This window comes from Bernardetia sp. MNP-M8 (assembly GCF_037126285.1).
Classification (GTDB): domain Bacteria; phylum Bacteroidota; class Bacteroidia; order Cytophagales; family Bernardetiaceae; genus Bernardetia.
In genome coordinates, this window is the sequence record NZ_CP147012.1 from 173,015 (window position 1) to 230,685 (window position 57,671).

General features: G+C 32.4%; 41 protein-coding genes (1 of these 41 cut by a window edge). 16 read left to right on the forward strand and 25 right to left on the reverse strand.

Annotated elements, in window-relative coordinates:
- Positions 1-157 precede the first annotated feature (157 nt).
- Complete coding sequence (gene pruA, locus V9L04_RS00780) at positions 158-1,861, reverse strand: L-glutamate gamma-semialdehyde dehydrogenase (RefSeq protein ID WP_338792151.1); 1,704 nt, start codon at positions 1,859-1,861, stop codon at positions 158-160.
- 576 nt (positions 1,862-2,437) lie between these two features.
- On the opposite strand from pruA, the gene V9L04_RS00785 reads away from it, so the two are divergent.
- Positions 2,438-13,501 (forward strand): BspA family leucine-rich repeat surface protein, encoded by an 11,064-nt coding sequence (locus V9L04_RS00785; protein WP_338792152.1) that lies wholly within the window; start codon positions 2,438-2,440, stop codon positions 13,499-13,501.
- A gap of 92 nt (positions 13,502-13,593) precedes the next feature.
- Here the strand turns inward: V9L04_RS00785 and V9L04_RS00790 are convergent, their stop codons facing one another.
- The 7 genes from V9L04_RS00790 to V9L04_RS00820 form a co-directional block, all read right to left on the reverse strand.
- A complete protein-coding gene (locus V9L04_RS00790; protein ID WP_338792153.1) occupies positions 13,594-14,274 on the reverse strand; it encodes an RNA-binding domain-containing protein in 681 nt (226 codons plus the stop codon).
- A gap of 210 nt (positions 14,275-14,484) precedes the next feature.
- Entirely contained in the window at positions 14,485-15,045 is a 561-nt protein-coding gene (gene hpt, locus V9L04_RS00795) for a hypoxanthine phosphoribosyltransferase (protein ID WP_338792154.1), read from the reverse strand.
- A gap of 193 nt (positions 15,046-15,238) precedes the next feature.
- Positions 15,239-15,676, reverse strand: a complete 438-nt coding sequence (locus tag V9L04_RS00800) for a hypothetical protein (RefSeq protein WP_338792155.1) — start codon at positions 15,674-15,676, stop codon at positions 15,239-15,241.
- A 534-nt stretch (positions 15,677-16,210) separates the two neighbouring features.
- Positions 16,211-17,038: a 3'(2'),5'-bisphosphate nucleotidase CysQ gene (cysQ, locus tag V9L04_RS00805; protein WP_338792156.1), complete on the reverse strand. Its 828-nt coding sequence runs from the start codon at positions 17,036-17,038 to the stop codon at positions 16,211-16,213.
- Between the two features lie 109 nt (positions 17,039-17,147).
- Positions 17,148-17,855, reverse strand: coding sequence for a protein-L-isoaspartate O-methyltransferase (gene pcm, locus V9L04_RS00810; protein ID WP_338792157.1), 708 nt, complete (start codon positions 17,853-17,855; stop codon positions 17,148-17,150).
- A 135-nt stretch (positions 17,856-17,990) separates the two neighbouring features.
- On the reverse strand, positions 17,991-18,926 hold the full coding sequence (locus V9L04_RS00815; RefSeq protein WP_338792158.1) for an ATP-binding cassette domain-containing protein: 936 nt from the start codon (positions 18,924-18,926) through the stop codon (positions 17,991-17,993).
- A 283-nt stretch (positions 18,927-19,209) separates the two neighbouring features.
- On the reverse strand, positions 19,210-19,812 hold the full coding sequence (locus tag V9L04_RS00820; RefSeq protein ID WP_338792159.1) for a nitroreductase: 603 nt from the start codon (positions 19,810-19,812) through the stop codon (positions 19,210-19,212).
- A gap of 406 nt (positions 19,813-20,218) precedes the next feature.
- On the opposite strand from V9L04_RS00820, the gene trxA reads away from it, so the two are divergent.
- Positions 20,219-20,536: a thioredoxin gene (gene trxA / locus V9L04_RS00825; RefSeq protein ID WP_338792160.1), complete on the forward strand. Its 318-nt coding sequence runs from the start codon at positions 20,219-20,221 to the stop codon at positions 20,534-20,536.
- 114 nt (positions 20,537-20,650) lie between these two features.
- Here trxA and V9L04_RS00830 read toward each other — a convergent pair whose 3' ends face one another.
- The gene (locus V9L04_RS00830) at positions 20,651-20,902 is read right to left on the reverse strand and encodes a VF530 family protein (RefSeq protein ID WP_338792161.1); all 252 of its coding nucleotides are present in this window, start codon (positions 20,900-20,902) and stop codon (positions 20,651-20,653) included.
- A gap of 326 nt (positions 20,903-21,228) precedes the next feature.
- Positions 21,229-23,685 carry a glycosyl hydrolase family 8 gene (locus V9L04_RS00835; RefSeq protein ID WP_338792162.1) on the reverse strand — a complete coding sequence of 819 codons (2,457 nt, stop codon included), beginning with the start codon at positions 23,683-23,685 and terminating at the stop codon, positions 21,229-21,231.
- 620 nt (positions 23,686-24,305) lie between these two features.
- Here V9L04_RS00835 and V9L04_RS00840 point away from each other — a divergent pair.
- Both V9L04_RS00840 and V9L04_RS00845 read left to right on the forward strand, forming a co-directional pair.
- A complete protein-coding gene (locus V9L04_RS00840; RefSeq protein WP_338792163.1) occupies positions 24,306-24,623 on the forward strand; it encodes a YtxH domain-containing protein in 318 nt (105 codons plus the stop codon).
- Between the two features lie 186 nt (positions 24,624-24,809).
- Positions 24,810-26,744 (forward strand): M1 family metallopeptidase, encoded by a 1,935-nt coding sequence (locus V9L04_RS00845; protein ID WP_338792164.1) that lies wholly within the window; start codon positions 24,810-24,812, stop codon positions 26,742-26,744.
- A gap of 184 nt (positions 26,745-26,928) precedes the next feature.
- Here V9L04_RS00845 and V9L04_RS00850 read toward each other — a convergent pair whose 3' ends face one another.
- The 4 genes from V9L04_RS00850 to V9L04_RS00865 form a co-directional block, all read right to left on the reverse strand.
- The gene (locus V9L04_RS00850; RefSeq protein ID WP_338792165.1) at positions 26,929-27,276 is read right to left on the reverse strand and encodes a metalloregulator ArsR/SmtB family transcription factor; all 348 of its coding nucleotides are present in this window, start codon (positions 27,274-27,276) and stop codon (positions 26,929-26,931) included.
- A gap of 156 nt (positions 27,277-27,432) precedes the next feature.
- On the reverse strand, positions 27,433-27,852 hold the full coding sequence (locus tag V9L04_RS00855; RefSeq protein WP_338792166.1) for a hypothetical protein: 420 nt from the start codon (positions 27,850-27,852) through the stop codon (positions 27,433-27,435).
- A gap of 12 nt (positions 27,853-27,864) precedes the next feature.
- Positions 27,865-28,284: a hypothetical protein gene (locus V9L04_RS00860; RefSeq protein ID WP_338792167.1), complete on the reverse strand. Its 420-nt coding sequence runs from the start codon at positions 28,282-28,284 to the stop codon at positions 27,865-27,867.
- 45 nt (positions 28,285-28,329) lie between these two features.
- Positions 28,330-28,599 carry a hypothetical protein gene (locus V9L04_RS00865; protein WP_338792168.1) on the reverse strand — a complete coding sequence of 90 codons (270 nt, stop codon included), beginning with the start codon at positions 28,597-28,599 and terminating at the stop codon, positions 28,330-28,332.
- Positions 28,600-28,965: 366 nt separating this feature from the next.
- Between V9L04_RS00865 and V9L04_RS00870 the strand changes: the two genes are divergently transcribed.
- Positions 28,966-34,989, forward strand: coding sequence for a gliding motility-associated C-terminal domain-containing protein (locus V9L04_RS00870; RefSeq protein ID WP_338792169.1), 6,024 nt, complete (start codon positions 28,966-28,968; stop codon positions 34,987-34,989).
- Positions 34,990-35,202: 213 nt separating this feature from the next.
- On the opposite strand, the gene V9L04_RS00875 is transcribed toward V9L04_RS00870, so the two are convergent.
- From V9L04_RS00875 to V9L04_RS00890, 4 genes are all read right to left on the reverse strand, one after another.
- The gene (locus tag V9L04_RS00875; protein ID WP_338792170.1) at positions 35,203-35,415 is read right to left on the reverse strand and encodes a hypothetical protein; all 213 of its coding nucleotides are present in this window, start codon (positions 35,413-35,415) and stop codon (positions 35,203-35,205) included.
- 137 nt (positions 35,416-35,552) lie between these two features.
- The gene (locus V9L04_RS00880; protein ID WP_338792171.1) at positions 35,553-36,227 is read right to left on the reverse strand and encodes a DUF4159 domain-containing protein; all 675 of its coding nucleotides are present in this window, start codon (positions 36,225-36,227) and stop codon (positions 35,553-35,555) included.
- Between the two features lie 125 nt (positions 36,228-36,352).
- A complete protein-coding gene (locus tag V9L04_RS00885; RefSeq protein ID WP_338792172.1) occupies positions 36,353-37,102 on the reverse strand; it encodes an RsmE family RNA methyltransferase in 750 nt (249 codons plus the stop codon).
- A gap of 127 nt (positions 37,103-37,229) precedes the next feature.
- Complete coding sequence (locus V9L04_RS00890) at positions 37,230-37,820, reverse strand: hypothetical protein (RefSeq protein ID WP_338792173.1); 591 nt, start codon at positions 37,818-37,820, stop codon at positions 37,230-37,232.
- Positions 37,821-38,069: 249 nt separating this feature from the next.
- Here V9L04_RS00890 and V9L04_RS00895 point away from each other — a divergent pair, with 249 nt between their 5' ends.
- From V9L04_RS00895 to V9L04_RS00905, 3 genes are all read left to right on the forward strand, one after another.
- The gene (locus V9L04_RS00895; protein ID WP_338792174.1) at positions 38,070-38,489 is read left to right on the forward strand and encodes a hypothetical protein; all 420 of its coding nucleotides are present in this window, start codon (positions 38,070-38,072) and stop codon (positions 38,487-38,489) included.
- 123 nt (positions 38,490-38,612) lie between these two features.
- On the forward strand, positions 38,613-39,218 hold the full coding sequence (locus V9L04_RS00900; protein ID WP_338792175.1) for a hypothetical protein: 606 nt from the start codon (positions 38,613-38,615) through the stop codon (positions 39,216-39,218).
- A gap of 259 nt (positions 39,219-39,477) precedes the next feature.
- Positions 39,478-40,110: an OmpH family outer membrane protein gene (locus V9L04_RS00905; protein ID WP_338792176.1), complete on the forward strand. Its 633-nt coding sequence runs from the start codon at positions 39,478-39,480 to the stop codon at positions 40,108-40,110.
- Between the two features lie 83 nt (positions 40,111-40,193).
- Here V9L04_RS00905 and V9L04_RS00910 read toward each other — a convergent pair whose 3' ends face one another.
- The 4 genes from V9L04_RS00910 to V9L04_RS00925 all read right to left on the reverse strand — a co-directional run bounded on the left by V9L04_RS00910 (position 40,194) and on the right by V9L04_RS00925 (position 45,909).
- A complete protein-coding gene (locus V9L04_RS00910; RefSeq protein WP_338792177.1) occupies positions 40,194-40,766 on the reverse strand; it encodes a hypothetical protein in 573 nt (190 codons plus the stop codon).
- Positions 40,767-40,941: 175 nt separating this feature from the next.
- Positions 40,942-43,137 carry a DUF349 domain-containing protein gene (locus tag V9L04_RS00915; RefSeq protein ID WP_338792178.1) on the reverse strand — a complete coding sequence of 732 codons (2,196 nt, stop codon included), beginning with the start codon at positions 43,135-43,137 and terminating at the stop codon, positions 40,942-40,944.
- 254 nt (positions 43,138-43,391) lie between these two features.
- The gene (locus V9L04_RS00920) at positions 43,392-43,949 is read right to left on the reverse strand and encodes an NUDIX hydrolase (RefSeq protein WP_338792179.1); all 558 of its coding nucleotides are present in this window, start codon (positions 43,947-43,949) and stop codon (positions 43,392-43,394) included.
- Between the two features lie 130 nt (positions 43,950-44,079).
- Positions 44,080-45,909, reverse strand: a complete 1,830-nt coding sequence (locus V9L04_RS00925; RefSeq protein ID WP_338792180.1) for an LptF/LptG family permease — start codon at positions 45,907-45,909, stop codon at positions 44,080-44,082.
- 201 nt (positions 45,910-46,110) lie between these two features.
- Between V9L04_RS00925 and V9L04_RS00930 the strand changes: the two genes are divergently transcribed.
- The 5 genes from V9L04_RS00930 (at position 46,111) to V9L04_RS00950 (ending at position 52,367) form a co-directional block, all read left to right on the forward strand.
- Positions 46,111-47,196, forward strand: coding sequence for a methyltransferase domain-containing protein (locus V9L04_RS00930; RefSeq protein ID WP_338792181.1), 1,086 nt, complete (start codon positions 46,111-46,113; stop codon positions 47,194-47,196).
- Between the two features lie 20 nt (positions 47,197-47,216).
- The gene (locus V9L04_RS00935; protein ID WP_338792182.1) at positions 47,217-47,567 is read left to right on the forward strand and encodes a hypothetical protein; all 351 of its coding nucleotides are present in this window, start codon (positions 47,217-47,219) and stop codon (positions 47,565-47,567) included.
- A gap of 188 nt (positions 47,568-47,755) precedes the next feature.
- On the forward strand, positions 47,756-48,565 hold the full coding sequence (locus tag V9L04_RS00940) for a universal stress protein (protein ID WP_338792183.1): 810 nt from the start codon (positions 47,756-47,758) through the stop codon (positions 48,563-48,565).
- Positions 48,566-48,704: 139 nt separating this feature from the next.
- On the forward strand, positions 48,705-51,170 hold the full coding sequence (locus V9L04_RS00945; RefSeq protein WP_338792184.1) for a tetratricopeptide repeat protein: 2,466 nt from the start codon (positions 48,705-48,707) through the stop codon (positions 51,168-51,170).
- Positions 51,171-51,398: 228 nt separating this feature from the next.
- The gene (locus tag V9L04_RS00950; RefSeq protein ID WP_338792185.1) at positions 51,399-52,367 is read left to right on the forward strand and encodes a KpsF/GutQ family sugar-phosphate isomerase; all 969 of its coding nucleotides are present in this window, start codon (positions 51,399-51,401) and stop codon (positions 52,365-52,367) included.
- A 38-nt stretch (positions 52,368-52,405) separates the two neighbouring features.
- Here the strand turns inward: V9L04_RS00950 and V9L04_RS00955 are convergent, their stop codons facing one another.
- From V9L04_RS00955 to V9L04_RS00965, 3 genes are all read right to left on the reverse strand, one after another.
- Positions 52,406-52,660, reverse strand: coding sequence for a Rho termination factor N-terminal domain-containing protein (locus V9L04_RS00955; RefSeq protein ID WP_338792186.1), 255 nt, complete (start codon positions 52,658-52,660; stop codon positions 52,406-52,408).
- A gap of 48 nt (positions 52,661-52,708) precedes the next feature.
- Positions 52,709-53,104 carry a Rho termination factor N-terminal domain-containing protein gene (locus V9L04_RS00960; protein ID WP_338792187.1) on the reverse strand — a complete coding sequence of 132 codons (396 nt, stop codon included), beginning with the start codon at positions 53,102-53,104 and terminating at the stop codon, positions 52,709-52,711.
- Between the two features lie 224 nt (positions 53,105-53,328).
- Complete coding sequence (locus tag V9L04_RS00965; protein WP_338792188.1) at positions 53,329-54,015, reverse strand: N-acetylmuramoyl-L-alanine amidase; 687 nt, start codon at positions 54,013-54,015, stop codon at positions 53,329-53,331.
- Between the two features lie 526 nt (positions 54,016-54,541).
- Between V9L04_RS00965 and V9L04_RS00970 the strand changes: the two genes are divergently transcribed.
- The 3 genes from V9L04_RS00970 to V9L04_RS00980 form a co-directional block, all read left to right on the forward strand.
- Positions 54,542-55,144 carry a nucleotide exchange factor GrpE gene (locus tag V9L04_RS00970; RefSeq protein ID WP_338792189.1) on the forward strand — a complete coding sequence of 201 codons (603 nt, stop codon included), beginning with the start codon at positions 54,542-54,544 and terminating at the stop codon, positions 55,142-55,144.
- 120 nt (positions 55,145-55,264) lie between these two features.
- Positions 55,265-56,416, forward strand: coding sequence for a molecular chaperone DnaJ (gene dnaJ, locus V9L04_RS00975; RefSeq protein WP_338792190.1), 1,152 nt, complete (start codon positions 55,265-55,267; stop codon positions 56,414-56,416).
- Positions 56,417-56,900: 484 nt separating this feature from the next.
- Positions 56,901-57,671 carry the start of an amino acid carrier protein gene (locus V9L04_RS00980; protein WP_338792191.1) on the forward strand. It continues 1,359 nt past the right edge of the window, so the window shows 771 of its 2,130 coding nt (coding positions 1-771); it begins with the start codon at positions 56,901-56,903; the stop codon falls past the right edge of the window.

Below are 57,671 nucleotides of genomic sequence, written 5' to 3' on the forward strand. Positions count from 1 at the left end.
GCAGCTACGCAGCTCTAAATACGGAAATTCAATTTTAATCTACAAATATAATGCAGCTACGCAGCTAAAATACACTACATTTTTGAAAATCATAATTACAAAACTGTAGGAAAAAATAAACTAATTCTTAACACCTTACCCTTAGGGCTTGGAGATTCTACTTTTTCACTTTCTCTTTTTTCTCTTTTTTTGCTTGTCCGTTCGACTCTTTAGCTTCTTTTTTCTCCTTTGGATCTAATTCTAAGAATGGATACTCATAGCTTGTTGGAGCATTAAATGTTTCCTTGATTGTACGAGGACTTACCCAACGCAAAAGATTCAAATATGAACCTGCTTTGTCGTTTGTTCCTGATGCTCTTGCACCTCCAAATGGCTGCTGACCTACAACTGCACCAGTTGGTTTGTCATTGATATAAAAATTACCTGCGGCATTTTTAAGCTTTTTGGTAGCCAATTCTACGGCTGTTCTGTCATGTGCAAAAATAGAACCTGTCAAAGCATACGGAGAAGTTTGGTCTGTAAGCGTAAGAATATCCTCAAAGTCATTTTCTGGATACACATAAATTGTCAAAACAGGTCCAAAAATTTCTTCACACATGGTTACATATTTTGGATCGTCTACTTTCAAAACAGTAGGTTCGATGAAATAACCTTTTGATTTGTCATAATTTCCACCTGCAATAACTTTGACATTTTTGTCTTTTTTTGCGTTGTCTATATACTTAGCAATTTTATCAAACGATTTTTCGTCAATAACAGCATTGATATAGTTACCATACACTTCTGGAGAACCCATTTTGATTTCCGAAAGCATATCTGTCATTCTTTCTTTTACTTCTTTCCAAATATTCTGAGAAATATAAGCTCTTGAAGCAGCCGAACATTTTTGTCCTTGGAACTCAAAAGCACCACGAACAAGTGCAGTAGCAACTTGTGCAGCATTTGCTGTATGATGAGCCACCACAAAATCTTTTCCACCTGTTTCGCCTACAATTCTTGGATAACTCTTATAGTTTTGGATATTTTTTCCAATTTCTTTCCAAATTGTCTGGAATACACCTGTACTTCCTGTAAAGTGAATACCTGCAAAATCTTTATGATTGAAAATTACATCACCCGTTTCAGGTCCATCTGTAAAAATAAGATTGATAACTCCTGCTGGCATTCCTGCTTTTTCGAAAACTTCCATAATTACGTGAGCAGAATAAATCTGTGTAAATGCTGGTTTCCAAACAATAACATTTCCCATAAGGGCAGCTGAAGCTGGAAGGTTTCCTGCAATAGCCGTAAAATTGAATGGCGTAAGGGCAAAAACAAAACCTTCTAAAGGACGATATTCTAATTTATTCCAAATTCCATCTGAAGAAACAGGTTGTTTTTCATAAATTTCTTGCATAAAGTAAGCATTGAAACGCAAGAAATCAATAAATTCACAAGCTGCATCAATTTCTGCTTGATACGCATTTTTAGACTGACCTAAAACGGTTGCTGCATTAATTTTAGCACGATATTCTCCTGCCAAAAGGTCGGCTGCCTTCAAAAAGATAGTAGCACGGTTTGTCCAAGGCAAATCTTCCCAAGCCTCTTTTGCTGCTAAAGCTGCACGGATTGCTTGTTCTACATGACCTTTATCACCGTAATGAAAATGTCCTAGTGTATGTTTGTGGTCGTGAGGAGGAGAAAGACGCATTTTTTCTTCTGTACGTACTTCTTGTCCACCAATTACCATTGGAATATCTAATTCTTGACTACGTAATTCTTTGATTGCTTTTTTGAGAGCTTCACGTTCTGGAGAGCCTGCACGATATTCTAAGACAGGTTCGTTTTTTGGAAAAGGAATAGAAAAAATGGCATTTTGCATATTAAAAATGTGCTTTAGAGTGTTATGTCGAAATAATTAAACTTTTATAATAAAGCAAAAATACAAAACGGATTTGAGAATTGGTAATTTTGCTACTTGATTTTTCTATGTCGTTGGTTAAGACACCAGCAACTGTTATTGATGTCTTATTCTAACAATTTTCATTTCACTCTCAATCCTGAGTTGAAGTTAATTGAAAATGAATCATATACCTTCCCACGGTCTCAGATAGATTTTGATAACCTATTAAATAATTTTGTTCAACTTAAGCTCATAATGATAATAGGTCAATACTAGAAAGTAAAAAAATCTTTTTCCCTAATACTCCAAACTATTTTTCATTTTTCTTAAAAAAACAAAAACTTAATGTTTAACCTCACGTAATAACAAAGTGCATACCTCTCTTTATTTAGTAATAATTTTGTATTTTTGTATTGTATTTCAATACTTTAGATCTTTATAATCAACCCAAAATCAACACTTATTATTCATCTATCTATTTCTTTACTGCGTAGAAATAGGTAACTTATATTTACTAAACAATAATCTTGACTTACCCTTACCCTTCATTACTTTATGAAAAATATATTTACTACTTTTAGATTTTCTTTTTTATTACTTTCTTTTTTCTTGTTACTTTGTCTTTCTTTTACACCTTCTGTGTTAGGGCAAGACTTATACTCACTTTCTGGAGGAGATGCAACATTAACAACCACCTGGTCATTTGATAACTGTTTTTCTACACAGTCAGTAGCAGGGGTAATTCCCAGTAATTCAACTCCAGTTACCACAATATGTGCAGGAGAAGATGTATTTATTCCTATTGGAGGTTTTCTTGAGGTAATAGACTTAGAAATTTATGGAGGCTTAACACTTCAGAATAATGCTACATTGATAGTAAATGGTAATTTAACGATTCACTCTGGAGGAATACTAACTACTACTAATAATACTGGAGATAATTTTGATTTTATTTTCAGAGGTAATATCACAAACAATGCTACTTTTAGATTACGTCAGTCTTCACATACTTTATTTGAAACTACTCCACTTTCAATAACTAATAATAGTGGTAATATGCGTTTTTCAGAAAGCTTAGGTAGTGGTACTTGTCAAATCGATACTGACGTTATTATCAATAATGGAACAGGAGATGAAATACAACTTTGGGGTAATGGTGGTATAAATATAAATGGAACTCTAACAAACAATAATATTACAGGAGTATTAGCTCCTAACTTTTTGACAGGAGGAGGTTCGTTTCAAAATAATGGTAGATTGATTATGCGTTCTAATATTTTATCTGATGTAGCTAATTTCAACAGTTCTTCTATATCTACATTTGAATATAACTATGCAGGAGATGGAGATATTCGAGGAGGGGTAACTTATGGAACTTTAGAAATAACAGGAACAGGAGTAAAAACGCTTCAAGCAGGAACAACAACGATATTAGGAGATTTAGATAACAATACAGGAAATAGTTTTAATACAACTACTAACGCTACTGTAGTCATCTTTGATGGAACAACTCCACAAACCATCAGAGGAATAACGACTACATTCTATGGTTTAGAGATAAGTAATCCTGCACATGTTACATTTGATGATTTTGTTCAAGTTAATAATTCATTAGATTTAGATGATGGAAAAGTCATTCTCACTTCTGATAATTTTAGATATAATGGCACAGATGCTAACCTTACTCATACACCAAACTCTTGGATACAAGCGACAGCTACTAGCAGAAAGTTTTTACGTAATCCAGGTCCTGCTACTTTTCCAGTAGGAGATGCTTCAAATAAACAAACTGTTTTTCTTTCGAATGTTAATACAGGTACAGGTGTTAGTTTTATTAACCCATCTACTATCTCATCTCCTAATAACATGGGTTCTTGGCACATAGGTGCTAGTCTCACTACTGATATAGAGTTTCAAGCACCACAAGGTGCAGGGCTTACAAACAGTTCCTTGGTTCATATAGAAAGTGCAGGTAACTGGTCTCCAATAACTCCTACTAGTTTTACTTCTCCCAATTACAGAATAAATAATTATACTGGAGGTGCAGGAGAGTTTACTATTTTCACGCCACCTTCAAATGCTTTTATTACAAAATGGAAAAGTGACAATCCTTCTGGAGCAGGAACTAATAGTCAGCAAGTACGACTTCCTATTGTTGGTGGTTCTTATTTTGTCTATTGGGAAGAAGATGGTAACGCAGCCAACAACTCTGGAGGACAGTTAGGTCCTTTTAGTGGCTCTCAAATTATTGATTTTGGTACAATAGGTATATATAGAGTAGAAATATCAGGTACGTATGATAGAATAGTTTTTAATAATGGTGGAGACAGACGAAAAATTCTAACCATAGAACAATGGGGAGACAATGCATGGACAAATATGAATAATGCTTTTTATGGCTGCTCTAATCTAACTTATAATGCTACTGATGCTCCAGATTTATCATCAATACCAATTATGAATCTAGGACTTATGTTCGCAGAATGTCCAGCTTTGGTAGGAAATTCGAGTATAAGTACTTGGGTAACTGATAATGTTACAGATATGCGATTTATGTTTTCAGGAGCAACACTGTTTAATCAAAACATCGGAAGTTGGAATGTAGGTAGTGTAACGAACATGGAAGGTATGTTTCAAGGAGCTCAGAATTTTAACCAAAATTTGTCTTCATGGGTAACTACCAATGTAAATAATATGAACAGAATGTTTAATGGAGCTACTGTTTTCAATAATGGATTATCTAGTGGAGTAAGTGCAAGTTTAGTATGGAACACAAGTAATGTTGCTAATATGCAGTTTATGTTCCAAAATGCTACAGCTTTCAATCAAAATGTAAGTTCTTGGAATGTGAGTAATGTAAGTAACATAGCTAATATGTTTGCAGGAGCAAGTGCTTTTAACCAAGATATTAGAAGCTGGAATACTTCCTCAGTTGTATTTATGGGTTCGATGTTTAATAATGCAACATCTTTTAATAATGGAGAGGCAACTAATGGAAGCAACAACCCCTTGACTTGGAATACATCTTCTGTAACAGACATGAACTATATGTTTTATAATGCATCAACTTTCAATCAAGATATAGGTGTTTGGAATACACAGAATGTGCAAAACATGGCACATATGTTTGATCAAGCTGTTTTGTTCAATCAAGATATAGGTAGTTGGAATACACAAAATGTGCTAGACATGAACTCTATGTTTAGGCGTGCTGAATTATTTAATAATGGAGCTTTAAGTAATACAAATAGTACCCCTCTTCCTTGGAATACATCATCAGTATTAAATATGGATGCTATGTTTTTTAGAGCAAATAGTTTCAATCAAAATATTGGAGGGTGGAGTACAAGCAATGTTACCACTATGGAAAACATGTTTAATCTAGCTTCTGTATTTGATCAAGATTTGAGTGCTTGGGATATTAGTAGTATTACTATCCCTAATAGTATGGAGGGTATGCTCAATGGAACAATCATGTCTCAAACTAATTATGAAAATACTCTCATAGGATGGGCAACTATAGTAGGTCCTGAAACAATACCTACAGGCATTACATTAGGAGCCAATGGAAGAACTTATTGCTCTACCAATGCTATTACAGCAAGATCTGAACTAACTTCTGCTCCTAACAACTGGACTATTAATGGAGATGCTCTAGCTTCTCCTACCTGTTTACCTTCACAACCCATCGGCAACCGAGGAATGTATTTTGATGGGATAGATGATTATGTGGATGTAGGAACTGGACTAAACAGTACATTTAACTTTAGTAATTTTACAATAGAATCTTGGATAAAAATAAATTCAGCAGAAAATGGAATTGTATCTAATCGTCCTAGTAATGCCAATAATGGTGTAAGTCTAGCAGTTAATGGTGGACGAGTAAAGTTTACTTTACAAGGAATAGCAGGAGGAGATATTCAAACTTCAAATATACCTGCTGAACTCTTAGAAAATAATAAGTGGTATCATATTGCTGCTACTTACGATGGAAGTAACGCAAAGATATACGTAAATGGGGTAGAAAAAGCAAATGTATCAATTACTGGGTTTTCTTCTTCTTCCTCTTCTTTACTTATAGGTAGGACATATTTTGATAACTCTGCCTCATTTATATCCACTAGAGGTCAAATAGACGAAGTAAGAATTTTTAATTCTGTTCGTAACGCAGGACAAATCCAAGCCGATATGGGCAGTAATACACCAAATGGAGCATTAGGATATTGGAATTTTGAAAATGGAGAAAATCAAATAGCATTTAATTCAGGCTCATTATTTTCTGCTGCTGATGGACAGTTGGGTTCAGATGCTCTAGGAGATATAAATGACCCTCTTTGGGCATTACGAGTAAAAAATACAAATGATAGTGGTGCAGAGAGTTTTAGAGAAGTTATTGATGGTGATGGTGTTTCTATTGATGGAGCAAATCAACTAGCAGGGAAAAACTATATCGATTTTAGTATCCCTACTTCTGATGCTAATTATAATTCAAGTACTGGAGTATGGACAATACAATCACTAGCAGGCATTACTAATGCCATATCTGATGAAGCTCTTATTGATGGGTATTCTGCTTTTGACTCAAAAGCTGCTACAAACCTTGCTCCTGCTGATATAAAAATACAATTAGCAGCACCACCTTTACCAATAGCTTCTAGTACGCTAACTCTTTCAGGTTCGTCTTCTATTAGTGTAAAAGGCTTATCTATTCAACAAAGTGAGGGTTCTGGCTTGGCTGCTCTTTGGCTTTCTGGAACAGCAGGACACTTTATAGAAGGAAATCATATTGGTGTTGATGCAGCAGGTATTGCTTCTTACCCAGCTACACCTACTAGTGGAGCTTTAGTCATGCAGAATAGTTCTAATAATACTATTGGTGGAACAAGTCCAGCAAGTAGAAATATAATTAGTGGATCGTCTACTAATGGAGTTCGAATAGATGGTACATCTTCTCATAATACTATCTTAGGTAATTATATTGGGGTAGGTGCAGATGGAACTACTCCTCTTGCAAATGGAGGTAATGGTATTTTTATCAACACAACAGGAATAAATAATAATATTGGTAATGGAACAATAGCAGGGCAAAATATCATTGCTAATAATACTGGCTTGGGAATTAATGTGACTGGAGGAGCTACTCAAGCTACTATATCCTATAATAGTATATACCTTAATGGAAGTGGAGGAATTAATATTGCTACAGGAAGTAATGCTGACAAACAAGCTCCAGTAGTAGATACAGCTACTCCATCTCTTATTTCAGGAACGTGCGAACTTTCTACCGATATAATAGAAGTCTTTGATAACAATCCTTCTGAAACACAAGGAAGAACTTATTTAGGAAATGCTACTGTTGCTGGAACTACTTGGACTTTTTCTTCAGGAACATTTACAACAAACAACTTTATAACTGCGACAGCGACAGCTACTGATGGAACAAATGCAGGAAATACATCATCTTTTTCTAATGCTGAACCAGTAGCAAGTGCGCCAGAAATAGAAGTTAGACATGAGCTATATGCACCTGCAAACGAAATACTGTCTGGCTCTTCTGCAAGTGGTTATACGATTTATGGAGGAATGCCTATTTGTTCTGGAAATGTGCAAAAACATTTCAGAATTTATAACACAGGTACAATAGATTTAGAGGTAAGTAATATTATCTTTACTGGAGCTAATCCAACAGATTATTCTATCAGCCCCTCAACAACATCTATTACTATAACACCTGGTAGTTTTCATCAATTTTCAATTCAATTTGCTCCGACTGCTGTAGGTACTCGTACGGCAATTATAAACATATCCAATAACGATAGTGATGAAGCTACTTATACATTTGATATAGAAGGAACAGGAACAGCAGATACTACTGACCCAGTTACTCCAACTCTAACAGATATTACAGCAGAATGTAGTGCAACTCCTACAGCTCCAACTACAACTGATAATTGTGCAGGAACAATTATAGGAACAACAACAACTACTTTTCCTATTACAACACAAGGCATAACCCTAGTAACTTGGACATTTGATGATGGAAATGGAAACATCATCACAGCAGACCAAAATGTAATTATTAATGATGTAACTGCTCCAGTTCCAGATTTGACTTCACTTTCAGATGTAACAGCAGAATGTCAAGTAACAAGTCTAGTAGCTCCAACAGCAACTGATAATTGTGCAACAACAGTAATAGTAACAAATGACGCTGCTCTTCCTATTTCTGGAGAAGGTACAAATGTAGTAGTAACTTGGACATACGATGATGGAAACGGAAATACATCTACTCAAACTCAAAATGTTAGCATTGATGATGTGACTGCTCCAGTTCCAGATTTGACTTCACTTTCAGATGTAACAGCAGAATGTCAAGTAACAAGTCTAGTAGCTCCAACAGCAACTGATAATTGTGCAACAACAGTAACAGTAACTAATGATGCTGCTCTTCCTATTTCTGGAGAAGGAACAAATGTAGTAGTGACTTGGACATATGATGATGGAAACGGAAATACATCCACTCAAACTCAAAATGTTAGCATTGATGATGTGACTGCTCCAGTTCCAGATTTGACTTCACTTTCAGATGTAACAGCAGAGTGTCAAGTAACAAGTCTAGTAGCTCCAACAGCAACTGATAATTGTGCAACAACAGTAACAGTAACAAATGACGCTGCTCTTCCTATTTCTGGAGAAGGTACAAATGTAGTAGTAACTTGGACATACGATGATGGAAACGGAAATACATCTACTCAAACTCAAAATGTTATCATTGATGATGTGACTGCTCCAGTTCCAAATTTGACTTCACTTTCAGATGTAACAGCAGAATGTCAAGTAACAAGTCTAGTAGCTCCAACAGCAACTGATAATTGTGCAACAACAGTAACAGTAACTAATGATGCTGCTCTTCCTATTTCTGGAGAAGGAACAAATGTAGTAGTGACTTGGACATACGATGATGGAAACGGAAATACATCTACTCAAACTCAAAATGTTAGCATTGATGATGTGACGGCTCCAGTTCCAGATGTGACTTCACTTTCAGATGTAACAGCAGAATGTCAAGTAACAAGTCTAGTAGCTCCAACAGCAACTGATAATTGTGCAACAACAGTAACAGTAACAAATGACGCTGCTCTTCCTATTTCTGGAGAAGGAACAAATGTAGTAGTAACTTGGACATATGATGATGGAAACGGAAATACATCCACTCAAACTCAAAATGTTAGCATTGATGATGTGACGGCTCCAGTTCCAGATTTGACTTCACTTTCAGATGTAACAGCAGAATGTGAAGTTACTTCATTAACCCCTCCAACAGCAACTGATAATTGTGCAACAACAGTAACAGTAACTAATGATGCTGCTCTTCCTATTTCTGGAGAAGGAACAAATGTAGTAGTAACTTGGACATACGATGATGGAAACGGAAATACATCCACTCAAACTCAAAATGTTAGCATTGATGATGTGACTGCTCCAGTTCCAGATTTGACTTCACTTCCAGATGTAACAGCAGAGTGTCAAGTAACAAGTCTAGTAGCTCCAATAGCAACTGATAATTGTGCAACAACAGTAACAGTAACAAATGACGCTGCTCTTCCTATTTCTGGAGAAGGAACAAATGTAGTAGTAACTTGGACATATGATGATGGAAACGGAAATACATCCACTCAAACTCAAAATGTTAGCATTGATGATGTGACGGCTCCAGTTCCAGATTTGACTTCACTTTCAGATGTAACAGCAGAATGTGAAGTTACTTCATTAACCCCTCCAACAGCAACTGATAATTGTGCAACAACAGTAACAGTAACTAATGATGCTGCTCTTCCTATTTCTGGAGAAGGAACAAATGTAGTAGTAACTTGGACATACGATGATGGAAACGGAAATACATCCACTCAAACTCAAAATGTTAGCATTGATGATGTGACTGCTCCAGTTCCAGATTTGACTTCACTTCCAGATGTAACAGCAGAGTGTCAAGTAACAAGTCTAGTAGCTCCAATAGCAACTGATAATTGTGCAACAACAGTAACAGTAACAAATGACGCTGCTCTTCCTATTTCTGGAGAAGGAACAAATGTAGTAGTAACTTGGACATATGATGATGGAAACGGAAATACATCCACTCAAACTCAAAATGTTAGCATTGATGATGTGACAGACCCTACAATTACAGCACCATCAAACGTAACTGTAAACACAGACGCAACACTTTGTACAGCTTCAAGTGTAAGTTTAGGAACTCCAACAGGAACTGATAACTGTGGTACAGTTACATTTTCAAATGATGCTCCTAGTGAATTTACTATTGGCTCAACAGTAGTAACTTGGACAGCAGACGATGGAAATGGAAATACAGCAATAGCAACCCAAACTATTACTGTTACAGATAATGAATTACCAATCACAACATCTATATCTAGCATAACTGTATCTCCAAACCAAGGTTGTACTTTTTATAATGAGAATAATCAGAATCCTTCTTATATTTCTGATGGAATAGCAAGTGATAATTGTGGTATTGATACAAACGGTTACGAATATAACTTGACAGGGGCAACAGTAACTACTATTCCAGTTTTTACTTTAGAAGATTTAATATTTAATGAAGGAATAACCACTGTTACTTGGAGAGCAAAAGATATAAATGGAAACTTCTCCTCACCAAGTGAGCAGTTTACAGTTACAGTTATAGATAATGCTCAACCACCTGTACTGACAGCAATGCGTGATTTCACAAGAAATACAGACCTAAACAATTGTTATTATACAAATAGAACAACAACAACTTCTAATCGTATTCCTGATGGAACAGCTGCAGATAATTGTGGTGTTGCCTCATATCGTTACTTATTAAGTGGAGTAACCCTAGGAGATGTGTCTTCTTTAGAAGGTATTCGCTTTAATCAAGGAATTACAGATGTAACTTGGACAGCCACAGATAGAAATGGCAATACTTCTGCCCCTAATCAATTCACAATTACTATTATTGACAATAAAAACCCTTTTATTCAAGCTCCTCAAGATGTTACAAAACTAACCAATCTCTATGGATGTACATCTACTAGAGACAGTTTAGATATAGGTACTCCACTAGCTTCTGATAACTGCTTATTTAGAGTTTTCAATAATGCACCAGCAGAATTTCCTCTTGGAGAAACCATCGTCACTTGGACTGCCATAGATTCAGCAGGAAATACAGCTACTGATGAGCAAGTCGTTACCATTGAAGAACAATATTATGTTACTCCTAGTGATTCACTTATTTTGGTTCAGATGTATAATGAAATGGGAGGAGCATCTTGGAATAATCCTTGGGATTTGAATACACCTGTTTCTACTTGGAATGGTATAAGGGTTAGTTGTGGAGAAGTTGCTTCTATCAATTTATTTAGTAATAATCTAACAAGAACTCTTCCCTATTCTGTTCTTAATTTAGCCAGAAGAACAAACACTGATTTCTCATTAAATATCAAAGGAAATAGACTTAGTTTCGAATCAGCAGAAGATTTTGTTGGAGCTATTCCAAACTTTACCTATTCACCACAAGCTAAAATTTATGCCCCTCGTACTGAAATTGTTGGACAGACTGAGTCTATTACATTCAATTCACAAACTCAAGGAAACTTCAATACTTATCAATGGTATAAAGATGAAAATCCTATTGCTGGAGCTACAAATTGGGAATATACAATCCCAAGTGCCCTTCCATCAGATGCAGGTATTTATACGTGTAAAGTAAGCAATACAGTAGCTACTCAACTTATATTAGAAAGAAATCCAATTAACTTACAAATAGAGGGATTTGTAGAGCCTACAGATTCACTTGCTTTAGTACAGCTTTTCTTAGATACAGGAGGAGAAACTTCTTGGACACAAACTTGGGATTTGACCCAACCTGTTTCTACTTGGTCAGGAGTTACTCTTTCTGGAAGCAAAATAACAGAGTTAGATTTGTCTTCCCGTAACTTGATAGGCACATTACCAAATGTATTTGATGCAGAGTTATTCTCTGAACTGCGTTATTTAAGTTTCTTTGATAATAAATTGGAAGGACAAATTCCTGCCTCTATTGGAAATATTACTACACTAACTTATCTAGACTTAGATAAAAATAACTTTGAAGGAAGTGTTCCAGTTTCGTTTGGTAATCTTATCAATCTACAAGCTCTTTGGTTGTCTAGAAATAACTTAACTAGTATTCCAGAAGAAATTGGAAATATGAGTAATTTGAGAACACTTTATCTCAATGATAATCAGTTTGTAGAAGTTCCTCAAACAATAAAAAATCTAAGAGAATTAAATGTTTTGAATGTTAGTGATAATCAACTCAAAGAATTACCAAGTTCAATTACAAATCTCACAAAACTAATTGCATTTTATGCTAATCGAAACTACATTAGAACTATTCCAACAGATGTACAAAATCTAGTTAGTTTAGTGACATTTGAAATAAATACCAATAACTTGTCTTCTTTACCAAGCGGCTTTTTACAACTTAGTAATCTATCTGAATTGAGAGTTTCTGAAAATGAATTAGAGTTTGACGATTTATTGCCTTTCTCAAATCAAAACTATTCTACATTTGAATATGCACCACAAGCTCCCATTAATCAAGAAGAAAATATTTTGGCTATTCTTAATTCATCTCTTTCTTTTGTAATAGAAACACAAGGAAATGGAAATAATTATCAATGGTTTAAGAATGGAAACTCTATTGCAGCAACTCAAAATCTAACTCTAAATAGAATTAGTAATAATGAGGTAGGAATTTATACTGCACAAGTTACCAATTCAAGTTTACCAGATTTGACTTTACAACGTCGTTCTATTACTCTAAATGTAGAATGTCAAGCAGGACTAAATTTTGAAATTAAACAACCTGTTCAAACTGTATTTTGTGAATCTCAACCTTTTGGACTAAAGTTAGAAATTGCTACTCAATTCACAGATGCTCAAAAAATTACTTGGAGAAAAGAGGGTGTCATCTTAGCTTTTGCAAATGAAAACTCATATACTGTTACAGATGCAGGAACATATACAGCAGAAGTTTTGACAGCAAACGGTTGTACAGCACTTTCAAATTCTATAGAAATTACTGTTCTTCCTCAACCTGAAATTAGTATTGATTTAGTCAATGAAGAAATACTGACCAGTACATTAAATAGTCAAGAAACAGTTACTTATCAGTGGTTGAAAGATGGAGTTCCAATCGAAAATGCCTTTGAAAGCACCTACAAGCCAATAGAAACAGCAGAATATAGTTTGCTTGTTTCGACAGAGACAGGTTGTAGTTCAATTTCTGAAATAATTATTTTCACAAAAACAATTACAGCCATAGAAGAGCCAAAAGAGTTACGAAATTTAGAGATCTTTCCTAATCCAAATAATGGTAATTTCTTTATAGATTTTGGAACAGCTTCTCCAAATGGTGAACCTACTTTTATCTTAATTGACGCAATTGGTAGAAAAGTAGTACTCAAAACAGAACAAATTTCTTCTTCTCGTTATAAAGTCAAGACAACTAATCTTGTAGGTGGAATGTATCATCTACAAATTCAAACAAAAGATGGGCTTGCTTTCCGTAAGTTTATAATAGAAGAATAAAAAAACTATTTTATAACTCTTCACGCAAAAACTCCTTTATTTTTTAAAAAATAAAGGAGTTTTTAATTTAAGGTTGAATATACTTTATTTTATTAGGCTTTAAATCCAACTCTTCCATGTACAAAAAAGTCATATCCACCTTCTTGTGGCTTTACTTCTATGATATTTGCAAGGGTCATATTTACCAAAATTGTTGAAGCTTCTTCTTGTGAAATATTGACTAAGTTGGCATATTCTTCTAAATTAATGCGCTTATGAGAACCTAAATATTGCAAAAGAGTTCTTTCATGTTGTCCATATTGTAACAAAACATCTTTTTCATTTGCTCGGGCTTTCATAATTTTACGCATTTCTTTACTTGCTTGTGCGCTTTTATCTGCAATCCGTACATATGCCTTTCCTACTCGGGTATTTTTTTTATACAATAAATAAATAGGTCGGTTTGGATGTGGCTCAAAATCAAAAACAACTACTTCGCAACCATTTGTATAAGGAACTGGAACTCTATAAATTGTATAAGTGACAGCAGGCTTACAAAAATCTTCCATTGCTTTTTCCATCATATAAATAGCTTCATCAGGATATTTTAGCCCAGGAATAAGTCCATCATCTGAAACACCAATACATAACTTTCCTCCATCAGTATTTACAAAAGCGACTACTTCACGCAATATTTTTTGAGGGTAATATACTTTTCGCTTAAACTCTATATGCAAGCCTTCTCCTTCTGCAACCAATCTTTTAAGGTCTTTGTATCTCATCGTATGTGTCATGGCAACTTGTATTTTAGTGTGGATAAAAGAATACTACAGAAAATAAAATTTGTACACAATTTTTAAATATGAATCTTTAAAAGACTAATTTTTATGTTTCAAATTAATTTTGATTGTACTATTCACTAAAAAATAAAGGGGGAAAGAACAAACAAAGTTCCTTTTGATTCTACTTTAATTGATAAAATAAAATCAGTTATTCTTTACTTCTCAATGCTCTTGGTCAATAATATAAATTCCTGCTAAATGCCGTCCATAATTATCATAGTCTAAACCATAACCAACCACAAAGTGATTAGGAATAGAGAAAGCTACATATTTAGGAGAAATATCAAATTTGAGTGCGCTAGGTTTGAAAAGACAAGTAGCAATTTCTATACTAGCAGGCTTATGAGAAGAAAGTTCTTTCAAAAGTTTGTCCATGGTAGTACCTGTATCAACAATATCTTCCACCACAATCAAATGACGATCTTTCAATTCTTCATTTAGTCCTTGAATTCCTAGTAAGTCTTTAGCATTATTAGACGATTTATCTTTTACATAAGAAGAATATTTTAAAAAAGATACTTGGCAAACCGTATCCATCGAACGAACTAAATCGGCTGCAAAAACAAACGAACCATTCAAAATACATAACAAAAGAGGTTTTTTGTCTGCATAATCAGTTGCAATTTGTTTTCCTAATTCCTGTACACGTTGATGCATTTGCTGCTCTGACAAATAGGGTACAAAATATTTGTCTTGAATAAGTAAGCGTGGAGTAGATTTCATAGTTAATAAAACTACAAATTTTGTACATTGTTTTGAATAGTATCAGAAATTTCTCTAAGAAAAATAAGACAAAAAAAAACCGAACATTCTAATAATGTTCGGTCATCAGGTATAAATAAATGTCATATTCTTTGTAGTTATATTAATAACAGAAACTTATAAAATCAAAACTCATAAAAAGATAGAATCTTTACTAAGGATTTTGAATTGTACTACTCTTTGTGTGGTTACTTCCAGAAACACGATTTTGTTTGTTTTTAGCAGCATCTTTTGCTTTCTGACAAATCAAACGCTCTTTTTTATTTTCTTGATCACAAGTTTTCTTAGTAGTTGGTTTTGTAGAGCTAGTAGTTTCTACACCTTCTTCATTAAAATTTGCATTATTATTTTGCAATTCCATGTTTACATTCTGATTTATAATTTCAGAATCATGATGACGAATGGTTACTACTACTTCTGAGGGTTGAATTGAAGATTCATCTATCTCATTATCTGATATCTGCGTATAACTGTTTTTTGATTTTTCTGAGCTTTCCCACAAGAAATTACTTTTGGCATCTATATTGAGAAATATAGTTTGTCCAATTGCTCCAAAAACAAGCAGGAAGAGAATAAATAGTTTTAATTTCATGATTGTAAATGTATTAAATAAAAAATCCTAATTTATAGTTTTGTGTGATATAACGACCTTATTTCTACTACTAGAATGTAAAAGTTTAACTAAAAATTAACTTTACTAAAGGCTTCCACTTATATAGACACTATTTTTTAACAAACGTTGCATCTTATTGAAAAATAATTCAAAAAAAATTTTAAGAAAACAGGAATATTTAAAATTAACAAAACCATATAAATATCTTTTTTCTTTTTTTTTACAAAGTTACAACCATTTTTTCATAAAATAGGTAGCTTTTTTCATAAAAAACTTACAAATTTTAACAAAAAATTAATTAATTTTTAGTATGTCGCTTCTTTAAACTAAAGACGTAAAAAAATAATTTCCCCCCTACACTTATTTTATTGAATTATGTAAATTTAATTGTACCTACAAGAATAACGAACGATGTATAGTATATTATCTTAAAAAAGAGAAAAATGTTTAAGTTTTTATTAAAAAAACCTTAACATTTTTCAACAAAAGTAAAAATCATGCTAAAGCCTTGTTTTACAACTCTTTAAATGTCTCAAAAATAGCTGTATTCATGGCACAAAAAGGTGGATTCTCTAAATTTTCCTTATTATATTCTAAATCTGTATCTGTCTCTGCATTTAGAATGAGTCCTCCTGCTGCTTTCAAAATTGCTTCTCCTGCTGCTGTATCCCACTCCATAGTTGTTCCGTTTCTATAATATAAATCGGCAATTCCTTCGGCAACTAGACAAAATTTGACTGAACTTCCTTTCTTACGAATTTCTTTGACATTAAATCTATTCAAATAATTATTGTCTTTTGCTCCAGAATGCGAACGACTTTTAAAAGCAATTATTCCTTCTTCATTTTTACGTTTGCTCACCTTAATAGCTATTTTTTTAGCTATTTCTAGTGTATTTTCTTGATTTAGCTCTTGTTTGTACGCTTCTTTTCCAAGTTCCCCCACATACAAAATACCTGAAACTGGAACATAAATAATTCCTACAATTGGAACATTGTTTTCTATTAAAGCAATATTTACTGTAAAGTTTCCATTTCTTTTTACAAACTCTCTAGTTCCATCAAGTGGATCGACAAGCCAAAACTTGCTCCAGCTTTTGCGTTCTGAATAAGGTGTGATTTTTCCTTCTTCAGACAAAATAGGCAAACCCAAAGGTTCTAAATATTTTTCAATAATTTTGTTTGCTTCCTTATCAGCAAGTGTCAGAGGTGACTTATCAGATTTATAACTTACAATATTATCTGTTGTATAATCTGTATCATTTTCATTATCAAATTTATCATAAATTTCTTTTATGCGCTCGCCTGCTTTTACGGCTGCTTTTATCGCAATTTCTATCATAGTTAGAATTAGTTTAGAGTTAAGGACTAGAAAAAGAACTACAAACTTGTTTAAGGCTAGAGAAAAATAGTGCTGTGGTACAAAAAATTAAAACCAATTTATTGTACTTTTAAAAGCCTTTTTCTCCCAAAAGAGGCACAAAACGAAAACCTCCAAAGTTTTCTTGTTCTATAGTTTTTTCGTCTTTTTTGGTATAACGACACATAATTTGGCTTTTACGGTTTCCAACAGGAACAACTATTTGTCCTCCTATATTCAACTGATTAAACCATTCTTTAAAGGCTTGAGGAGAATTTGGTGTGGCTGCTGTTACCAAAATCTTATCATAAGGCGCATTTTTAGAATATCCTTGTGAACCATCTCCACAAACTAAATCTATACTTTGAAAATCAAATTTTTCTGAATAATTATGTAAATTTTCTAAAGTATGTTTTGCTTTTTGATATAGATTTTCATGAAATTCTATACTTGTTATTTGCGCTTTTTTATTCTTACAAAGCTGTACCAAAATAGCTGTTTGATAAGCAGAACCTGTTCCTATTTCAAGAATTTTCAGTGTTTTATTCGATTCAAATTCCTGTATGCCTAGAAGTTCACTTTGATAAGCAACAGTATAAGGTTGAGAAATAGTTTGTCCTTCTCCAATAGAAAAAGCCTTATTTTGATAGGCATGTTCTAAAAAAGCACTATCCATAAAAAAATGCCTAGGAACAGTCAAGATAGCATTCAAAACAGCATCATCTTTTATTCCCATTTGAATAATTTCGTCAACAAGCTGTCTTCTTAATCCTTGATGTTTATAAGTATCTTTTTGCATTTTTTATTATCCTATTTTATTTTTCTGATATAGGAAAGACCTATCTTTTAATTATACCCGTCTTTCCTTATTTGATGCAACGAAATTTGTAGCCTTACCATTGTTGGTGTCTCCAGTGACGAGATAAAACAAGCTTTATTTCTCTTCAACCATTTTTATAAAAATATCATTAATGGAAGGTAGTTTTTCTTGCATAGAAATTATTTCGTAGTTATCGCTAATTTTATTTGTAGTAAGTTCTTGTACTAGTGCATTTTTAGGAGCATTTTCATTTATTTTTACAGATGTAATATAGGTTTGAAAATCTGTTTGCTTACTTTTTTCCAAGATTTCAAAATACTGACCACTTTCTGTGATAGGTTTATCAGTCTGAACTTCAAAAATATGTGTTCGATGGCTCATTTTTATATCTGCCTTTTTGCCTTCAAATATTTTATGAGATTTATTAATTAGTGCTATCGTGTCACAAAGTTCCTCAACTGATTCCATTCTATGTGTCGAAAAAATAACAGTTGTACCTTTTTGTTGAAGTTTAAGAATTTCATCTTTCAAAAGATTGGCATTAATTGGGTCAAAACCAGAAAAAGGCTCATCTAAAATCAATAGTTTTGGGTCATGCAAAACGGTTGCTACAAATTGCACTTTTTGCTGCATTCCTTTCGAAAGTCCTCCTACTTCTTTGTCCCACCATTCTTTCATTTGGAAAGTAGTAAGCCAATATTTTAATTTTTTCTGAATTTCATCTCTCGGAATTCCTTTTAATCTCCCTAAATAAATAAGTTGTTCGCCTACTTTCATTTTTGGATAAAGTCCTCGTTCTTCAGGCAAATAACCAATTTGAGAAATATGCTTTGGAGAAAGCTCTTCTCCTTCAAAAAATATTTTACCACTATCTGCACCCGTAATTTGAGTAATGATACGAATAAGCGAAGTTTTTCCTGCTCCATTAGGTCCTAAAAGTCCATAAATACTTCCTTTAGGAATTGAGAGACTAACACCTGCAAGGGCAGTATGATTATGATATTCTTTTCGAACATCTGAAATAGTGAGAATAGTGTCGTTATTATTCAAAATTAAACTGGGTTTGTGGTTTATTTTATCAGAAAACAAAAATACGAGGAATAATTGTGAATTATAAATGGTGAATTATAAATTATGAATAGAAACTCTGACTTCTTAGGAAGACTACAAAAATAAATTTACATTTTTAGCTATCTATAAAAACAGGGTTAAAACCCTGTTTATTAATGCGTGAATTTTTCAAAGTGTAAATTTATTCATTTTATATTCCTTATTTATTGCATTCATTCACAATTAGCTTCGCTGAATAAATATTTCACCATTTATCACTATTTTATTTTATCCAAACTACTTTTTCTTGTATTGGTTTTCGTGTTGCTTCTTTTACTAAATCATCTTTTGGAACACCCAAATAAAGAAAACCAACTACTTTTTCATTGTCAGACAATCCTAATTGTGAATGAGTTTCTTCTGCATAAACGAGCGCACCAGTTCCCCAATAACTTGCCAAGCCATAAACAGTAGCAGAAAGTTGTAAGTTCTGAATTCCACAGGCAACAGCTTCTATATCTTCAATTTCTGGAATTCGTGGGTTTTGATTTGTCTTTGCAACCACTACAATAATATGAGAAGATTCACTCATTCGGTTGCGTAGTTTAGTTGCCTTCATTTCATTATAGTCTTCTTTTGGAGTTAGTTTTTTATATAATTTTATCAAAAAATCGCCTAGTTTTTCTCTTGTTTCGTCAGCAAAAACAAAAAATTGCCAAGGCTCTAGTTTTCCATGATTAGGCGACCAAGTAGCATTTTCTAAAAGTTGCCAAATTATTTTATCATCAATTTTTTCGCCTGTGCATTCATGAGGAAAAATAGTTCTTCTATTTTTGATAAGTTCGTTTATTTGCTCTGGTGTGATTGTCGTGGTTGTATTTTTCATAGCTGTTTTTTTATATCACAGACTTGCTAATCTGTGTAAATTTTCATTTAAAGTTTTTTTAAAAAACAGACTAAAAAATCTGTTTTACTTGTCATTTTACAAAAATACTCAAAATTTTGATTCTTGTTTTAGCATTTACAAAGTCTTAACCTTTTTATATTTTTGAACAGAAAAGCTATTTTTATGTTATGATATTGGCTTTTTGCTAAAAACTATTACTTCTCAATCTAATTGTAACTACTGACTAAATGACAGTACAATTAATTTTCTGAAATAAGAAACAGCAGAAAGCATTATTTTTGTACAACCTTGAGAATACAAAACAATATATTTGGGAAAGACTAAAATCATTTTCATTTTTATAAAATTTTAATTCATTTTTTACTAAATAAAAACATTTTTTATTATGGCAGCTATTGAAGCAACACAAGCAACTTTTACAGAACTTATCTCTTCAAGCCAACCTGTTTTGGTTGATTTTTGGGCAGAATGGTGTGGACCTTGTCAAATGATGACTCCTATCGTTCATGAGCTTTCTGATGAGTATGCTGGAAAAGCAAAAATCGCAAAGGTAGACGTAGATTCTAACTCAGAACTTACTGTAAAATATGGTGTTCGTAATATTCCTACAATTCTTATCTTTAAAGATGGCGAGATTGTAGAGAAAATTGTTGGAACAACTACAAAAAAAGAACTTCAAAACCGTATCGATAAATTGGTATAAATTTATTGAAAACTCGTTTAGTTTAGAAAACTCTATTTTCTTCTTTTGAAGAGAATGGAGTTTTTTTATGTTGAACTCTGTGTCGTCGATGAGACACCGACAAGGGCAAAGATCCTACTTTTTAATGACTCTCAAATATAATTTTTCCACCTGTTCTCTAGCCCAAGGTGTTTTTCGCAAAAATGTCAGACTAGATTTAATAGAAGGGTCATTTTTGAAACAGTTAATATTTACTTCTTTAGCCATTTTTTCCCAGCCTTGTTTTTCTACTAAGGTTTCTACTATATCAGCTAATTTTACTCCGTGCAAAGGGTCATTTGATTTGTTTGGAGATTGCTCGTTGTTGGGAGTAGGTGTATTTTCCATATTTTGTTTGTTAGTATGATAGATAGATTATATTAAACCTTATCACAGTTTGTATTAAGGTAATTCAGACTTCCCGTCTGAACATCAAAAATAGTATTTTATGAAATTCAACATTCTGGAAGACTGTTATACAAAAATAACTGTGATAACCTTTATTCTTTAGAGTCTTTAAAAGTAGGTAATTAAAGTCAATATCGAAATAAATTAGTCAATTCTGATATTGCAAATCTAACAGACATTCTTACAATAAAAAGTCTGACCTAAATAGATTGAACTTGATTTAGGTCAGACTAGAAATAGAACCAATATTAAAAAGAAACTAAAATTTATTCTTTAAAAATTTGTAGATGTTCAGTAGCATCCTTTCCAACTATTTTTATATAATATATTCCATTATTCAGTTGTCTGAGATTAATTAGATTTTTTCCTGCTGCTAAATTTAAGGTTTGAGAAATATGCAATGCTCCACTGACATCATATATTTTTACTTCTACACTTTCTTCTTTTCCTGCTATGCGTATTTCATCTGTTGTAGGATTTGGATATAAAATGAATGCAGATTTTTTGATTAATGTACTTTCTTCATTACACGAAGGGGCAACAGAAGAATTACTAAAATAGATAGTAAAATTAGAGCTTGTAGAAACTAACACAAAATTATTTCCATCTATTGCAGCATAATATGTTCCATCAAAGCCACTAATACCTGTATTGCTTAGTGTAAGAGTAGGTTGCGAAAGATTTAACGAGTGTGTCGTTCCTTGAAGTAGATTTACCCACCAATTAGGTTGTCCATTGTTTGTACTCATAGATAATTGATACAAACCAAAATGTGAACTTTCATTTTGCCAATTAATACTAAAATTTATAATATTACTCAAGTCAGGTCCATTACCTATGACATGAAGATTTGTATAGGATTTGTTTAGATTAGGTAAACTTGTTGAGGTAGGAGTTCCAAAAGAGCAGTTTGTATTTCCACCTCCAGTATTATCTTCTACCACTACTGTGATAATCTCAGAAGTAGTGCTTGCCCCTTCGTTATCTGTTGCTTTGGCAGTAAATTGATAATTTCCGACACTAGCATTATCAAAACTAAAAGCATAAGGTGAGGTTTGAGTTTCTCCAATTTTCTGATTGTTGCTATAAAATTCTACTTTTACTATTTGTCCATCGCTATCATTTGCTGTAGCTGTTAGATTAATAGATTGACCTTCTTGAAAAACAGTGTTATTAGTTGGCGAAGTAAAACTTATTGTAGGTGCTACATTTGGAATATCTATATCACCTTCAACTACTATTGTAACAATATCAGAAGTAGTGCTTGCTCCTTCGTTATCTGTTGCTTTGGCAGTAAATTGATAACTTCCTATACTAGCATTATCAAAACTAAAAGTATAAGGCGACGTTTGAGTTTCTCCAATCTTCTGATTGTTGCTATAAAATTCTACTTTTACTATTTGTCCATCGCTATCATTTGCTGTAGCTGTTAAGGTAATGGATTGACCTTCTTGAAAAGTAGTGTTATTAGTTGGGGAAGTAAAACTTATTGTAGGATATAGATTAGTTGTAGTATCTGGATTAATCTCTGGTTTCCACCAATTTCCAGAAATATAAAGCATACATAAAAGATTGATGGTTGCATCATAATAATCGTAATAACCTGTTTTCAAATGATCCCAACCATCATTTAAGAAAGCTTGATGACTTATATCAACGGTACTTGCCACAATTAATGGAGCTGTAAATGCTTTTGATGTATAAGAAAATAAAGGTGTGCCACTCAATGTATAACCTGCTTTATATTGAGATGGATTATTATTAGTCGTACTTTTTGCCCAATTGACAATTTTATTTACAGTTGTTTTAGAATCTATATTTCCATAATGCCCATAATCCATTGCTACACGCCAAGGAAAACGACACGCATTCCAAGAGTAATCATCATCTGTATCTGCTTCCAAAAAATTAGGAGTAGCAGGTTGTGGAGTGCTGCCTATCACAAAATCAGGCATCAAACCTGTGTTAGGTGAATAATTTTGGCGAATCTGACTCATAATATTATAGGCTACATCAATAGATTCTGTCCAAAAACTATCTCCTGTAATCTGTCCGTAGGCACGCATTTGAGCAGTCATCCAATCAGAAGAACGTGTAGTGTAAGCATTGGTATCCCAGTCACCTAACATAACTCGCTTGCTTTGTGTATTCATTGAGCCTAATTTAAGACCTTTATTAATCATATCAATAGCTTCTTGACGATAATTAATTTGTCCATCAGAACCCCATTGATAATGCGCCAAAATAAGGGAATAAGCAATATCAAAATCACCATCAGTAGCTGAATTTTCACCTCCATTTTCCGAATTTTCTACCATCCAGCTCATTAGTTCATTATTTATGGTGCTACGATGTTGGTCAAAATAGTTGTAAAGCCCATCATAGTAAGTTTTGGCATTACTATCATGACCTGCCATCAGAACGGTGATAAGCATTCCCCAACCGTGTCCTTCAGAAGTTCCTTTGGCAGGTTCGCTACAATTAGTACATCCTCCTTTTACATAATATCCACCAGTCATGGTAGTTGGTTTTAAAAAATTGTCACGCCAATCTTTGTAATAATTTGCTACATCTGTATCTAGTTGATTTTGTGAAATATGATTAGGTTTAATGCTATTTGCCCAATTTTTTTGTTGAGGAAAAGGATAGTTTTGTGCTACAAGGTTTTGAATAAAAAATAGAGACAAAATACACACACATATAAGGGTTTGTCTTGTGTTCATTTTATATAACTTTATAAAGGTAGTAAATTGATTATGAAAGAGTAGTGTTTTCTTAATTAGTTAGCTATAATCGTTTTACGAATTATGAGGTTCTTAAAATACACTAATCTTCTATGGATTAACCCTATAAACAAGCCTTATATTGTATTATAAAAATTAAAACTATGATTTTTTTATTCAATCACCAGTTGAAATAAATTTTATGCAGTTTTGGTTTGAAGCAAAATAGATATAAATATTTCAATCTTGACAAATAATGATTTCTTGTTTTATACACTAAATTATTATTTTTACAACTATTTTGATAAAGATATAAGTGCTTTATTTTTTAAGAAAATTAGAGAAGAAAAATAATGGGTAATAAGTCGCTAAAAATGTACATTTTACTGAACCTTTTTTTTTTTGGTGCGTTAAGAGAATGATTTTATATAACTAGAAAAAAATAACACAAGGAAATAACTTTTTTGTAGAAAAATGAAAGAAAATTTCACATTAATTTTGAGATTTTCTTTTTAGAAAAGTTAAATTTTTGTTAATTTGGCTTATCTTTCAGTATTTCCGTTCAAAACGATACAGACAATTTTTTATATTATTCATCATTTTTAATCTATATTATTTTTATGGCAAATTCAGATAACGGTGGTTTAGGCGTAGTAACATTCATTGCAGGTTTAGCAGTAGGTGCATTAGTAGGCGTTTTGATGGCACCAGAAGCAGGCGACAAAACTCGTGGTCGTATTGCTCGCAAGTCAAATGACCTTTTAGAAGAGTTGGAAGGACAAGTAGAAATTACAAAGCACAAAGTAAATCAGTTCAACGAATCAATGAAAGAACGTGCTAATACGCTTGCAGCAGATGCAAAGGCAAAAGCAAATGAACTTGCTGATAAGGCAAAAAATCAAATTGAAAATGCAAAAGGAGATAGCGCAGAAGCATAACCTTTGATTTTATGTTATAATAAAAGTACACTTTTTAAAGAATCTTAATCTATCCATTTATTAGATTAAGATTCTTTTTTTTGTATTTTCGTTTTTTATTAAAATTTGATTGATAAGTAATTCATTTATCATTCATCCTGCCGTTGTTGGTGTTCTCACCAATGACACAAACACAAAAATTACTCTATGCAACATTTTTCATTACAATTAAAAACTATATTCTCTAGTTTGGTTTTATTTTCTCTTTTTACAGCTTGTAATCCAGAGAAAAAATCAATAGAAACAACTGATTCTATTACAGAAATTGATTCTACTAATCAAATGACTACTTCAACGCCCACTGATATTCATACTTTTGCTATGCCAGAAGATGCAAAAATCACACATTTAGACTTAAAATTAAATGTAGATTTTGAAAATAAAATGCTTTCAGGAATTGCTACTTATGATGTAGAAATACAAAATAATATAGACAAGATCTATTTAGATACTCGTAGCCTGACCATCGAAAATGTAGAAGTAGATGGACAAAAAGCAAACTTCGAACTTGCAACAGAAGACAAAAATTTGGGGCAAAAACTGACTATTCCAGTTACCGATGAGTCTAAAAAAGTAACCATTACTTACAAAACCTCATCAGATGCAGAGGCTCTACAATGGCTTTCTCCTTCACAAACAGCAGGAAAGAAAAGTCCATTTTTGTTTACTCAATCACAGGCTATTTTGGCTCGTACATGGGTTCCTACACAAGACAGTCCAGGTATTCGTTTTACTTATACGGCTGAGGTAACTGTTCCTAAAGACCTTATGGCAGTAATGAGTGCAGAAAATCCACAGCAAAAAAATGACTCAGGTATTTATAGTTTTAAGATGGAGCAACCAATTCCTGCTTATCTTTTAGCTCTTGCAGTTGGCGATTTACGTTTTCAGCCAATTGGCGAACGTACAGGTGTGTATGCAGAACCTTCTGTAATTAGTAAAGCTGCTTATGAGTTTGAGGAAATGGATAAAATGTTAGAAGCTGCCGAAACGCTTTATGGCAAATACGCATGGGGACGTTATGATTTGATTGTATTACCTCCTAGTTTTCCTTTTGGAGGAATGGAAAATCCTCGTCTTACTTTTGCAACACCTACTATTTTGGCTGGCGACCGTTCGCTCACTTCTTTAGTTGCTCACGAATTAGCTCACTCTTGGTCTGGAAATTTGGTAACTAATGCGACGTGGAATGACTTTTGGCTTAACGAAGGTTTTACTGTTTATTTTGAAAACAGAATAATGGAAGAAGTCTATGGAAAAGATTATGCTGAAATGTTAGCTCTTATTTCATACCAAGATTTAAAAAGTGAAGTAGCTGCCATGACTTCAGCAGGAAGTGCAGAAGACACAAAACTCAAATTAGATCTTACAGACCGTAATCCAGATGATGGAGTAACTTCAATTGCTTACGACAAAGGTTTTTATCTCTTAAAATTAATTGAAAACACAGTAGGTCGTGAAAAATTTGATACTTTTTTAAATAAGTATTTTACTGAATATGCTTTCAAAACAACAAATACAGAAGACTTCTTAACTTATTTAGATAAAAATCTTTTGTCACAAGTAGAAGGTTCTATGGAAACTATCAATCCAAAAAAATGGATTTATGAAACAGGCATTCCTGCTAATATTCCAAAAATTGAATCTGAACGTTACGACAAATCTATTGCAGCAGCACAATCTTGGAAAGATGGAACACCAGCAGCACAATTAGACACAAAAGATTGGACATATCAACAATGGTTATTCTTCCTTCGTGCTTTACCAAATCAGCTTAGTTCACAACAAATGGATGAATTAGACAAAAAATTTAAATTTTCAGAAACTGGAAACAATGAAGTTTTGGGAGAATGGCTTGTAAAAGTAGCTCATAACCAATATGAAAAGTCGTATCCTCAACTGCGTAAATTCTTGGTAAATGTAGGGCGAAGAAAGTTTTTAAGTCCTATCTATTCAGAACTTATCGCAAACGAAAAAACGATTCCTTTAGCAAAAGAAATTTACGAAGAAGCAAAACCAAATTATCACTTTGTAGCTTCATCTAGTATTGAAAAGATGTTAGCAAAGAAAGAAGATAAATAACTCAAGTTGCGTATCATAGACTTCCTAGTCTGTGTGAATAATATAATGAGCAACTAAAAGTTCAAAATGCTATCCATTCAGACTAGGAAGTCTGAGGTACTTGTAATCCACAATTTGAATTAAATATTAAAAAAAAGCTAGTTCAAATCTTATTTTTGAACTAGCTTTTTTATTGATTTTTTCTCTAAAACATAATACAATCACATCCTTCCAAACACTTAAAAAGATTCAAGATATTTCGTTCTCTAAGCGAATAATAAACGTTTTTTCCTTCTCTTTTGGAAGACAAAATTCCTTTTAATTTCATATTTGAGAGGTGATGAGAAGTAAGTGATTGTTCGACTTCCAAGCCTTCACAAATTTGATTTACTGACAAACGCTCCTCTTTTTCCAATAATTTCAAAATACCTAAACGAACAGGATGAGCAACAGTTTTGAGAATAAAAGCAGCTCTTTCTAGTGTTTCTACATCAATTTGCAATGTTTTTTCTTCAAGATTAGATTCTATATTATTTTTTAAATTAGATTCCATAATTGATTTTTAGTTTTTAGCAAGTAATTATTTTTCCCCTTTTAAATTTTTAAGAATATATAAATTAACATTTGTTTATATGTTCATATAAGTAGATAACGAAAAAATAGAGTTTTTGGTTATTAGAATATTAGACTCTATGTCATCTATAGTAAATCAATTATTGAGATTCTTCATTGCCTTCCAATCTTGCCAAGTAATGAAAAAGTAAGCTATCAGAAAAAATGGAGGTATTGCCCAAAAAATAATAAGAGTAATTTTGTTTGTATTTGCTGGATTATCAAAAACAAGAAAAATCAGTATAAAAGTAATTAAGTAAACCACTGCACTTATAGCATGTATTTTTCGAAACCTTTCTACTTCTTTTGAATAACTCCCTTGAAGAATATGATATGTCAGCCCAACAGAATTATAAAGAGCAATAGGAATCAAACCAAAAAGACCCAAAATCACAAAATATCCATTGATACAAGATAAAAACCCAAAAATCAGAGTTAAGGCAAAGAAAAAACCTTGAATATAAAAATCAATTGTTAAGAATTTATGTTTATCAGGATTGAAAGTTGATTTTTTCATAGGTATAAAATTCTATTTAGATTTTAAATGATTGTGATTTTTTTTCATAGCTTTAAAATCTTGCCAAGTAATAAGAAAATAAGACAACAAAAAAACAAAAGGAATAGCTGAAATAACATAAAATACGAGTCCTTCATCTATTAAATTATCTTTGATATAAAATAATAGTCCCACAATAGAAGAAAAACCCAAAATAGCATGAACTATTCTGAGCAGAACTATATTTTTAGAGTAACTACCCATAAAAATATGAATCAAGAGTCCTACTGAATTATAAATTGCCACAGGAACAACCAGCCACAAACCAAAAGCCATAAAGAGAGTATCAAAAATAGATAAAATGGCAAGCACAACAGCCACTCCAGTAAAAGCAGCTTGTGCATAAAAATCAAAAGAAAGGAATGATTTTTTATTAGGATGTTTAGAAAACATAATATTCAATTTTAATTGAAGGTGGGTATAAAATATGTTTAGATATTATTTATTAGTTTGTTCTAGTATTTCCAATAAAAAATCTACTACTGTTGTTGGCGAACATTCTTGCGTAATTGTGCTAAATTGTACTATTCCTGTCTCTAATTGAAAGCATGTCTTTCCAATTTGACTATTATTCTCATCAAAAAAAGTAAGTTTAAGAAAGGTCTTGTCTATTCCATCTGTATAAACACATTGTTTCTTCCATTTCCAAAGTGGTTTTTTCCGAATAATAAGTTGTAATATTTCATGGGCTGCAATTTCTTGAGTCATAATTTCAAATAGTTTAGAAAGTGTAATTGTGTGTATTTATTATTTTTAAGCTATTATACTTTTCTTTTTTTAAGAAAAATTAAAAAAAACTCTTTAGTATAGGCATTATAGACTTTAATTCGGAGTAATAATTAATTCTTAAAATCTTATAATTACAATGATAATAAGTATATTTGTAACTCTTTACTCAATATAATCAAAATTTATTTTGGATTAAAGAAAAATAGTAAATAGAAAATTTTGTTCGCATTTATTCGTTTTACTATTAATTAAATTAACTATTTTTTTATTAGTATATAATTTATACTATTTATCAAATAAGTCTTCATATAAAGTTAATACTCTTATATACAATATTATCAACCAATGAAAAAACTATTTTTATTTTTACTTTTTACGTTATTTTTAGTCCCTTCGTTTTATATTTTTGCTCAAGATCCTTGTATTCGTACTTCTGAAGGACGAGAATTTTGGGTGGGATTTTTGGATCATGATGGAACGTCTGGTATTGATACTAAATTATATGTTACTTCTCGTGTTGCAGCTACTGGTACGGTATCTTCGACAGCAGGAACTGTGGTAGTACAGAATATAAATGTACCTGCTAATGGTTCTCAACAAATCAATTTAACTCCTGCTTCTGACTATCTTGTTAATGCTGCACAAATACCACAAAATAAAGGTGTTTTTGTAAGTGTTTCTGATCCTATAAGTTTGTATGCTCTTAATAGAAAGTTAAACTCGGCTGATGTAGCTTTAATTTTCCCTTTGGAAGCATTAGGTACAGAATATTATACCATGTCATTCACTCCCAATGGTTGGGGATCTGTATTTTTAATAGTAGCTACAGAAGACAACACAGCTATTTCTGTCACTCCTTCAAGGAATACTTCAACAGGAAGTGCTGCAAATACACCAATTGATATTACTCTTAATAGAGGACAAACTTATTTAGTACGTTCTTCTGGCACAAATGGATCAAATACTGATCTTACAGGAAGCCTTATTAGTTCAGACAAACCCATTGCTGTTTTTTCTGGTAATATCCGTGTAAATATAGATGGAAACTCTTCTGACCATGCCTATGAACAAATACCATCTATAAATACTTGGGGAAGAAATTTTGTTACAGTTCCTTCAGTAAGAGAGAACCCTGCTGTACTTCGTAGTTATGACTATTTTAGAATCATGGCACAAGCAGATGGAACAGTAGTAACAATTAGTGGACAACCTACCCCTATCACATTAAATAGAGGTGAATATCATACATTTAGCACTCAAGGTAACAATACACCACGAACTATTGATTCTAATCAACCTATAATGGTAGGACAATTTACTATTTCACAACAAAACGATATAAATGGAAATCCTATTGAAAATGCAGATCCTTATTTCATTATTCTTTCTCCAAATCAACAGACATTAAAAGATATTAACTTAGAAGCTTTAGCTACTGGAAACATAAATACATTTCACGTAGATGTAATCACAAAAACTACAAACACAGCAAATATTCTTTTAGGAGGAACACCCATGACTTTTGATGCTATTGCAGGTTCGAATATGTCGTATGCACGTAGGAATGTAAGTCCAGGCACTTATACACTTACTAATTCTTCCCCAGCTAATGATGGTTTTATAGCTTATGTATACGGATACGGAAATTTTGAATCGTATGGATACCTTGCAGGAAGTAGCCTAGAAACAGTAGTAGATGTAGCTGATGATGTAGCTTTTTGTGATGGAGTAACGACAGATAATACATTAGAAGCCCCTGATGGATTTATTCGTTATGAATGGCGTCTTCTTCCAGACCCAACTATAATTAGTACCAATCAAGATATTACGGTTAGTGTTTCGGGAAGCTATGAACTCACTACCGAAAATGCAGATGGATGTATAAAAAAGGATATAACAGAAGTAATTTTTAGTCCTCCAGCGATTGCAGATATCAAATATCAAGGTTCATCAGTGTATGAAATTCGTCTTTGTGATAGCTTAGGACAACAAACTATTAGTGGTTTTGATGTTTCTCATACAACAGATAACTCATATATTTGGAGAATAGCAGGAGACCCAACAATAATAGGTACAACTGCTAATTTGATAGTAGATAACTTTTCAGCTACTACAGTCTATGAGCTTGAAGTTGTTAATGCAGCTACTCAATGTAGTTCGGCAGGCAACGGAAGTACATTTGATGAAATAACAGTTATTTTTGATCCTACTCATGATGTAGATATTGTTTTTGATGGTGCTACTCCTGACGTAATAACTTTTTGTGACTCAGAAGGCGAACAAACTATAGAAGCATCTCTAACACCCCTTCCTAGTGATGTAACATATAAGTGGTTTAAGGATGGAGTATTAATGCCAACAGAAACTTCAAGTACACTTGTTGTAAATGAATTTTCTGCTACTACTCGTTATAGAGTGGAAGCTCTACGTCCTGATCAAACACTTTCTTGTCTTCAAACAGATGATATTGTAGTTACTTTTTATCCAGTAGCTCTCATACAACATGATGGATTAGTTAGTGATGATGAATTGTTTTTCTGTAATGCACAAGGCGCACAAACTATTCGTACAGGTATTGCAGATGATCCTCAATTAGAATATCAATGGAGAGATATTACAGACCCTGCCAATCCTGTGGATTTGGGTACAGACTTCGAATTGGTAATAGATAATTTTTCAAGCACTAGAGTTTATGAAATTACTATAACTGATTTAGAAAATGGAGCTAGTAATCCTTGTCCACTCACAGATGTAGTAACAGTTACTTTCTTTGGTAGTGAAATTAGAGAAGTAGGACAAACAAACGAACCAGATGAATTAACTTACTGTGCAGAAGATGGAATTAGAACATTAGAAGTTAATGTAACACCTAATTTACTTCCTTTTTCACAAATAAAATGGTTTGAGAAGAATGGCTCAGTTTTAACACAAGTGGGAACAGGGGCATCATTAAATGTAGATGAATTTCAACCAAATATTATAGTAACTAAAACCTATGTGGTTCAAATATCAAATCCACGAGTAGATTGTATTTCAGAAGATGAAATTATTATTAATTTTCTTCCTCCTTTAGGTCTTGGTTTAATAGGCAGCACAGATATTTGTGATGGAGACCAAACACCTATTACGTTTAGACTTAGTGGTTCTTTTCCAATGACACTTACTTATCGCAAAACTCCATTAATAGGAAGTCCTGTTATTGAACAAGTAATTGTGGGAACAGCTACAACTTCAAGTCCATTTGATTATATTGTACAATCACAAGGGGGAACATATCAAGCACTGGCACTTACAAATGACCTTTGTGAATTATCGCCAGTTCCTACCACAATAGTAGAAGTAACAGTTACTCCAAAACCAGACGTTACTATTTCTTCACCTGACACTTCCATTTGTGCTAATCAAACTACAAAATTTGTAGCAGAAGGAGCAACTAACTATGTATTCTATAAAAATGGATTGCCTATGCCAGCAGGCGCAGTTGCAAATGAATATGAACCTATTGCAGGTACTTTCCAAAATGGTGATAAAATTTGGGTCATCGGAGAAACAAATGGCTGTCCTGATACAAGCCGTATCATGACGATGATTGTCTATCCTCTGCCTGTGGTAGATTTAGGAGTCGATAAATATAAATGTAAAACTGATACTGCTTTTCTTGTCGCTCCTCAAGGAGATTTTATCTATGATTGGAAAAAAATAGATACAGATGGAAATCCTATTTCAGTAGGAAATGGCAACGATACTCTTTTTGTTTTAGATACAGGAACATATTTTATTCGATTAGAAAACGCTATCACACGTTGTTCTTCCATTAGTAACCGAGTAAAAGTATTCAATTTTGATGATGAAGTAGTTGTAGATTTGGGACAAGACCGAACCATTTGTTCTCCAGCTGATTTGCCTTATAGACTTATTGGAAGCGATTTATCACATCTTGCAGGAACAACTTATCAATGGTATGTAGCAGGACAAAATACAATAATTGGTACAGATTCAATATTTGATGTAACAGAAGAAAATACCTATAGCCTTGTTGTTCAAGACCCAAGAGGATGTCAGATTAGTGATACTGTTCGTATTAATTTTGCTCCTACTCCTGATTTTGTAATTACAGGACACGAAAATCCAAACTGTTCTACTTTTGATACCCTTCGTATTGAAAGAAGTAATGTTAAAGGAATGATTATCAATTGGTTTGGAAATGGAATTGTTTCTACTTCAGATTCTTCTAAAGTGGCTATTGTAAATGTAAGTGGAACATACACAGCCACCATAACTGATACCACAACAAGTGCAAATTGTTCTTATACTCAATCTGTGGAAGTTTTTGTTCGACCTAATATTGATTTAGGAATAACAACAACTGCCACAAGCGATACAATTCGTATTTGTGAAGGAGATTCGTTAGTTCTTGATGCCTTCCGTCCTGAACATAACAATAATTTTAATTATCAATGGAGAGTGATTGAAAGCAATACAGTAGTTTCTACAAAATCCAAAATTGCTATCAGACAGACTATGGTAGATAATTATATAGCCAATCGTTTTGAGGTAAAAGTAACTGACCCTAATCTAACTGGAGGAGGAAATTGTTCTATTTTAGATACAATTATTGTTCGTTTTGATAGAAAATCAGGTGTTCAGATTGATTCGAATTTTATCAAAACATTATGTCTAGGTCAAACACAAACACTTTCAGCTGTTGGCGCAGATTCCTACCAATGGAGTAATGGAGAAACAACTCAAACTATTGAAGTAACACCTACTCAAGCAGGTTTTTACACATTTATTGTGAAAGGAATTTTCTCTACTCCAAATCGTTGTGGAGCAAGTGCAGATACAATCAAATTTAGAGTTGTACCTGTCCCTGAGATTGATATTCCAGAAGAAGTAGTGATTTGTGAGAATGATTCGGTGGAAGTAGATGCCTTTTTGCCTTCTCATCAGCCTCGTTATGTGTATGAATGGAAAAATGAAAATACAGGAGAAATAATTGACACAACAGCTATTCATGTATTCAAACAAGACTCTTCAAATATCAATTATGAGCCTCAAACTTATAGAGTAGGCGTTTATGATACACTTGGTGGGGGACGTTGTGGGGCAGAAAGTCTGATTACTGTTACATTTAATCGTAGTGCGACTACAAAAATCATAGCTTCTGATACATTGGTTTGTGTAGGCGAACAAATTACGCTTCGTGCAACAGGAGCAACCAACTTTCTATGGAATACTGGTGAAACAACACAAGAAATAACGTTTTCTTCGGATTCAGCAGGTATTTTTAGGTATACAGTCATTGGAAGTTATGGAGATGGAACGAATACAAATGTATGCCAAAGCACAGAAAAGAGTATTTTGGTTCAATTTAAAGCTATTCCAACAGTTACATTGAATACTCCTGATAGTATCAGTATTTGTGCAGGTGAATCGGTTGAGTTTATTGCAAATGGAGGCGCAACATATATGTGGTCGCATTCCCCAACGGCAAGTGGAGATACTGTTGTGGTTAATCCAACCAACACAACAACCTATATTGTTACTGGTTTTGATACGTTGGGTTGTTCTTCTACTGATACTACAGTCGTTTTGGTGCAACCTAAAATAGATTTAGGCGCAGATAAGCAGCTTTGTGAAGGAGATACAGCCGTTATTGGTGCAGAGCGTCCAGAAGGAGCAACGTATTTATGGAATACAGGGCAAATTTCGGATTCTATTCGTGTCAGAAAAAGTGGTTTGTATTATGTAGAAGTGAGTATTAATGAATGTAGTTATACAGATAGCATTCGTGTTGATTTCAAAGAAGCACCTATGTTGTCAGCAAAAGATACGATTTTGTGTTTTGAAGATGAAAATTCAGACCGTATTTTACATCAAATTGGTGTAACCATCAATAATTATGATTCTACAGCAACATATCGTTACCAATGGTTTGATGAAAACAATGAACTGGTAGGACAAGATTCTTTGCTTTCTACTGAATTTGGAGGAACTTATCTAGTTAGAGTAACAGCAGCTTATCCAAGTGCGTGTAATGGAATTACTAGCTTAGAAATAGAATCAAATTGCGACCCTCAAATCTTTATTCCAAGTGCATTTACGCCAAACAATGACAATCTAAATGAAGAGTGGGAAATATTTGGACGTTTTTATTCTAACCTTCGTATAAAAGTCCTTGATCGTTGGGGAATGGAAGTATATTCAGCTCTTCAAAAAAGAAGTGATGATGAAATTACATTTTGGGACGGAACATACAAAGGCAAAAAAGTACCTGCTGGAGTGTATTACTACGAAGTAACTTATACAAATCCAACAGATAAAAGTAATACCATAAAACAAACTGGAACGGTTACTATTATTTATTAAGTAATTTGTCAATAGTTTAAAAGATAGAATTTTTGCACAAAAAAAATCAGTAATTATTTTGAGTCATCAAATAATTACTGATTTTTTTTGTAAAATACTCTGCATAAAAAGCAATTTATTGCTATTAATTTATGATAGTACTATTTATTCATAAAAAATAGGCAGCACAATAAATTTTATTGTACTGCCTAAACTATGTCTTAACTTTAAATACTAGAAACCACCATCAGAAACAAAACCACATTCAGTATAGCCATTTTGTGCAATAATCCTTTGAACCATTTCCCATGTCTGTTCTTGAACAGTAACTATTTCATATCTAGAATTACGACAAGTGACAGTAATCCAACCCCAACCACCTCTAACTTGATTAGAAACCTTGTTAGAAATAGCAAATTTTTTAAAATCTTTCTTTAAGTTGCTCATAATAAATGTATGATTTTTAGTGATATGCTAATTATTTAGCGATGCTAATATCATAATTATTATAGAAATATACAATACTTTATACACATTTTCATTTTATTAACATTCGTATAATCCTATATTTTTGCAGCAAAAAGTTACTTTAATTGCACAAAAGCAAACAAAACCAAATTAGCACCCATTTTTAGGGCAGCTTGGCGTTTCTCTTCTGGGTCGTTGTGGATAGAAGAATCTTCCCAACCATTTCCTAAGTCAGATTCATACGAATAAAAACAAACTAAACGACCTTCATAAAGCAAACCAAAACCTTGTGCAGGTTTGCCGTCATGTTCGTGGATTTTTGGAAGTCCGTCTGGAAATTTATAATTGATAGTATAAACATCATGAGAATACGGCAGTTCGATAAAATCTAATTCGGGAAATACTTTTTTCATTTCTAAGCGAACAAATTTATCCATTCCATAATTATCATCAATATGCAAAAAACCTCCTCCAATTAAGTAATTACGAAGGTTTTGAGCTTCCTGTGCCGAAAAAACCACATTTCCATGCCCTGTCATGTGTACAAAAGGATAACTAAAAAGCTCTGCACTTCCTACCTCTACGACTTCTTCCTCTTTATCAATTTGTGTTTTTAGATTCTCATTACAAAATTCTATTAAGTTAGGTAAAGATGTTTTGTTTGAATACCAATCTCCACCACCATTATATTTTAACTTAGCTATTTTATAAGTAGCTTTTGGTTTTAGAATTAATTTGTTTGGAACAAACGAAAATAAAGCTAGAGTAAGAACTATTAATATATATTTCATTTTATTTCAATTACGAATTAGAAATTACGAATACAGTTTTTGAACCACAGAGTTTAAGGAGGAAGAGGAGAAATACAATTTCATAAGATTTGAGATTTTATTTCCTAATTCCCAATCTCCATTTTCTATTTCCTATTCAAACTATTCAAAGCCATACACGAATAAAGTGCTGCCGTTTCTGTTCGTAGCCTGTATTCTCCTAAACTAACACACTCAAAACCAGATTGTTGAGCTTGATGAACTTCTTCAGGAGAAAACCCACCTTCACTTCCTATCAAGACCAAATAATAAGCATTTTTGGTAGCACAGTTTTCTAAAACAGCATTTGTATCAGTGGGCGTATAAGCTATAAAACGCTGAATTTCTAACGTTTCTTCGCCATGTTTAGTTTGGTTCTTTCTATCAGAATGGTATTTTTTTATAAAATCTTTAAATTCTTTAGGAGGATTTATTCTTGGAAGTGTTGCTCGCAAAGATTGTTTGATTGCAGCAATACTTTTCTTAACTAATCGGTCAGATTTTAGATGATTGTATTCACTTCTACTTGTTTCGATAAATGAAATTTCATCAATGCCAATTTCAATTGCCTTTTCTAAAAACCATTCTATTCTATCCGAACTTTTAGTGGCAGCAACAGCAACATGAATGTAAAAAGGACGTTTTGCTTCCGTGCTTACAATCTGTGTAATTTCTATCAATGAATTTTTAACATTTGGCGAAAGCACTTTTCCCTTTGCTAGTATTCCTTTTCCATTTACAATATCTAAAAAATCGCCTTCTCTTACTCTAAGGGTTTTGAGGTGTTTGGCTTCCTCTTCTGGAAGTGTAATTTGTTGTCCAAGTTCTAAATCAGGATAGAAAAAATAAGTATCCATATATACAGTTATCAATAAACAGTTATCAGTTACCAGTAAATACAAAAGTGATTTTTGAAATTTAACTTATTATAAACATAGGCAAACTGGTTTTAAAAAATAATAATTTTACAAGCTATAAAAAAAATTAATCCTTCACAATCATTCCAGCACATTCTACAGCTTCATTTCCTACAAAAGATTTCCAAATTTGTTTATGAGGATTGAAAATTATAGCGTATTGCCAATCATTGGAGAAAAAACGCTGTTGTGTTCCCATATCTGTTCCTGACATAAAAACAGAAAGATTATTAGGATGAGTATGATACCAACCAATCATTTGCCATTGTTTGTTTTCATCTTTATCCAAAATTGCATCAAACTCATCTAGCATTTCTTTCCAAACTTCATGATCCATTTCTAAATAAGCCGAACTTCCTCGGGCTTGTTTTCCTGCTAGAGCTTCCTCTACTACACCATACATAAGGTTCTTTTTCTCATCAAAAAAGACTTTTCCTAACAAAACGCCTCCTTGTTCGACAACGTTTTCAGTTGTTGTTTCTCCCCAAGAAATGTGTTCAAAAATCTGTTTTATAGCCTTTGGCTTAATGTAGAGTTTTGTGTTTTTGGCATCGTTCTTACTTTTTGAATTGAGCGAAGGTTCAATCAAAAAAGACGGTTCTATTTGATTTTCAGGCTTGTATGCTTCTGAAACAGTATTTATTTTAAATTTTGACAAAATGTAAATCGTTTTTGTTCTTTGTATAGCTGAAACTAAAAAAATAACATATTTATTAACAATACAGTTAAAAGTAAGCAAATTTATTGAAAATGCCGTATGTTTATATCAAAATTTTTAAAATAGTGTTTTGTAAGTTTTAATTTTTTAGAAATAGTCTTATATCTTTTACTTTTTTTTAGAAAATCTATATAGTTTGATTTGGTAAAATGTAGTCCAAGATTTGGAAAAATTTATTAAAATCAATTTATGAAATTAATATCAAAAACGTGTTTTGTATTATTTCTTGTTTTTTCTATTTATGCTCTCACTTATTTTTTAACACAAGAATTACCCACTTTTTCCTCAAGAGAATTTGAAATAGATGCTAAAAAAACATTAAGAATTGAATTTGTGGCTGACACAATTTTTGAAGATGAACCAAATCAATTACTCAATAAAAAGCCTATTACAGAGCAATTAGAGATTTATAACTTTATAAGTCAGATTAATAAGTCAGAACCAAATTCAATGTGGAAAGGAGTTGGGTGGGATAAAGTAATGGTCTTTCAGAAAGATACGACACTGATTCTTTATACCAATGGAAAAATTATAGGAGCAAATAATAGTGGTTGGTTTTATAATTTATCTAAAAACTCTCTTCTATCAAAAAGATATATTTCAAAATAAATTTGATAAGACCCTATTTTTTTCAGAATTTTGCACTCCTAAATAATAATACAACTCTTTGATTATTATTTTTATTTCAAATAAAATATTTCATTCAAAACTCTCTAAAACGTCTCAGAATTTATGAAAAAGATTAAATCTATCTATGTATTATTTATCTTTGCTGCCTTGAGTTCGTATGGTCTTTGGGCATGTACTAATAGTGGCACTTCTGAAACTACAACCGAAACAGAAGAAGTAGAAGAACCAGATACTCGTCCTGCTTCTGCTGCTGTAGACAATGATTTTTATATCAAAGCTGATATTGGAGGGAAAGAATATAACTTCAATTATTTATCTCTTGACAATGTTGCTAGATACAATTTATTGAAAAAAGATTTATTTAGAATCGAACGCTGTGCTGATGACCATTGTAAAGAAAGCATTTATTTGCAAGCTCATAACTTTGATTTGAATCAAACTCCTCCTTTTACGCTACAAGAAAGTAAAGAAGGCAAATTACGTAAAGATATTATAGTAAATTTTATACGTACAAATAACACAGGCAAATTCAAATATCAAATGCAAGACTCTTCTGAAGAACCTTTTGAAATGACTATTCAAAAAATAGAGGGAGATATCTATGAAGGAACTTTTAAAGGTTTACTAAACAATGAAAAGAAAGATTCTACACTTGTTATTAAAGGTTCTTTTCGTACAAAAATGATTGTTAGAAATCCTGCTGCATAAAGCTATTTGAAAGAAGTTATTTAATGAAAATGCTTTTTTGTTGGTCTATTATAAAACACTGATAAAGGCTGTATTTTTTTTATATTCTTAAACAACTTCAAAAGATAAAAGCACAAACAACCAAACGATAAATATTTATTAGGGATTCTATTTTGAAAGATTCATTTAAAAAGTCTTAATAAATAATTTTCTATTATCTTTGTGCTTTTATTTATTTAAGGTAAAAATTAATTTCAATTTCTCAATTTCAATCTCAATAATGAAAAATACATTCACTCGTTCATTTTATTTCGCTCTTACATTAATTATTTCTTTTGTCGCTTTTACAAGTTGCCAACCAAAAGAATCTAAGACTGCAAATGCTACTAATACCACTACTAGCTCATCAAATTCTACAAACAATGGCGATATTGCTTATGTAAATCTTGATACGCTTAACACATATTATGATTATTTGGTAGACATAAAAAACAGAACAGAAAAGAAACAAACAGAAATGAGAAGACAGTTAGAGCAAAGCGAAATTCAATTACAGAGTGAAGCTGAAAGTTTTCAAAAACGTGCTTCTCAAGGTCTTTTATCTGAAAATGCTGCAAAAAAAGAACAACAAGATCTTCAAACAAAATATCAAATGTTAGAAAGACAAAAAGGTTCTATGTCAGAAGCTCTTATGTTGCAAGGTGAAAAAGATATGAACAAAGCATACTCAGATATTGAGTCTGTTTTGGAAGAATACAAAGCTGAAAAAGGATATAAAGTTGTTTTAGGAACTCAAAAAGGCATGTCTATGATTCTTTATACAGATAAAGAATTAGATATTACAAAAACTGTTTTGGAGCGTTTAAATGCAAAATACAAAGCTGAAAAAGATAGTACAGAAACAGCTCAATAATTTGATTCAAATGTTTGGCACAAAAAAACAGTCTATAAAATGTATTTATAGGCTGTTTTTTTTGTATCTTTTTTCTTACTAACTTATTCAACTTCTATATCCTGAATTACTTTTACTTTGGTGTATTTTTTTGTTTTCGGATTATAGTATTTTCTTTCTTCATATTCTATTTTTAATTCCTTACCTTTCAGGGACTCTGCATCTCCTTCTAATTCTTCATCATTATCAAACTCTTCTAACCAAATAAGTCTGTGTAAATTGCCTTCTGCGTCTTTCACCAAAAATATCACAAAATCATTTTCTTCGACTTCTTCGATGGTAGCTTCTATATTAAAAACATATTTTTCATCATCATCCATTTTTTTTCCTATCATATTCATAAATATTTTAGGACATTTTACGCCTACTGTTAGGGCAATATCTTTTACAAAACTTTCTATTTGTTTCTGATCTTCAAAATCCAAATCCATTGTTTTAGTAATTTTTGCCTCATTAGCTACGATTGCAGCCATTAAACATTCTGCTAACTTTTCTTCTACTGCGACTCCATTATTCAAATCTACATTAGAATCAGAGATACAATTACAAACATCTTTTGCAATTTTTTCTTTTAAAGCATCCTTTTTTTTGGTTTGTCCTAGGGCAGAAAAAGACATAGAACATGCTAGAGTAACAAAGAATACCAGTGAAAATATTTTTTTCATTTTAATTAAATTATAAAGTAAATAACAAATTTTACACAAAAATAAAATTTTAAAAAACAAAAAAGCATTCTATCCAAAAATAAATTTGAATAGAATGCTTTTTTATAAAAATCTAATAAAAGTAAATTTACTTTTCAGAATTATCACTTGAAGTTTCTGCATTTGCTTCTACTTCTTGATTTACTTCTGCTGCTTTTTCTTCACTTTTCTCTTCTTTCGGAGCAGTTGTCAAGATTTTGATTTGATTTTCTATAGCTGCAATTTCAGCTTGTGCTTTTGCAATTTTTTCGTTGAACTCTTCACGAAGTTTATCAGCCGTTTTTGATTTTGCAAAAAACTCAATGTTATTTTGCCACAAATTAATCTCATTTTCTAAATCTGTGACTTTACGTTTGAGTTTGTTTTCACTTTGTTTGAAGTCGCCAGCCATTTTTGGATTTTTCTTGATAGCTTTTGCTTGTGTTTTGAAATGGAATGTCTGAGCTTCTTCACTACTCAATTCCGAATTTTTCATAAACATTGCATTTACTTCATCAAAACGGTCTTGAATGGTACGGATATTTTTGCGTGGAACAAATCCGATTTCATGAAACTTCAAATGTAGTTCTTGTAATTTCTTTGTATCATTTGACTTTGCTTTTGCAAGTTCTTCTATTTGATTACAAATTTCTAATTTTTGTTTCAAATTTTCTTCTTGTGCAGCATCTTGTTCTTTATAACGATTACGACGACGCTCAAAGAAATAATCAGCAGCTTGTTTGAACTCTTGATAAACTGTTTCACGTTGTTTTTCTGGCACGTGTCCAATTTCTCTCCATTCGCTCTGCAATCTTTTTAGTGTATTTGCTGCGTTATCCCAATCTGTACTTTCTTTAAGTTCTTCAGCTTGTTTGATAAGTTCTTGTTTTTTAATCAAATTCTCATCTCTAGCTGCATCTAATTTCTCAAAGAATTTAGATTTATTATTAAAGAATGTTTTGAAATTATCCCAAAACTGCTTGTTCAAACTTTTAGCCACTTCACGAGGAGCAGGTCCGATAGCATCCCATTGTTTTTGAAGTTCAACAAGTTCTTGCGTTTTGTTATTCCACTCTCTAATTTTGTCTGTGTCATAACTTACAAACTCCTCTACTTTTAGGCAGAGGTCTTGTTTAAGTTTCATGTTTTCTTCTAACTGCGCCTTAAATTTGTCTGCATATTCTCTACGAGCATCATAAATTTTGTCAGAAGCTACCTTGAAACGCTCCCAAAGCTGCTCACGGTCTGCTCTAGGAACAGGACCAATACGCTTGTATTCTTGATGCAGACGATTGAGTTCGTTTACAGCATCATTTAATTTATCGTGATTCAAAAGTTCTTCAGCACGAGTAACAATAGAAACTTTTGCTTCCAAATTACGCTCACGGTCAAGAGCTAAAAGCTCACGTTCCTGCGATTTTTGATTGTAGAAAAGGTCTAGTAATGCTTTATAATTTCTATAAATTTCGTCAGCTTCTTGCATCGGAACATAACCAATATTTTTGAATTCTGACTGAATTGCTTTTACTCTATCAAATTCTCCTTTTCTTGAAAGTTCACTTGGTTTTGAAGTATCTGTAAGCAAACGAAGTTCTTCAATGATAGCTTGTTTTTTCTTTAGATTGCTTTGTTTTTCGCTTTCTAATTTTGCATAATGATTGCGTTTGGCTTCTTTTACTGCCTTAAAGTTTTCATAGAACATTCCAGTGAGGTCATCTTGTTGGAATGAAAAGCCTTCTTTTTCTTCATCTGTTGTTGCTGATTCTTCGTATTTCTGACGTGCTTCTTTGCGTTCTGTTTCATTAAAACCATCTATAAATTCTCTGATTTTTGAAACTTGGTCATCTAAATAACGAAAGTTAATTCTTTCTTCTGTTGCTGTTGTTGCTTGCGCTGCAAACAATGCACTTTTAGCAACTAATTCTTCTTTAGACAAAGTCGAATAATCTTCTTGTGGAAGTTCCTGTGTTTGTTGTCTTTGCTCTTTTTCAGAATTTTCATTTTCTGTATCATCTGATTTTTCATCATCAGAAGCATTTGTCTCTTCGCTTTCTTTTCTGATAGCTTCCAAATCTTCTTCAGTTACTTCTTCCTCAGCTTCTTCTGCTGATTCATCTTTTAAATCAGGTTTTTCAGTTGCTTCTATATTACTTTCAGCTTCTTGGACAATTTCTTTAGCAATAGTATTATCCATACTTACACTTGCTTCGCTTCCTACTTCAATATTTTCTGTAGAGTTTTCTACATTTTGAGTAGTGTTATTGTGTGCGTTTTCGTTCTGGTTCTCGTTTTCTTCGTTCATCATAATAGTTACAAGATAAAATCAGCAAATAATTAAAGTATTGTTTCTGATTTTTCAATCAAAACAATATACGTAAGGCATTTTATAAATTAAAAGTCATCTTTTTCATCAGAAAAGAAAAAAAGAAAAGCTATTATTCTACAGCTGTATTACAAAACACAGTCATTGGCAAAGTTAGAAAAATTAAATTAAATTGGCGATTATTATAGGACTTTTATAAAGTTTTGTTTGGATGAAAATATCAAGTATTTAGGATTCTACACTCTTTCATCTAAAATAACTTTTACTCTCAAAATACCTGCAACACTAATGGCATCAGTAATTTGCCCATTCAAAACCATTTGATAAGCGTCTCTGAAAGGCAGTTTTTTTATTGCTAGATTTTCAGTTTCTTCCCATTGCATTTCTCCTTGGTTGAGTTCTTGTGCCAAAAATACATAACCCACTTCATCACAAATTGAATTCGAAGTGTGTAATTTCATGATATTTTTCCATTTTTTGGCTCTTAGTCCTGTTTCTTCTTCTAACTCTCGCTGTGCATGCAACAAATAATCATCTGTTGGTGCGCCTCCCATAGGTAGCTCCCACGAGTATTCATTTAGTGCATAACGCCATTGTCCGACCAAATAAGTATTATTTTCTTCATCTAAAGGAACAATTCCGATAGCTGCATTTTTGAAATGAACTACACCATAAATTCCATTATTTCCACTTGGATTAATTACTTGGTTTTCTTTTACATGAATCCAGTTGTTTTCATATACCGTTTTAGTAGAACGGGTTTCCCAATCATTTTTTGAATTTTCTATATTCATTTTTTGAAGAAATAATTACGAATTAAAATTGATGATTATGAATTTTTTTAAGAAAAGGAGTAGCGTTTTTGTTGGTGTCACTATGCTAAAACACCAACAACAACCTTTATATTTATAGTAGAAAAATCCCTTATACTTTTTCATTTGTGTTTTTCTGCTTTACAAAATACTTTTTTACTTTCCCAAAAAGAACCACATACGCATCCACTTCGAAGAGCCTAGAATCTGCTCTTGCTTGTAATAAAAATATAATTCCAAAAACTAAAAGCAACATATTTGCAGCCCAAGAACCCATAAAAATAGAAATAATTTCTTCTCTTGCCCACTTATCGCCAGTAATACTCACAATATAAAATAAGATAAAAAAGATGATTGAAATAAGAACAGGAACTCCCAGTCCTCCTTTTTTTATAATTGTACCAAGTGGCGCACCTATCAAAAACATAATAAAACAAGCCACAGCAAGTGATAAGCGTTTATTTTTTTCTAATAAGGCTCTTCTTGAATCATACTCAAAACGTTCAATTCGATCACTATTTGTTTTGGCAAAAGAACGCATATTTCTAATTTTAGTTAATGCTCTATCAATTATTACCTCTTTACTTTTTTTAGAGAAATTTTGATGTGCTACTGTAATTGTATCAGGAAGATTTTTCCAATCAATTGTATCTAACCCATCTAAAGCATTAGGAATTGGTGCTAGATTATTGTTTATCTCTATTGACTCTTCCATCATGTGACCTCTATAAAACTTAGTTTTTATAGGATTAGAACCTCTATTGTTTGAAAATGCTCCAGTAGAGCTAGATACTTCTGTTTCTGTATTTTTAGAATCACTTGCACTATCTAATATAGACGTATCAGGATTTTTTGGATTTAGTCTTTTAATCGAATCTAGTGCTGTTTGTTGTCTTTTATCTGTTTCTAAAGCTACATCTGAGTTATATGAATCTTCTTTTATAAGGTTTTTATCTAAAGAATCTAGTTTTGCTTGTCTTTTTTCAGCTTGTTTTATTTCTTGTTCAGCTCGCTGCGCTAATCGTTCTCTTTCAAATTCTACAAAAAAAGTATAATCAAAATAACTCCTTGCTCGTGTTGCATTTTCATCTTCTACTTCTCTAGCATCTTGCATAAGAGAATCGGCTTCTGCATCTAGTTGAGAAACAGTCATCATATATCGATTTTGCTGAAATAACTCTTCTGAAGTTTCACTCATTTGCAAGAAAGATAAATCAAAATTGAAGGTGGCTTGTTCGAATTTATCTCTCATAAAAGCATTTTTATCTACTCCACCACTAGTAAGCTGTTCAGAATAGCGATGACCATTTTCTACATGGAATTCTAATATTTGCTCATCTTGTTTATTTAACATCAATCCTTTATCAGCAATAATAAGATCGGTATTTCCTCTTGCGCTTCTATGGTCATAGATAATTAAATCTTTTAAGCTATCTGTTCCCTTTACTTTTTCGCCTATTCGTATACTCCAACCTGGCAAACCATTATAAAAAGAACCTTCTGGAAAGTCTAAAGTAGGTTCTTTTTGTCGGACATCATAAAGTAAACGGTATGCCTTCAAATTTACTTCTGGAACAATAGTATCATTAAAAACATAAGCCACTCCTGTCATAAAAATAGCAAAAAGTCCAACAGGCATAAGTATTCTGATAAGTGAAATCCCACATCCTTTTATTGCTGTGAGTTCATTATGCTCACCCATATTTCCAAATGCCATCAAGGAAGCCAAAAGAATAGCCAATGGCAATGCTTGTGGAACAAGAGTAAGTGAAAAGTAGAAAAAGAGTTCTGCGAAAACTTCTGCCCCCAAACCTTTACCCACCAAATCCTCAAAGTATTTGGACATAAAAACCATCAGTAGAATAAATAAAACTACCGAAAAAGTAAGAAAGAAAAGCCCAAAAAAGGAATGAGCGACCAGTTTATCTATTTTTTTAAACATATAACACAGTTTGTCTTTTTAAAATTGTAGGACAAAAATACATGAATAGTCAGATATAAATAAAACAGAAGGCAGAAAAAAACCAATAATTCGGATTTTATAAGTTAGCTTAACAAACTTTATTCTATTTTTGTGTAAAAATTATGTATTCAGTTGCATAAAACGGAACGAAATAAAAAATTATCAATAAAATAAATTCAGTTGAAAAAATACTTAGTAACCTGTGATTATAATTTAGAAGATTTAGTCATAGAAGAGATAAAACAGAAAATACCAAAAGCCACAGAAGTAAAACAATTTGAAAACTTTTCGCATCGTGTTTGTTTTCTTGTTCCTGATTCTGATGAAAATACAAATGCTATAGTTCTGCAACAACTGCTTTCACTTAGAAGTATTCATTCTGTCATAGAATTGAAAGGTACTTTTTATTTAGAAAATCCTACTTTAGAAGCTCTAAAACAAAAAGTAATGCAAATAGATTTGCCAGAACTAAAAACAGCAAAATCGTTTCGTGCAAGTGCCGAACGTTATGGGACCCATGAGTTTACATCCATGGAAATGGTAAAACATATTGGACACACCGTAATTTTGCGTTATCAAACACCTGTTTCTTTAACAGAATATGAATATAACTTGAGAGTTGATGTGATAGGAAGTTTTGTTCTTGTGGGTTATCAAATTACTGATGATACACTTGCACATCGTCAAGGAGAATATAATAAAATTGAGCGAGTATTTCATCACAGAGCTGCCACCAAACATACTTTGGCGTATCATTTACTTACTTTAGCAGGTCTTAAAGAAGGAGAATCACTTTTAGACTGTACATGTGGAGGAGGAACAATTGTTTTAGAAGCTGCCAGTATTTTTGGGAATAAAATCAAAATTTTGGCTGGAGATATGCACCAAAAAGCGATGGAAGGAACACAAGAAAATCTACGATTAAATAACTTTGACTTTGTAGGGGTTAGAGAACTCAATGCACGTCATTTAGATGAAAGCCTACAAGATTATATCTTAGAAAATGGGCAAATAGATAAAATAGTTTGTAACTTACCTTTCGGAATTCAATCTGGAAAACAGGTAAACATGCGTGGCTTATACGACCAATTTTTGAGTTCGGCTGACAAAATTTTATCTAAAAACGGAAAAGTGGTCGTTCTTACAATGAGACAAGGCGTTTTTAGAGAAGTTATCTTTATGATAAAAAAATATAAAATCACAAAAGAATATGTAACTGAAGCTGGAGGTTTGTATCTTCATATCTTTGTGTTAGAAAAAATTTAATGAATCAGGTTAAACCATTTATGAGAAATAATATCTATCAATTAAAAGAACAATCAAGGCTATTTGTATATTTTACATTTGTTGTTGTTCTGACTTCTTGTAACAATTTAGGAAAAAAAGGAGAATGGAACTTAGAATATAAAGCAAAGTTTGAGTCTGACTGTAAAGTAGAAATCAATAGTGAAAATGAAAAGTCCTTACTAAAACTAGATTCTCTAACCATTTCTAAAATTTGTGATTGTGTAGCTTCTAAAGCTGAAAAAGAATTTGCTCCTCTAGATATGGAAGAAAAGAATTCCCAATCACAAATGAAAATTATAAGTACAGATTGTGCAAGAGATATTTTGATAGAGAATTTGAATAAAAATTGATATATTTATACTTATTAAACGTTATCACGGTTATTTACAGGTCTAATAATTAGCAAGTTATAGAAAAGCAAAACAGTCTTATTTTTCCGTAGCGACAGGTTTTCAAACCTGTCGCTACGGAAAAATCAATATTACTAAACTAACCGTGATGACCTTTATTTATTCTTGTTTATTTTGAGTAATTAATTATGAAAACGCTACTTGTTCCAACTAATTTTTCTTTGTCTTCTGCAAAATCGTTGCAGTATGCAATATTGCTTGCCAAAGAATTTGGTTCGAAAATAATCGTTCATCATACCTATCCTCAAAATAGCCCAATTCATTTGTTGTCTGATTTGGAAAATCAACTGCACGTTTTTGTCAGTGAATATGATTTTGAATGTTATAAAAATTCAGAAGACTATATTAAAATAGAAACCTCTATTCAACAAGGAAGAGAAAAAGAAAATATTATCAAGATTATCAAAAAACATGATGCTGATATTTTGATTCTTTCAGCAAAAGACCGTTCACAATGGGAAGGGATACCTTTTGAAAGGCTTATTTCACAAACTTTAGAACAAACCCTTTCTTCTATTTTGATTGTGCCTTCGGAGATACAAATACAAGATAGCATTGAACATGTCGTTTTTGCACTTTCTTTAGATGAAGGAGATGCTGATATTATTGATTCTCTATTACTCTTTTGTGAGATTTTGGGAGCGCACCTGACTTGCCTTCATGTTTTTACAAATGAAGAGGAAAAAAACTTAATTGATTATCAATTAAAACCATTACAAAAAATTTACTCTTCTATTTCAAAAGAAAAAATGAGTTTTGAAATTACTTATAATAAAAGTATTCAGGAAGGAATTAGTGACTTTTTAGATGTTAAACCTGCTCAATTATTAGTTATGCTAACAAAAGAGCGTTCCTTCTTTGAAGGACTTTTTCATAGAAGTGTTTCGCAAGGAATGAGTTTTCAAAGTAAAGTACCCGTAATGATTGTAAAACTGTGATTAGCACAAAGGAACTAGAACGAGAGATTAGTAGCAAGAGAATAGAAAGTCAAAATACAATTGAATAATAAAATTTTTGCTTCGTTTGTTATTGAAGTTTATATCGTAATTTTTAATTTTTAATTCGTAATTGAATAAAATGCGTTTTTGGTTTGTATTTTTCTTGGTTATCGGAATTAACTTTTCTGTTTTGGCTCAAAGTAGCCAAACTGTAGAAGAGCTACTCAAATCTGCACGCCATGAGCAAAGTGAGCAAAAACTAGCAAGCGCACTCCGTTACTACCTTCAAGCTGTCAATAAATTAGAAAAACAAAACGATAAAAAAGCTCTTTTTCAAGTCTATACCGAAATTGGGATTATTTATCAAAATGGAGGTTTACACGATAAAGCCATTGAATATTTTACTAAATCACAAGAAGTAATTGATGCAAACTCATCTACTCAAGCTGTAATTTCGATGCGCTTGGGAGAGTCCTATTTGGCTCAAAAAGACTACCCACAAGCCATTACAGCCTATAAAAATGCAAAACAAATTTATCTACCTCAGAAAAAACCGTATGCTACCATACAAGCTCTTCGCCAACTCATAACAGCTTACCAAGCCAATAAAGACTATCAAACAGCTTTAGATGCAAATCAAGAAGTATTAGAAATGGATAGAATAATTGGAGATTCGGCAGCCGTAGCAGCAACACTGAATAATATTGGCTATACCTACAAATTTTTAGGGAATTATAATAAAGCAATTACAAGTTTTGAACAAGCTAGAAAAATAGAAAAAAAATTAGGATTAGAAGAAGACCCAATCACACTTACAAATACAGCAATCGTTTATCAAAACCTAGCTCAGTATGATAATGCGATGCGCTTTTTAAAACAATCAATAAATATAGTAGAAATAAAAAATAAACCTAGAGAGTTAGCTCGCTTATACAATATTATGGCAGCTCTGTATTATCAGTTAGGAGATTACCATAACGCTAGAGAATATAACGAACTTGCTTTAGTTTATGCTCAAAAATATAAACAGCGTGAAATAGTAAAAGATATTCACCTAACAGCTTCACAAATTAATCAAGCAAATAATAATTATGAAGATGCTCTAAAATCGTATGAAAAACATCTCAATATTCGTGATTCTTTACTTTTGGAAGAACGTTTGAAACAACAAGAACTTTTGCAACAGCAGTTTTTAATAGAAAGAACAGAAAAAGAACTACAACTATATATGGTTGATGAAGAATTAAAAACAGCACAATTAAAAGAACAAGAACTAACACTAGATAAGCAAAATCAAGAACTAGCTTTATTACAACAAAAACAAGAATTACAAGCCGAACGATTAGAAAAAGAAGCCTTAGAAAAACAGCGTACAAAACAAGAGCTACTCATTGCACAGCAAGAACTCAATGCTCAAAAAGCAGCACGTGAAGTGGAAGATTTACAACAAAAAGAACTTAATAGAAAACGAGAAGTAGAAAGATTAGAACAGCAAGCTGACCTAAACAAACAAACATTAGCTAGAGAACGAGCAGAAGCAGAAAAAAAACAAGCAGAAGCACAGGCAGAAGCCAATGTAAAAGAAGCAGAATCAGCAGCTCAGCGAAAAATATTTGCTATCGCAGCTATTTTATCGCTATTAATTTTACTCGTTATTGGTTTTGCTTTTCTAAGCTCAAAGAAAAAAAATAAAGAACTAGCACAACAAAAAGATCAAATTGAATCGAAAAATGTAGAATTAGAACAACAAACGGAAGAAATTCAGATGCAGCGTGATGCCATTGCTCACAAAAGTGAAGAATTAAATGAGCTTTATATAAAAGTTACTGATAGTGTTCGTTATGCACAGCGCATTCAAGATGCAATTTTAGTTCCTCCTGCACAGGTTTTTACAAATTTTGGAGCAAATACAGAAGGATTTGTATTGTTTAAGCCTCGTGATATTGTTTCAGGTGATTTTTATTGGACAACCGAAAAAGACAATAGAGTAATTTTGACAGCCATTGATTGTACAGGACACGGAGTTCCAGGCGCATTTATGTCATTGATAGGCAACGATTTACTCAATGAAATTGTAAATTTGAGAGGAATTACTACACCTCATGAAATTTTGAACGAGCTTCACAAAGGCGTACAAACAACACTCAAGCAACAAGAAACTGAAAATAGAGACGGAATGGATATGGCACTTTGTGTCTATGACAAAGAAAAAAATATATTAGAGTTTGCAGGAGCAAAAAATCCACTTCTTTACATAAAAAATGGAGAAATAGAAACCCTAAAAGGCGATAAAAAACCAATTGGAGGAAAAGATGTCTATAAAGAAGATTCTTTCAAAACACATATCATAGATTTGAATGAAGAGAATGCACCTACTATGTTTTATATTTTTTCAGATGGTTACCAAGACCAGTTTGGAGGTTTGGAAGGTAGAAAGTTTATGATAAAAAAACTAAGAGCATTATTACAAAAAATTCATCAAAAACCGATGGAAGAGCAGCATGAAATTTTAGATACTACGATAGTAGATTGGATGAAAAATGAAGAACAAATCGATGATATTCTTTTGATGGGTTTTAGAATAGAAACAATTACGACCTGCTAAAGTAGCGAAGCTAATTAAAAATTACGAATTCCTACCCTTTTTGGTGTTTTAGCAAAGCGACATCAACAACAAAATACCTCTTAAAAGTTTAAAAAACTTCAAATCTATTAGAAATTACAATTCCAGAAAGCTATTTTTATTACTTTTGATTAATGAAAAAATCAGAGTAAAACCTTACTGTTGTTGGTGTCTCCCCCAACGACTTCAACCATTCTAAAAAAAGTAATAATGCAATCCTACCTAAATTCAGCCAATGAAGTTTTTGATTTAGAAATTGATGCGCTACAAAAAGCAAAACACCAAATTGCAACTACCTTTGAAAAGGCTATTGAACTGATTTTGACTTCAAAAGGAAAAATTGTAGTTACAGGAGTAGGCAAATCTGGAATTATTGCACACAAAATTTCGGCTACTTTTGCAAGTACAGGAACGCCTTCTGTTTTTTTGAATGCTTCCGAAGCACTTCATGGAGATTTGGGAATGGTTTCAAAAGGCGATATAGTAATTATGCTTTCTAAAAGTGGAACTACAATTGAACTTGTAAAAATGCTTCCAACACTCAGTAAAGTAGGCGCAAAAACAATAGGCATTTTTAGTAATATAGAAACTCGTCTAGCTCACAACTTAGATTTAGTTTTAGATGCAACTGTTGAGCGTGAAGCCTGTCCGTTGAATCTTGCACCAATGAGTAGCACAACGGTTTCACTTGTCATTGGTGATGCTTTGGCTGCTGCACTGATAAAAGCACGAAACTTTAAAGATAGTGATTTTGCTGTTTTTCATCCTGCTGGACAGTTAGGACGTAATCTTTTACTTACGGCTGCTGATGTAATGCACAGTAAGGAAAACTTACCAATTGTTTCTGCTCAAAACTCACTCAAAGAAGTTGTTATAGTAATGACAAAATATAATTTGGGTGCTGTTTGTGTTTGTAAAAATGAAGAAAATTCTATTAAACTAGAAGGAATAATTACAGACGGTGATGTAAGGCGTTTTCTGACTCATTCGGATACACTAACCGTAAAAGCAGAAGAAATAATGACACGAAACCCTATCTCTTTGCATCCTCAAATGCGACTCTCAGAAGTCTTGAGCGTAATGGAAAATAAAAAGCGTCAGATTTATGTCGCTCCTGTAGTAGATGAAAAAAATAATTGCTTAGGAGTTGTCAGAATGCACGATATTTTGAGTTATTGATTTTTTTATATAACACACTAGGAAGTCTGTTATACTTTTTAATTATTTCTTAGCGCATCGATAAGTTCGGATTTATTCATTTTCGAACGCCCTTCTATATCTAATTCTTTGGCTTGCTGATAGAGTTCTTTTTTAGTTCGGTCTTCGTACTCCTTTGCCTTTCCTCCTTTTTTTCCTGCTTCTGAGGCTGGGGTATTAGCGATGCGAGCCGATTTTTCTTTGCTATATCCTTCTCTGCGAAGAGCTTCATAACGTTCGTCGTCTTTGATTGAGTTTCCGTGGTCTTTTGCCATAAATTTTTAAAATTTTAAATTGATTTTTAAATTAGATTAAAATATAATTTATTTTTCAGAATGTTCTCTTAAAGCCTTTATTAGCTCGCCTTTATTCATTGTTGAGCGTCCCTCAAGGTCAATTTCTTGTGCTATTTTATATAGCTCTTTTTTAGTTTTGAGAGAGTAATTCATAATTTTCGCCTCTTGTTTTGGAGTTATTTTTTTAGGTTCTTCAGCTTTTGTTTCTGATTTAGGAGTTGTTCCTTTTTCTTTTTTTGTTACTTGATTATTCTCTACTTGCTCCTCTTCTAAATTTACTTGTACAGTTTTTAAAGGAGCTATTGCCTTTTTTTGTTTTTTCTTTTCAGAAAAAGGCAAATTTTCTCCTATTGTAGTACCTACTTTCTTGGCGACTAATAAAGAACTATAAAAAGCGATTTCGAACAAACTTTTGATAATCATATTTTTCTTTTTTGGTAGAGGTAGTAATTTATAGAATCCTGTATAAGGAATAAAAATCGTTAGTAGAAATACCTACAATATTTATTTACAATGTGCAGTAATCTAAGTAATTTGATAAAACAACTCAAAAGCAAGTTAAAAGTTTTTGAATTTATTTCATAAAAAAAGGTTTGAATTTCTATTGAAACTCAAACCTTTTTGGTTCTACTCTTTTTATTTTTAGTCTAGTTAACTGTAAGACCAATTTTTTTCCAATCAAACAAACTACCTGGGTCGCTACGACGTGAAGGTGCATATTCATCATGTCCTACAATGTGTTTACGGTCGTGGCTAATATCTGTATGACGGCTTTCAATATCATGTAAAAGACGAGCTAAAGATTTGTATTGAGCTTCTGTAAAGCCAACATCTTTTTTATTTATTTTTTGGTAAGTAGAAGTCGAAATGAATTTTGACATTTCATTTTGTGTTCCAATTGCCATCATTTCAATTCCTATAGAACGTCCATTTAAGTCATTATGACGATGCGCTTCGTGTGAAAGTGTTCCTTTTCCTGCGTGGTGTGCAGAACGATTTTCATTTACTAAATGATGAATAACTCCTTCTCTGTCTATAATATAATGAGCAGAAACTTTATAGGTTTCAAATACATTCAAAATATCTTTTAAATTGTAAGGATTTTCTGGATTTTGAGCTGCATTACTACAAAAATGAAGCATTACGTGGGTAATAGAAGCATCTGAAGAACGAGTACGAGAACATGCATCTGATAAAAGTTTTGGAGCAACTTCTGTTTTGGGGATAAATTTTTCTTCGCCACCACCTAGAGTAGAAGTAGAAGATACAAAAGCAGAAGATATAAAAAATAAAACAAATAAAAGGCTAGTGATGGTCAGGTAGGTTTTCTTCATAATAAGCAAGTAGAAAGCAGTTAAATTAAACAAGAGCATAGAAAAGGGTAGAAATTTTTGAGTTAAGTATAAATCATAAGAAAGGGTATGATTTGTTGAAGGATAAATTCAAAACTATGTTTTTGCAAATAGTAAAACGTTTGCAACGCAATTTAATTATAATTGTTCAAAAACCAAACCAAATTCCAATTTTTATTTGGCTTTTTAAGCATATTACCAAATCTTTAAATAATTGTTAAACTAATTTATTGCTTTAAGAAAATTTATTTTTCATCTAGTTATCTGTCAAACTGACACGTAACTAAACAAATAGCACATTTGGCAAATATATTGCCTTTTTGATAGCGTAATTAGAGTATAAGTTGTTTCATTTATACAATAACAGAATATTTATTCTTTACTAGTATTGAAAGTAAAATTATAATTTTTTTTGCTATAGTTTTATATAAATAATATTAAAAAACAATATTCTCTCTACATAAAAAAGACATTCTATTTCAAAATATAAAATCAAAATATAAGTAGTATGAATACTAACAATCATTCTGACAACGGTTCTACAAATAACCAAACTGAAGAAAATCTAAACTCAGAATCAAAAGCTGAATCTACTTCGGACACTTCGGCAGAAACAAATGAAGAAACAACAACAGAAACTGACAATTCAACAGAACCAAATTATCATGCCGAACTTTTAGAATTGAAAGATAAGCATTTACGTTTGTATTCTGAATTTGAAAATTTCCGTCGTCGTACTGCCAAAGAAAAAATTGAGCATACACAGCTTGCTAATAAAAACATGATGGCTGCGCTTATTCCTGTTTTAGATGACTTTCAGCGTGCTGAAGGTTCAATAAATCAGACAGAAGACCAAGACCAAAAAGCAGATATTGCTTTTGATGCTATCGGAATTTTACAAAAGCGTTTCCGTACCGTTTTAGAGCAACAAGGACTTAAAGAAATGGATTCACCTATTGGGCAACCATTAGATACAGATATACATGAAGCTATCACAACTACGCCAGCACCTTCAGAAGAATTGAAAGGTAAAGTAGTTGATCAAATAGAAAAAGGATATTTTCTCAACGATAAAGTAGTTCGTTTTGCTAAAGTAGTTGTAGGTGCATAACCTAGCTAATGATTGGTTCAAGAACTTACACTTGAACCAGTTTTATTAAATTTAAAAGGAAAACAATCAAAAAATAGTGACATACTACTTTACAGAATTAGAAAAATTTAATTACCAGTTATGAGCAAGAGAGATTATTACGAAGTGTTGGGTGTTTCACGCAATTCATCAGCAGAAGAAATCAAAAAAGCTTATCGAAAGATAGCAATCAAGTTTCACCCAGACAAAAACCCAGGTGATGCAACAGCAGAAGATAAATTTAAGGAAGCTGCTGAAGCATACGATGCCTTAGGAAATCCAGAAAAAAAAGCTAAATACGACCGTTTCGGACACCAAGGAATGAATGGTGGTGGTGGTGGCTTCCAAAATGCTGACGATATTTTCTCTCATTTTGGAGATATATTCGGTGGTGGTTTTGGAGGTGGAGGTGGCTCTCCTTTCGATGATATTTTTGGTGGAGGAAGAGGAGGACAGCGTCAGAAAAAAGGTTCTTCTGTTCGTATCAAACTCAAACTTACACTTCAAGAAATTGCTCATGGTGTAGAGAAAAAAATCAAAATCAAACGCCAAGTTTTGTGTGACACTTGTGATGGTTCGGGTGCAAAAGATGCCTCTTCCAAACAAACTTGTAAGCAATGTAACGGAAACGGTCAAGTAAGACGTGTTACAAATACAATGCTTGGACAAATGGTAACTACAGCAGCTTGTCCTTCGTGTAACGGACAAGGAACAATCATTACTGACCCTTGTAAGTCGTGTAGTGGCGAAGGTGTTCAGATGAAAGAAGAAGTAACTGAAATAAAACTTCCAGCAGGAATTGAAGACGGAATGCAGCTTTCTATGGCAGGAAAAGGAAACTACCCACCAAGAGGAGGCGTTGCAGGCGATTTATTGATTCTTATTGAAGAAGAAGAACACAAATTCCTTAAGAGAGAAGGAAAAAATGTACATTATGATTTGTGTATCAGTTTTCCAGATGCTGTCTTGGGAACAACTGTTGAAGTTCCTACCATTGATGGCAGTGTGAAAGTGCCAATAGATGCAGGAACACAAGGAGGAAAAATATTGAGATTGCGTGGAAAAGGAATTCGTCCTTACAACACTTATGAAACAGGCGATCAGCTTATTCATGTCAATGTTTGGATTCCTCAAAAACTCACTAAAGAAGAACGCAAAGAAATGGAAAAACTAAAAACAGCAGATAACTTTGCTCCTGATTTAGACAAACAAGACCGTTCGTTTTTTGATAAAGTCAAAGAATTTTTTCATTAAATTTATGGCGTTGGTAAGACACCAACAATGATAAGATATATTTTTATAAGAAAAATCCATTTAGAAAAATTATTTTCTGAATGGATTTTTTGTGTGTACACCTCTTAATGATATATTTTGCATTCAGGTCTTTAGAATTAAACATTTTTTTCTCAGAAGTATCATGCATTAAAATATTACGCCTGTAATTAAGTTTGTGTATGAGAAATAGTAAGGTCTTTAGATAAAATAAAATCCACTCATTTATCCATATCATGCAAATAAGGACATATAAAAATTATCATTTATAAGGAATTTTAAAGCTACTTTTTAGTTAAAATCAATAGTCCCTTTCCAAAATACACCTTTTTTAGCAACTTTTATGTTATATAAAGTAAATTTTGACTTAATTTGCATATCTATTTAATTTGTGATTCTTCACAAAGATTATTTTAATTAAACTTAGTTTACCCAATAACTTATCAAAATATAATAGCATCTTCTTATGATTTATTCCGTACAAAAGCATTTCACAACAAAAAAACTATTACCAAAAAGTAGCATTTTTTTACTTACACTTCTGTTTTCTGTTTTCTTTTCTCTTACTGCTTTTTCTCAAAGTGAGCTTACAGGAAAACTAGAAACTATCAATCCATCTGGTAGTATAAATAATGGAATCGTCGTAGCAAAAGTACAAGGGGGAACACCTCCATATCGTTATTATTGGTCAAATGCAGCAACGCCTATTGTAGCTGACACATGTAAAGGAAATACAGAAGGAGCTACAGTTTCTTTGAAAGTAATTGATGCAGCAGATCAAGAGGCTGAGTTTCAGACGGTCGTAGAAGCAGAATCTGGTGGAGAAAATCTAAATGCTACTTTTACACCTCTAGTAAATGCAATGGCAACAGTTTTGTTTTTTGACCCATTTGCAGCAATAGGAATCTATGACCCAAGAATTCAAGTCAATGAAGGCAAAGTAAAAGCTCCTTTTGTAACAGATAAATTACTCACAAAGATAACAGTAAAGAAATGGCTTGTTGAAGACAAAGCAAAAGTAAAACAAGCCGATTTGATTGCTATTGTAAGCTCAAATAAAGGAGATAGAGAAATTTATGCACAGTTTGACGGAACAATCAACATTGCGCTTAAAGAAGGAATGACAGTTTATGATGTCACTCAGAATAAAGATGCTTCAGATGTTGTTCGTACAAATGGTGGTGTCTTAGGAATTATAGATTATGATAAAGAACAACCTCTTTTAAACCCAAATGGA

Excerpts from the sequence above, each read along its gene's own strand:
- pcm (WP_338792157.1), bottom strand. The coding sequence starts at position 17,855 with ATGCAAAAAGATACTTATAAACATCAAGGATTAAGAAGACAGCTTGTT.
- V9L04_RS00925 (WP_338792180.1), bottom strand. The coding sequence starts at position 45,909 with ATGTTTAAAAAAATAGATAAACTGGTCGCTCATTCCTTTTTTGGGCTT.
- V9L04_RS00875 (WP_338792170.1), bottom strand. The coding sequence starts at position 35,415 with ATGAGCAACTTAAAGAAAGATTTTAAAAAATTTGCTATTTCTAACAAG.
- V9L04_RS00785 (WP_338792152.1), top strand. The coding sequence starts at position 2,438 with ATGAAAAATATATTTACTACTTTTAGATTTTCTTTTTTATTACTTTCT.
- V9L04_RS00860 (WP_338792167.1), bottom strand. The coding sequence starts at position 28,284 with ATGTTTTCTAAACATCCTAATAAAAAATCATTCCTTTCTTTTGATTTT.
- V9L04_RS00900 (WP_338792175.1), top strand. The coding sequence starts at position 38,613 with ATGAAAAAGATTAAATCTATCTATGTATTATTTATCTTTGCTGCCTTG.
- V9L04_RS00960 (WP_338792187.1), bottom strand. The coding sequence starts at position 53,104 with ATGATTATCAAAAGTTTGTTCGAAATCGCTTTTTATAGTTCTTTATTA.
- V9L04_RS00920 (WP_338792179.1), bottom strand. The coding sequence starts at position 43,949 with ATGAATATAGAAAATTCAAAAAATGATTGGGAAACCCGTTCTACTAAA.
- V9L04_RS00915 (WP_338792178.1), bottom strand. The coding sequence starts at position 43,137 with ATGATGAACGAAGAAAACGAGAACCAGAACGAAAACGCACACAATAAC.
- V9L04_RS00895 (WP_338792174.1), top strand. The coding sequence starts at position 38,070 with ATGAAATTAATATCAAAAACGTGTTTTGTATTATTTCTTGTTTTTTCT.
- trxA (WP_338792160.1), top strand. The coding sequence starts at position 20,219 with ATGGCAGCTATTGAAGCAACACAAGCAACTTTTACAGAACTTATCTCT.
- V9L04_RS00880 (WP_338792171.1), bottom strand. The coding sequence starts at position 36,227 with ATGAAATATATATTAATAGTTCTTACTCTAGCTTTATTTTCGTTTGTT.
- V9L04_RS00850 (WP_338792165.1), bottom strand. The coding sequence starts at position 27,276 with ATGGAATCTAATTTAAAAAATAATATAGAATCTAATCTTGAAGAAAAA.
- V9L04_RS00970 (WP_338792189.1), top strand. The coding sequence starts at position 54,542 with ATGAATACTAACAATCATTCTGACAACGGTTCTACAAATAACCAAACT.
- hpt (WP_338792154.1), bottom strand. The coding sequence starts at position 15,045 with ATGAAATCTACTCCACGCTTACTTATTCAAGACAAATATTTTGTACCC.
- V9L04_RS00910 (WP_338792177.1), bottom strand. The coding sequence starts at position 40,766 with ATGTCTTTTTCTGCCCTAGGACAAACCAAAAAAAAGGATGCTTTAAAA.
- V9L04_RS00955 (WP_338792186.1), bottom strand. The coding sequence starts at position 52,660 with ATGGCAAAAGACCACGGAAACTCAATCAAAGACGACGAACGTTATGAA.
- V9L04_RS00935 (WP_338792182.1), top strand. The coding sequence starts at position 47,217 with ATGAGAAATAATATCTATCAATTAAAAGAACAATCAAGGCTATTTGTA.
- V9L04_RS00835 (WP_338792162.1), bottom strand. The coding sequence starts at position 23,685 with ATGAACACAAGACAAACCCTTATATGTGTGTGTATTTTGTCTCTATTT.
- V9L04_RS00905 (WP_338792176.1), top strand. The coding sequence starts at position 39,478 with ATGAAAAATACATTCACTCGTTCATTTTATTTCGCTCTTACATTAATT.
- V9L04_RS00820 (WP_338792159.1), bottom strand. The coding sequence starts at position 19,812 with ATGAAAAATACAACCACGACAATCACACCAGAGCAAATAAACGAACTT.
- V9L04_RS00945 (WP_338792184.1), top strand. The coding sequence starts at position 48,705 with ATGCGTTTTTGGTTTGTATTTTTCTTGGTTATCGGAATTAACTTTTCT.
- cysQ (WP_338792156.1), bottom strand. The coding sequence starts at position 17,038 with ATGATAGAAATTGCGATAAAAGCAGCCGTAAAAGCAGGCGAGCGCATA.
- V9L04_RS00830 (WP_338792161.1), bottom strand. The coding sequence starts at position 20,902 with ATGGAAAATACACCTACTCCCAACAACGAGCAATCTCCAAACAAATCA.
- V9L04_RS00870 (WP_338792169.1), top strand. The coding sequence starts at position 28,966 with ATGAAAAAACTATTTTTATTTTTACTTTTTACGTTATTTTTAGTCCCT.
- V9L04_RS00855 (WP_338792166.1), bottom strand. The coding sequence starts at position 27,852 with ATGAAAAAATCAACTTTCAATCCTGATAAACATAAATTCTTAACAATT.
- V9L04_RS00800 (WP_338792155.1), bottom strand. The coding sequence starts at position 15,676 with ATGAAATTAAAACTATTTATTCTCTTCCTGCTTGTTTTTGGAGCAATT.
- V9L04_RS00865 (WP_338792168.1), bottom strand. The coding sequence starts at position 28,599 with ATGACTCAAGAAATTGCAGCCCATGAAATATTACAACTTATTATTCGG.
- V9L04_RS00940 (WP_338792183.1), top strand. The coding sequence starts at position 47,756 with ATGAAAACGCTACTTGTTCCAACTAATTTTTCTTTGTCTTCTGCAAAA.
- V9L04_RS00840 (WP_338792163.1), top strand. The coding sequence starts at position 24,306 with ATGGCAAATTCAGATAACGGTGGTTTAGGCGTAGTAACATTCATTGCA.
- dnaJ (WP_338792190.1), top strand. The coding sequence starts at position 55,265 with ATGAGCAAGAGAGATTATTACGAAGTGTTGGGTGTTTCACGCAATTCA.
- pruA (WP_338792151.1), bottom strand. The coding sequence starts at position 1,861 with ATGCAAAATGCCATTTTTTCTATTCCTTTTCCAAAAAACGAACCTGTC.
- V9L04_RS00885 (WP_338792172.1), bottom strand. The coding sequence starts at position 37,102 with ATGGATACTTATTTTTTCTATCCTGATTTAGAACTTGGACAACAAATT.
- V9L04_RS00965 (WP_338792188.1), bottom strand. The coding sequence starts at position 54,015 with ATGAAGAAAACCTACCTGACCATCACTAGCCTTTTATTTGTTTTATTT.
- V9L04_RS00950 (WP_338792185.1), top strand. The coding sequence starts at position 51,399 with ATGCAATCCTACCTAAATTCAGCCAATGAAGTTTTTGATTTAGAAATT.
- V9L04_RS00845 (WP_338792164.1), top strand. The coding sequence starts at position 24,810 with ATGCAACATTTTTCATTACAATTAAAAACTATATTCTCTAGTTTGGTT.
- V9L04_RS00790 (WP_338792153.1), bottom strand. The coding sequence starts at position 14,274 with ATGACACATACGATGAGATACAAAGACCTTAAAAGATTGGTTGCAGAA.